Origin of the sequence: Paraburkholderia sp. D15, from assembly GCF_029910215.1 — a bacterium.
Classification (GTDB): domain Bacteria; phylum Pseudomonadota; class Gammaproteobacteria; order Burkholderiales; family Burkholderiaceae; genus Paraburkholderia.
Map to the genome: position 1 here is coordinate 802,349 of NZ_CP110395.1, position 57,671 is coordinate 860,019.

The 57,671-nt window shown below is 63.9% G+C and carries 50 protein-coding genes (2 of these 50 running past the window's edge); 39 read left to right on the forward strand and 11 right to left on the reverse strand.

Features of this window, described 5'->3' with window-relative positions; all coding sequences use genetic code 11:
• Positions 1–609 carry the beginning of a hypothetical protein gene (locus LFL96_RS03455; RefSeq protein ID WP_280998035.1) on the reverse strand. It extends 873 nt beyond the left edge of the window, so 609 of the gene's 1,482 nt are visible here — the first part of the coding sequence; the start codon lies at positions 607–609; its stop codon lies off the left edge, out of view.
• A 300-nt stretch (positions 610–909) separates the two neighbouring features.
• Between LFL96_RS03455 and LFL96_RS03460 the strand changes: the two genes are divergently transcribed.
• Positions 910–2,055 carry an acyltransferase gene (locus tag LFL96_RS03460; protein ID WP_280998037.1) on the forward strand — a complete coding sequence of 382 codons (1,146 nt, stop codon included), beginning with the start codon at positions 910–912 and terminating at the stop codon, positions 2,053–2,055.
• 130 nt (positions 2,056–2,185) lie between these two features.
• Here LFL96_RS03460 and LFL96_RS03465 read toward each other — a convergent pair whose 3' ends face one another.
• Positions 2,186–3,373 carry a glycosyltransferase gene (locus LFL96_RS03465; RefSeq protein WP_280998039.1) on the reverse strand — a complete coding sequence of 396 codons (1,188 nt, stop codon included), beginning with the start codon at positions 3,371–3,373 and terminating at the stop codon, positions 2,186–2,188.
• A gap of 337 nt (positions 3,374–3,710) precedes the next feature.
• On the opposite strand from LFL96_RS03465, the gene LFL96_RS03470 reads away from it, so the two are divergent.
• Positions 3,711–4,964 (forward strand): oligosaccharide flippase family protein, encoded by a 1,254-nt coding sequence (locus tag LFL96_RS03470; RefSeq protein WP_280998041.1) that lies wholly within the window; start codon positions 3,711–3,713, stop codon positions 4,962–4,964.
• Entirely contained in the window at positions 4,964–6,031 is a 1,068-nt protein-coding gene (locus LFL96_RS03475; RefSeq protein WP_280998043.1) for a glycosyltransferase family 4 protein, read from the forward strand. The genes LFL96_RS03470 and LFL96_RS03475 overlap by 1 nt, the downstream gene beginning before the upstream one ends.
• A gap of 56 nt (positions 6,032–6,087) precedes the next feature.
• On the opposite strand, the gene LFL96_RS03480 is transcribed toward LFL96_RS03475, so the two are convergent.
• The 3 genes from LFL96_RS03480 to LFL96_RS03490 all read right to left on the reverse strand — a co-directional run bounded on the left by LFL96_RS03480 (position 6,088) and on the right by LFL96_RS03490 (position 9,665).
• The gene (locus LFL96_RS03480; RefSeq protein WP_280998045.1) at positions 6,088–7,707 is read right to left on the reverse strand and encodes a hypothetical protein; all 1,620 of its coding nucleotides are present in this window, start codon (positions 7,705–7,707) and stop codon (positions 6,088–6,090) included.
• 79 nt (positions 7,708–7,786) lie between these two features.
• Positions 7,787–8,437 carry a hypothetical protein gene (locus tag LFL96_RS03485; protein ID WP_280998047.1) on the reverse strand — a complete coding sequence of 217 codons (651 nt, stop codon included), beginning with the start codon at positions 8,435–8,437 and terminating at the stop codon, positions 7,787–7,789.
• Between the two features lie 259 nt (positions 8,438–8,696).
• Positions 8,697–9,665: a transporter gene (locus LFL96_RS03490; RefSeq protein ID WP_280998049.1), complete on the reverse strand. Its 969-nt coding sequence runs from the start codon at positions 9,663–9,665 to the stop codon at positions 8,697–8,699.
• 830 nt (positions 9,666–10,495) lie between these two features.
• On the opposite strand from LFL96_RS03490, the gene LFL96_RS03495 reads away from it, so the two are divergent.
• The 3 genes from LFL96_RS03495 to LFL96_RS03505 all read left to right on the forward strand — a co-directional run bounded on the left by LFL96_RS03495 (position 10,496) and on the right by LFL96_RS03505 (position 15,137).
• Positions 10,496–11,647 carry a polyamine ABC transporter substrate-binding protein gene (locus LFL96_RS03495; RefSeq protein ID WP_280998051.1) on the forward strand — a complete coding sequence of 384 codons (1,152 nt, stop codon included), beginning with the start codon at positions 10,496–10,498 and terminating at the stop codon, positions 11,645–11,647.
• 253 nt (positions 11,648–11,900) lie between these two features.
• A complete protein-coding gene (locus tag LFL96_RS03500) occupies positions 11,901–13,478 on the forward strand; it encodes a DUF3138 family protein (protein WP_280998053.1) in 1,578 nt (525 codons plus the stop codon).
• 141 nt (positions 13,479–13,619) lie between these two features.
• The gene (locus LFL96_RS03505) at positions 13,620–15,137 is read left to right on the forward strand and encodes an agmatine deiminase family protein (RefSeq protein WP_280998055.1); all 1,518 of its coding nucleotides are present in this window, start codon (positions 13,620–13,622) and stop codon (positions 15,135–15,137) included.
• A 62-nt stretch (positions 15,138–15,199) separates the two neighbouring features.
• On the opposite strand, the gene LFL96_RS03510 is transcribed toward LFL96_RS03505, so the two are convergent.
• The gene (locus tag LFL96_RS03510) at positions 15,200–16,108 is read right to left on the reverse strand and encodes a LysR family transcriptional regulator (RefSeq protein WP_280998057.1); all 909 of its coding nucleotides are present in this window, start codon (positions 16,106–16,108) and stop codon (positions 15,200–15,202) included.
• A 102-nt stretch (positions 16,109–16,210) separates the two neighbouring features.
• Between LFL96_RS03510 and LFL96_RS03515 the strand changes: the two genes are divergently transcribed.
• The 5 genes from LFL96_RS03515 to LFL96_RS03535 all read left to right on the forward strand — a co-directional run bounded on the left by LFL96_RS03515 (position 16,211) and on the right by LFL96_RS03535 (position 22,206).
• The gene (locus LFL96_RS03515) at positions 16,211–17,257 is read left to right on the forward strand and encodes an agmatine deiminase family protein (protein WP_280998059.1); all 1,047 of its coding nucleotides are present in this window, start codon (positions 16,211–16,213) and stop codon (positions 17,255–17,257) included.
• 30 nt (positions 17,258–17,287) lie between these two features.
• Positions 17,288–18,202 (forward strand): N-carbamoylputrescine amidase, encoded by a 915-nt coding sequence (gene aguB, locus LFL96_RS03520; RefSeq protein ID WP_280998061.1) that lies wholly within the window; start codon positions 17,288–17,290, stop codon positions 18,200–18,202.
• 10 nt (positions 18,203–18,212) lie between these two features.
• Positions 18,213–19,331 (forward strand): polyamine ABC transporter substrate-binding protein, encoded by a 1,119-nt coding sequence (locus tag LFL96_RS03525; RefSeq protein ID WP_280998063.1) that lies wholly within the window; start codon positions 18,213–18,215, stop codon positions 19,329–19,331.
• A 48-nt stretch (positions 19,332–19,379) separates the two neighbouring features.
• Complete coding sequence (locus LFL96_RS03530) at positions 19,380–20,489, forward strand: agmatine deiminase family protein (protein WP_280998065.1); 1,110 nt, start codon at positions 19,380–19,382, stop codon at positions 20,487–20,489.
• A gap of 199 nt (positions 20,490–20,688) precedes the next feature.
• The gene (locus LFL96_RS03535) at positions 20,689–22,206 is read left to right on the forward strand and encodes an agmatine deiminase family protein (RefSeq protein ID WP_280998067.1); all 1,518 of its coding nucleotides are present in this window, start codon (positions 20,689–20,691) and stop codon (positions 22,204–22,206) included.
• Between the two features lie 110 nt (positions 22,207–22,316).
• Here LFL96_RS03535 and LFL96_RS03540 read toward each other — a convergent pair whose 3' ends face one another.
• Together LFL96_RS03540 and LFL96_RS03545 are read right to left on the reverse strand one after the other, a co-directional pair.
• Positions 22,317–23,810 carry a HAMP domain-containing sensor histidine kinase gene (locus LFL96_RS03540; protein WP_280998069.1) on the reverse strand — a complete coding sequence of 498 codons (1,494 nt, stop codon included), beginning with the start codon at positions 23,808–23,810 and terminating at the stop codon, positions 22,317–22,319.
• Entirely contained in the window at positions 23,807–24,571 is a 765-nt protein-coding gene (locus tag LFL96_RS03545) for a response regulator transcription factor (RefSeq protein WP_280998071.1), read from the reverse strand. Before LFL96_RS03545 ends, LFL96_RS03540 begins: the two co-directional genes overlap by 4 nt.
• Before the next feature lie 273 nt (positions 24,572–24,844).
• Here LFL96_RS03545 and LFL96_RS03550 point away from each other — a divergent pair, with 273 nt between their 5' ends.
• Together LFL96_RS03550 and msrA are read left to right on the forward strand one after the other, a co-directional pair.
• Positions 24,845–26,806, forward strand: a complete 1,962-nt coding sequence (locus tag LFL96_RS03550; protein ID WP_280998073.1) for a cytochrome c biogenesis protein DipZ — start codon at positions 24,845–24,847, stop codon at positions 26,804–26,806.
• Positions 26,807–26,958: 152 nt separating this feature from the next.
• On the forward strand, positions 26,959–27,720 hold the full coding sequence (gene msrA, locus LFL96_RS03555; protein WP_280998075.1) for a peptide-methionine (S)-S-oxide reductase MsrA: 762 nt from the start codon (positions 26,959–26,961) through the stop codon (positions 27,718–27,720).
• A gap of 236 nt (positions 27,721–27,956) precedes the next feature.
• On the opposite strand, the gene LFL96_RS03560 is transcribed toward msrA, so the two are convergent.
• Positions 27,957–28,835, reverse strand: coding sequence for a hypothetical protein (locus LFL96_RS03560; protein ID WP_280998077.1), 879 nt, complete (start codon positions 28,833–28,835; stop codon positions 27,957–27,959).
• Between the two features lie 535 nt (positions 28,836–29,370).
• Here LFL96_RS03560 and groES point away from each other — a divergent pair.
• Together groES and groL are read left to right on the forward strand one after the other, a co-directional pair.
• Positions 29,371–29,661 (forward strand): co-chaperone GroES, encoded by a 291-nt coding sequence (gene groES, locus LFL96_RS03565; RefSeq protein ID WP_007178996.1) that lies wholly within the window; start codon positions 29,371–29,373, stop codon positions 29,659–29,661.
• A gap of 53 nt (positions 29,662–29,714) precedes the next feature.
• Positions 29,715–31,355, forward strand: coding sequence for a chaperonin GroEL (groL, locus tag LFL96_RS03570; protein ID WP_280998109.1), 1,641 nt, complete (start codon positions 29,715–29,717; stop codon positions 31,353–31,355).
• A gap of 224 nt (positions 31,356–31,579) precedes the next feature.
• On the opposite strand, the gene LFL96_RS03575 is transcribed toward groL, so the two are convergent.
• Positions 31,580–32,440: a hydroxymethylpyrimidine/phosphomethylpyrimidine kinase gene (locus LFL96_RS03575; RefSeq protein ID WP_280998111.1), complete on the reverse strand. Its 861-nt coding sequence runs from the start codon at positions 32,438–32,440 to the stop codon at positions 31,580–31,582.
• Positions 32,441–32,731: 291 nt separating this feature from the next.
• On the opposite strand from LFL96_RS03575, the gene LFL96_RS03580 reads away from it, so the two are divergent.
• The 8 genes from LFL96_RS03580 (at position 32,732) to LFL96_RS03615 (ending at position 39,914) form a co-directional block, all read left to right on the forward strand.
• Entirely contained in the window at positions 32,732–32,902 is a 171-nt protein-coding gene (locus LFL96_RS03580) for a rubredoxin (protein WP_013338354.1), read from the forward strand.
• 323 nt (positions 32,903–33,225) lie between these two features.
• Positions 33,226–34,647, forward strand: coding sequence for a hypothetical protein (locus LFL96_RS03585; protein WP_280998118.1), 1,422 nt, complete (start codon positions 33,226–33,228; stop codon positions 34,645–34,647).
• 173 nt (positions 34,648–34,820) lie between these two features.
• Positions 34,821–35,399, forward strand: coding sequence for a YqgE/AlgH family protein (locus LFL96_RS03590; protein WP_280998120.1), 579 nt, complete (start codon positions 34,821–34,823; stop codon positions 35,397–35,399).
• On the forward strand, positions 35,396–35,836 hold the full coding sequence (gene ruvX / locus LFL96_RS03595) for a Holliday junction resolvase RuvX (RefSeq protein WP_280998122.1): 441 nt from the start codon (positions 35,396–35,398) through the stop codon (positions 35,834–35,836). The genes LFL96_RS03590 and ruvX overlap by 4 nt, the downstream gene beginning before the upstream one ends.
• Complete coding sequence (pyrR, locus tag LFL96_RS03600; RefSeq protein WP_280998124.1) at positions 35,823–36,389, forward strand: bifunctional pyr operon transcriptional regulator/uracil phosphoribosyltransferase PyrR; 567 nt, start codon at positions 35,823–35,825, stop codon at positions 36,387–36,389. The genes ruvX and pyrR overlap by 14 nt, the downstream gene beginning before the upstream one ends.
• Before the next feature lie 185 nt (positions 36,390–36,574).
• Positions 36,575–37,600, forward strand: a complete 1,026-nt coding sequence (locus tag LFL96_RS03605) for an aspartate carbamoyltransferase catalytic subunit (RefSeq protein ID WP_280998126.1) — start codon at positions 36,575–36,577, stop codon at positions 37,598–37,600.
• Between the two features lie 120 nt (positions 37,601–37,720).
• Positions 37,721–39,001: a dihydroorotase gene (locus tag LFL96_RS03610; RefSeq protein ID WP_280998128.1), complete on the forward strand. Its 1,281-nt coding sequence runs from the start codon at positions 37,721–37,723 to the stop codon at positions 38,999–39,001.
• A gap of 37 nt (positions 39,002–39,038) precedes the next feature.
• Positions 39,039–39,914 (forward strand): lysophospholipid acyltransferase family protein, encoded by an 876-nt coding sequence (locus LFL96_RS03615; RefSeq protein WP_280998130.1) that lies wholly within the window; start codon positions 39,039–39,041, stop codon positions 39,912–39,914.
• 126 nt (positions 39,915–40,040) lie between these two features.
• Here LFL96_RS03615 and LFL96_RS03620 read toward each other — a convergent pair whose 3' ends face one another.
• On the reverse strand, positions 40,041–40,928 hold the full coding sequence (locus tag LFL96_RS03620) for a symmetrical bis(5'-nucleosyl)-tetraphosphatase (RefSeq protein ID WP_280998132.1): 888 nt from the start codon (positions 40,926–40,928) through the stop codon (positions 40,041–40,043).
• Between the two features lie 209 nt (positions 40,929–41,137).
• Here LFL96_RS03620 and LFL96_RS03625 point away from each other — a divergent pair, with 209 nt between their 5' ends.
• The 16 genes from LFL96_RS03625 to LFL96_RS03700 form a co-directional block, all read left to right on the forward strand.
• Complete coding sequence (locus tag LFL96_RS03625; protein ID WP_280998134.1) at positions 41,138–42,064, forward strand: GDP-mannose 4,6-dehydratase; 927 nt, start codon at positions 41,138–41,140, stop codon at positions 42,062–42,064.
• 331 nt (positions 42,065–42,395) lie between these two features.
• Complete coding sequence (rfbB, locus tag LFL96_RS03630) at positions 42,396–43,451, forward strand: dTDP-glucose 4,6-dehydratase (protein WP_280998137.1); 1,056 nt, start codon at positions 42,396–42,398, stop codon at positions 43,449–43,451.
• Positions 43,441–44,358, forward strand: coding sequence for a dTDP-4-dehydrorhamnose reductase (rfbD, locus tag LFL96_RS03635; protein ID WP_280998139.1), 918 nt, complete (start codon positions 43,441–43,443; stop codon positions 44,356–44,358). The genes rfbB and rfbD overlap by 11 nt, the downstream gene beginning before the upstream one ends.
• 11 nt (positions 44,359–44,369) lie before the next feature.
• A complete protein-coding gene (gene rfbA / locus LFL96_RS03640) occupies positions 44,370–45,251 on the forward strand; it encodes a glucose-1-phosphate thymidylyltransferase RfbA (RefSeq protein ID WP_280998141.1) in 882 nt (293 codons plus the stop codon).
• Positions 45,248–45,790, forward strand: a complete 543-nt coding sequence (rfbC, locus tag LFL96_RS03645; protein WP_280998143.1) for a dTDP-4-dehydrorhamnose 3,5-epimerase — start codon at positions 45,248–45,250, stop codon at positions 45,788–45,790. The genes rfbA and rfbC overlap by 4 nt, the downstream gene beginning before the upstream one ends.
• A 182-nt stretch (positions 45,791–45,972) precedes the next feature.
• Positions 45,973–47,076, forward strand: coding sequence for a hypothetical protein (locus LFL96_RS03650; protein ID WP_280998145.1), 1,104 nt, complete (start codon positions 45,973–45,975; stop codon positions 47,074–47,076).
• Complete coding sequence (locus LFL96_RS03655; RefSeq protein WP_280998147.1) at positions 47,073–48,206, forward strand: EpsG family protein; 1,134 nt, start codon at positions 47,073–47,075, stop codon at positions 48,204–48,206. Before LFL96_RS03650 ends, LFL96_RS03655 begins: the two co-directional genes overlap by 4 nt.
• A 68-nt stretch (positions 48,207–48,274) precedes the next feature.
• A complete protein-coding gene (locus LFL96_RS03660; protein ID WP_280998149.1) occupies positions 48,275–49,006 on the forward strand; it encodes a glycosyltransferase family 2 protein in 732 nt (243 codons plus the stop codon).
• 12 nt (positions 49,007–49,018) lie between these two features.
• A complete protein-coding gene (locus LFL96_RS03665; protein ID WP_280998151.1) occupies positions 49,019–50,077 on the forward strand; it encodes a polysaccharide biosynthesis protein in 1,059 nt (352 codons plus the stop codon).
• A gap of 3 nt (positions 50,078–50,080) precedes the next feature.
• Positions 50,081–51,208, forward strand: coding sequence for a capsular polysaccharide biosynthesis protein CapF (locus LFL96_RS03670; protein ID WP_280998153.1), 1,128 nt, complete (start codon positions 50,081–50,083; stop codon positions 51,206–51,208).
• A 34-nt stretch (positions 51,209–51,242) separates the two neighbouring features.
• Positions 51,243–52,373, forward strand: a complete 1,131-nt coding sequence (wecB, locus tag LFL96_RS03675) for a UDP-N-acetylglucosamine 2-epimerase (non-hydrolyzing) (protein WP_280998155.1) — start codon at positions 51,243–51,245, stop codon at positions 52,371–52,373.
• A 16-nt stretch (positions 52,374–52,389) separates the two neighbouring features.
• Entirely contained in the window at positions 52,390–53,610 is a 1,221-nt protein-coding gene (locus tag LFL96_RS03680; RefSeq protein WP_280998157.1) for a glycosyltransferase family 4 protein, read from the forward strand.
• Positions 53,611–53,660: 50 nt separating this feature from the next.
• A complete protein-coding gene (locus LFL96_RS03685; RefSeq protein WP_280998159.1) occupies positions 53,661–54,239 on the forward strand; it encodes a GNAT family N-acetyltransferase in 579 nt (192 codons plus the stop codon).
• A gap of 18 nt (positions 54,240–54,257) precedes the next feature.
• The gene (locus tag LFL96_RS03690) at positions 54,258–55,421 is read left to right on the forward strand and encodes a DegT/DnrJ/EryC1/StrS family aminotransferase (RefSeq protein ID WP_280998161.1); all 1,164 of its coding nucleotides are present in this window, start codon (positions 54,258–54,260) and stop codon (positions 55,419–55,421) included.
• Positions 55,421–56,014 (forward strand): sugar transferase, encoded by a 594-nt coding sequence (locus LFL96_RS03695; RefSeq protein WP_280998163.1) that lies wholly within the window; start codon positions 55,421–55,423, stop codon positions 56,012–56,014. Before LFL96_RS03690 ends, LFL96_RS03695 begins: the two co-directional genes overlap by 1 nt.
• Before the next feature lie 220 nt (positions 56,015–56,234).
• A protein-coding gene (locus LFL96_RS03700) for a nucleoside-diphosphate sugar epimerase/dehydratase (RefSeq protein WP_280998165.1) crosses the window boundary here: on the forward strand, positions 56,235–57,671 show its 5' portion. It continues 492 nt past the right edge of the window; 1,437 of the gene's 1,929 nt are visible here — the first part of the coding sequence; the start codon lies at positions 56,235–56,237; its stop codon lies off the right edge, out of view.

Sequence of the window (57,671 nt, forward strand, 5' to 3'; positions counted from 1 at the left end):
CAGCAGCACGGTGCCGAGCAGCAGACTGCGGGTCACGCTCAGCAGTTCGATCACGATGGTGATGCCGAACACGCCCAGGTTGAACATCGTGAAGCGCCGCGCCACGACGAATTCGTGCAGCAGCACCGCTTGCAGACCGAGCAGGGTGACGGAGACGATCCGGTAGCGGACTTCTTCCAGACTGCCGCTGGTCGCGATACCGTAGACGAGGGTGAACAGCGCGCTGATCAGGTTGCCGACATACAGCGAGCGTTCGAATTGCGTGAGACGGAATTCGCTCCACGGCCGGCACGCGACGAGGTAGCCGAGCAGAAACAGCACGAACGGCAGCAGCGTGCGCAGATAGTTACCGACGTCGTTGTCCTGCACGAATTGCGCGACTACGCTGCCGAATACGCACAGCATCATGCTGGCGGTGACGATGGTGCGTAACCGGGAACGCTCGCGAAAACGCGGCGCGATCAGCAGCAGCGCGAGACCTGCCGCGAACGACGGCACCACGAAGACGAATTGCGCCCAATGGCCGGTGTTCGCATCGGTCGCCTTGTAGTCGAACGCGAGCGGCAGCAGAAAAATCCAGATCCAGGGCGTTGCATACTGGTGGCGCATTGCTGAGTTCCCTCCCCCGTTGCGGTCGATTCGCCGTCCGTCTGCAGCGGACGGTCTCGCATCAGGCCATTCTCCGGGAATCTCCCAATCCGTTAGTTGGCTGGACCGCATTCGTCGCCGATTGCCTGGGTTCTGGCGACAGCGGCAAGTGCACTTCCTGCAAGACGCGAGCACACTGGCTCAGGTTGTCGTCGAACGCATTGAAGTTGGCGCGCATGCACGCACGCCGCCACCCAAGATGCCGGAAGGGAGGGCATGCGATCGACAGGGATCGCCTGCACAAGGTAACAGGGGAACAACATGAAATTATTCGGCGGGGCGAAGCCAACGGTGCGGGGACGGTCGATCGAACTCGATTTCGTACGCGGCATCGCAATCATCATGGTGATGGGATTTCACTTCCATGCCGTGCACACCGGCAATTATCTGATCCAGGTTATTGAGTATCCACTGAAGAGTTTCGGCCGCGAAGGTGTGAATCTGTTCTTCACGTTGAGCGGGTTTCTGGTCGGCGGCTTGTTGCTGCGGCAGTACGCGGAAACCGGACATGTCGACGCGCGACGTTTCATCATCCGGCGGATTTTCCGTATCTGGCCCGCGTACTACGTGTTGATCGCCTTCCACGTGCTGGCGGGGCGGCATCCGTGGAATACCTTCCTCGTGCAGAACCTCACCCATCTGCAAAATTATCTCGGCACGTCGATTACCCAGACCTGGAGTCTCGCGGTCGAGGAGCACTTCTATCTCGTGCTGCCCGCGTTGCTGCTGCTGTTCGCGCGCTGGCGTCTGAGCGCATGGACCATCGTCGGCGTGTTGAGCGGCATCTGCGCGGTGGTGCTGACCGCGCGCTGCTTCGCGGTCGCGGGCGGCGATCTCGACGGCGCGTTCGCGTACACGCAATACCGGATCGACAGTTTGCTGGTCGGCGTGATTCTCTCGGCGATCTACTGGATGAAGCCCGGCGTCTATCACCAGCTCGCCAGGCGCAAGGCGTTCCTGATCGTGTGCGTCGCGATTCTGTGCGCGTGGCTCGTGCTCGCGACCAGGAATTTCGCGCTCGACGAAAGCATCGGCTACACGATCCAGGCACTCGGTTTCGCCGCGTTGATCGTGCTGGTGCTCGAATACTCCGGATCGATGCGCGAATCGTGGATCTATCGCGGCGTGGCCTGGGTCGGTCTGTATTCGTACGGGATCTACCTGTGGCATTCGCTGGCGCTCGCACCGGGCGACATGCTGATCCGCAAGACCACCGCGATGGGTTTCCCGCCGAGTCTGATCTGGGTGATCGCGCTGAGCGCGCAGTTCGCGCTCGCGATCTTCATCGGCTACGTGACCACGCGCGCGATCGAGTACCCGTTCCTGCTGATGCGCAATGCGCTGTTCCCGGAAAAGCGCAGCAGCTCGGTGCGCGAACAGGTGCCGGCTGGGAGCCAGGTGTCGTGAGGGTGTAGTCGTGAGGGTGTAGAAACGAAAAGGCCTCCATCGAATCGATGGAGGCCTTTTCGTTTTACGGCGCGGCTACGTTATTTTTCGAGCCAACCGGTTTTTTCCATCGGCAAGCATGCCCGCACGCTCAGGCCATCTGCTGCAGCAAGGTCTGCTTGAATTCCCCCAGCGTATGCCGCGACAGCAATTCCTCGCGAGCCGGCGGCACCGCGTCGTCCGGATGCGGCCACGAGGTCATCGTCTCCGTGATCGCGCGGCCGATCGACGCCGAACTCAGATCGCTCAGGATCGGCCCCAGTTCGCAGCGCCGGCTGAACCAGCCGATCAGTCCATCCTCGGTCGCGATCACCGGCTTGCCGAAGCGGTACGCCTGCACCAGCACGCCGCTCATCCCGTAGTGGCCTTTGTAGCCGAGCCACACCGCGTCGCAGGCGGAGAACAGATCGCGTTCGACGTCGGTGGAAATGAACTCGTCGAGCACCAGCGGCGCGGGCGTCAAACTGCGGATGTGGTTGCGCATGAAGTGGCGCGTCACGTCGTCCTGTTCGCCGGCGACGATCAGCGCCGGCGCATGCTCCAGCCGCGTCAGCGCGTGCACTAGTTCGTAGATGCCCTTGCGCTCGGTGATCGCACCGTAGACGAGCAGGTAGCGCTGCGCCGGATCGAGACCGAGGCGCTCGCGCGCGAGCAGCGGATTTTCCGCGCGCTCGTCGGGGAACGGATCGGCCACGTAGGCGACTTTCGCGGTGTTTTTCGACGTATGGCGTGCCGCCCATTCGGGCAAGGTCGGGTCGATGGTCAGCAGCGTGCGCAGACCGGTCGCCCGAATCGAGCGCTTGAAGAGCTGCGCCTTGATCGCGTTGACGAGCGGCCGGTCCGGCGCCTTGATGCCGACCTGATGATGATGAAAGGTCGCGCGCATCGTGATGCCGATCCACGGTGTCTTGCCGAACGGCGAGCCGAGAAACGGCAGCGCGTGAAAAAAGTAATCGACGTAAGGCACGACCACGAGACGAATGCTCTGCGTGCGGCCGAGGATCGTATGGACCCGCTTGAAATAGCGGTGAAAGCGCCAGTACTCGTTCGGATCGCGCAGCCCGCGCGGCCGTTCCTCGGGATCGACGAAGGCGATCTGCTGATCCGGGCGATTGGCCGCGGTGATCTGGCGCGCGAGCCGGTGATCTTCGTTCGCGCATTCGGTCACGAGCATGCACGGATAGCCGGCTTCCGCGCAGGCCTGCATGGTCCACTCGACATAGCGCCAGCGGTGACCGGTCAGATTCGGTTCCACAATCAGGACGTAGGCTTGTTCCATCGGATCGGTAGCCCCATGCGGGAGTGAGGGAAAAATGGCCGACGCCGCACACCCGCGTGGCGTCGGCGGAACAACGTTAGCATCGCCCGCGCGGCGGGCAGCGGCGAATTTGCCCCGCTCTGTGGTTCAACGTACCAGCGGCCGCCGGCTTCGGCCGAACTGGCCTAGCTGATGGCGGTTGTCGCCGATTCTCTCGCGGTAAGGTCGTGACTGGAGTTCGATGAAACCCCGCCAGCTTGCTGGTGCAACCAACAATTCTGCGCCGGCGCCGTTCGCAGCGATTCCCTCGCTTGCGTGACGTCGATCATGCCGGCGCTGCGTTTGAACGGAGAGCAGCTTGCGGGCGATCAGGCTTCCGGCAGTTTCGATAGCGGGCAGTTTCGGCGCGAGTGCGGCGACCTGGGTGTTGCTGCAACAGTTCGCGGTGCGTGGGCTCGTGGCGCTCAAGTTTCTGGCGATCGGCCGGATGCTCGGGCCCGCCGCGATCGGTAGCGTGAGCGTGGCGTTGCTCGCGGTGGCGATTGCCGAGGCGCTGTCCGATACCGGCCTCGCGCAGGCCGTGATTCAAGGCGAACATGCGCCGACGCGGCCGCAGCTCGGTGCGGTCTGGACCACGCTCACCGCGCGCGGCCTGCTTATTTCACTGTTGCTGGTCGCGTTGGCGCCGCTGCTCAGCAGTCAGTTCCATCTGAACGGCTCGCTCGTGCTGATCCAGTTGGCCGCGTTGCTGCCGCTGCTGCGCGGGCTGGCGTCGCCGACCTATTACGTGGTGCAACGCGAGCGGCGCTTCCAGCACATTGCCGGAGTCGAGGTGGCGGCGTCGTTCGTCGATTGCTCGGTCGGGCTTGCGCTGGCTTACTTCGGCGCGGGCGCGGCCTCGGTGCTGATCGGCCTCGTGGCCGGCGAAAGTTTGAAGAGCACGCTGACGTGGGCGACCATGACGCCGCGTCCGCCGGTGCGCGCGGTGTGGTCCGGCATCGGCCACTATGTCGGGTTCAGCCGCTGGATCTGGGCCAGCAGCGTGATCAACCTGTTGCTCAACCAGTTCGACAAGGTGGTGGTCGGCAAGCTGCTGGGGCCCGCGCAACTGGGCGGCTACCAGATGTCGTCGCGGCTCGCGCAGATGCTGCTCGCCGATGCGGCGATCGCGATGTCGCAGTACCTGTTTCCGACCTTCGCGGCGCAGTACCGGCGTAATCCGCAGGCGGCGTCGCGCGTGATCAAGCTGTACCTGCTGGTGATCGCGGTGGGGCTGACGGCCTTCGTGATGGTGCTGAGAATGATCGCCGAGCCGCTGTTCTCGCTGATTCTCGGCGCGGCCTGGCTGCCCGCGGTGCCGCTGTTCCGGATTCTCGTCATCAACATGGCGATCGGGGCGTTGATTGCCGTGCTGGTTGCGTATCTGCGCGCGGTCGGCGACGCGAAAGCGACCGTGCATGCATCGGCGATCCAGGTCGTCGTGCTGCTGGTGAGCGCACCGCCTGCCGTGCACTGGTGGGGTGTGACCGGCATTGCCTGGTCGATGACCCTCGGCCTCGGCTGTGCCGCCGCGTGGATGTTGTTCAGGACGTTGACTGCAAGGACACCGTGATGCGCGTTCTACATCTGGTGCTGGCGCCCCGCCTGTCGGGCGCCGAAGTGCTGGCGAAGGATCTCGCGCTCGACCAGGCTGCCGAAGGCATGGCCGTGTGCGTCGCATCGCTGTTGCCCGCGCATGCGGACTTCGGCTCGTTGCGCGACGAGTTGCGCGAACATGCGGTGCACTGCTGGTTTCCGCGTCATCGCCACAATCTGTTCGTCAAGCTGTGGCGGCTGTTCGTCGCCGTGCGGCGCTTCCGGCCCGACGTGATCTTCGCGCACGCCACCATTCCGTCGTTCTACGCGCGGGCCTTGCCGTTGAACGTGCCGGTCGTGTACGTGATGCACTCGGCGGCCAACGACTTCGAGCGGCCGCTGTTCCGGCGCGTCGAGCATCTGCTCAAGGGCCGCGCGCGGGTGGTGATCGGCGTGTCGCAGCAAGGCGTGACCGATTACGTGCAGGCGATCGGTCCGCATCCTTCGATGACGGTCGTGCCGAACGGCGTGGACCTCGCACGTTTTTCGTTTACCGACGGCGCATCGCCGCAGGGTCGCGCGCCGCAGGTCGTGCAGATCGGCCGCTATACGGCGGTGAAAAATCAATTGATGACGGTGCGCGCTTTCAGCCAGGTGCTCAAGCAGGTGGACGATGCGCGCCTGGTGTTTTACGGCGTGGTCGAAGACCCCGAGTATCAGGCGGCGGTGATTGCGCTGGCCGATCAGCTCGGCATCGGCGATCGCGTCGTGGTGGCGGGGCCGCGTACGGACGTGGCCCGTGTGCTGTCGGAATCGAACGTGTTCGTGATGCCGTCGCAGGCTGAGGCGCATAGCGTGGCGTTTCTCGAAGCGTTGGCGACCGGCGTGCCGATCGTCGCCAACCGCATTCCGGCCTTCGCGTTCGCGAACGGCTTTCCCAACGTGCAACTGGTCGATACCGGCGATCTGCGGTGCTATGTCGAAGCGGTCGTCGCCGCGATCGGGCAGGCGCGGGCGCAACGCTCGCTCGCCGGGTTGACGCTCAGGGATACCGCCGCGCGGTATCGGGCGATTGCGCTGAAGCTCGCGGTGTCGTCGCGATAGGCGCGGTTGTCGTCCTTCTTTTTTCCTGCTGGCGGCGCGGTCTCGCCGTCGTTCATTCAGTGATGGTTGTCTATGTCGTGCGTGTCGGGCACGGGATCGACGGCGGGCGGAGGCGGCAGCGTGAACGGCGGGTCGGCCTCGCGCATGGCCAGCGTGACGAGACGTTGCGCTTCCTTGCTGCTGGCGTCGATCCGCAACGCCGTGTTCGCGTTGTGACGCATGCAGGTCCAGTGCTCGACGTTGCCGCAGCCTCGCGCCAGACTCAGCAGCGCGTCGCGTTGCTGTTCGCGGGCGGTGAGCGCGGCGCGCAGGCTGACCGCATCGCGATTGCGCGGCTGCGCGGCGAGAGCGGCCGCGAGACGGGTTCTCGTCGCCGACAGATTGTTCTGCTGGAGATCGGTGCGCGCGGCTTTCACGTGCCGGGCGGCGTCCGCGCGCGCTTTGTCTTCGGGGCTGTCGGCGTTGCGCGGCGCGTCGCTGGCGAGCAGCGCTACGCGGCGCGGCGCTGGTGAAGGTGCGGGCACGGGCGCCGCGGCGTTTTGCTGCGATGCGAGCGGCGGCAGGCGCACGGGGGCGGAGCGCTGCGAGGCGATCGTGATGGGGCGCTGCGCGGAGAGGCTGGGAGTGGTGTGCTGGCTGGCGGTTTGCGTTGGGTGTGGTTGGGGTGGGGCAATCGCTGATGTCGTGGTCGCGGCTACGGCTGCGGCTGCGGCTACGGCTGCGGTGCGTGTGGCGGGTTCTGTCGCGATGGGGGCGTGCTGGGCAGCTGCGATCGTTGCATGTCGCGACGGCGCGGCCGGCGCGGGAGCTTGTTGTGCAACGACGACAGGCGCATGCGGTTGCGACGCCGTCGATGCGGGACGTTGAGTTGTGTTTACGGCTGCCGGCTGCTGGGCAACGATAGCTGGCGGCTGTTGTTGTGCAACAGGCGCGACGTGTTGAGTCGCCACGATCGCCGGCTGTTGGGCGACGACAAGCGGTACATGTTGTTGCATGACAGGCGCGGCATGCTGAGTGGTCACTATTGCAGGCTGCTGAGCAACGACAACCGGCGCATGTTGCGAAACGACAGGCGCGGCGTGTTGAGTCGTCACGATTGCAGGCTGCTGTGCAACCACAACCGGCGCGCGTAATGCCGCCCTGGCCGCCGGCCGCTGCGCCGCCACCTCCGACGCCTGCTGCGCCGCCAGCGCCGTCACATGACTCGTCTGCGGCACGACGCGCTGCCGCTGACCCGCGGCGATCGGCGGCACCGCGTTCTGGGTTTTCACCGCGCCCGAGACGGCGATCGGCGGCCGCTCACCGCTGTCGTTGCTATGGATGAAGCCGAGATACACGGCGGAGGCCACCACCAGCATCGAACCGCTGATCGCCAGCGAGTGCCGCAGGCGCTGATACGGCGGCGCCACGACCGCCTGTTCGTCGACGACCTCGTATGAATTCATCAGGTCGCGCGACAACGGACGCCAGATCGTGCGCACCGGCAAGCGCGCATCGAGCGTCGACGGCGGCGGTTCCAGCGGAATGTGCAAGGGCGGCGGCGCGGGACGCGCATCGAACGTGTCGGCCGCCAGCGCATGGCACGAAGGACAGCGCGCGAAACGGCCGTTGAGCGGCTCACCGCAGTGGCCGCATCGGGAGAAATCCTGCTGATCGGAAGTGATGTCGCTAAGCATTGCCGTTTCGCTAACGGGCGCCGTAGGCCGGCGCCACCATCAAGGAAAACAACACACCGCGGCCAGCCGGCGGGCAGCGTTACTGAACGACGTAACCCCGCGCCTGCATGCACGCGCCATAGGCGGCCCAATACTGTGTCATCGGCGGTTCGGGCGCCGGCAGCGGCGGCAGCTTCACGCCAGAGGCGCCGGCCATGTCGGTCGCGCCGCCGTCCGCACTCGGTGCCGATGCCGGATTGGCGGCCATCGTCATCGCATCGGATGCGGGGGCGCCGGCCGTCGCGGCCGTGCCGCTGGCCGCGTTGGCGGCCGTGGTTGCGTTGGTTCCGGGCGGATTCGCCGCTTTACCGGTATGGGTTGCCGTGCCGGCTGTGGCCGCCGACGCACCCGCCGCGGCGGTGGCGACAGGCGCGCTTGCACCGGCCGCGCTCGCGCCCGCCGGCATCCCGACGCCGGGTGGTGTGGCGGAAAACGTGCTGGGCGGCAACGGCGGCCTCGATGGCGCGCCGGTCGAGGTGGTCTTGCCGACAGGAGGATGGCGCGGCGGAATCTGCGATTCGTGCGCGATGTTGATCTTGGTCTGCTTGTTGGCCGTGGCGAAGCACGTCGCGTTGTCGATGCTGCGTTGGTACGGGCTCTGACTGCGGATGGGGTAAACGACCGGCTGCCATGCGAAAGCAGCACTGCTAAACACCACAAGCGTCAGTACGGTATAAGTTTTGATTTTCATCGCAGTCGCTCCCGCAGCGATGTTTCGCCCTTCGTAGGCAATCGCGCTTCGCGGTGCGTTCTGATCACTGTCGCTATGCCATTGACTGGCGACGCACTCTGCGAAGGCTCTTTCCTGAGCGTAGCATCCGGCGCGGTCCACGCGCTGCGCTGGATAGCGCGTGAAAACGCCATCCTGCAGTCCAATCAAGCCAGAGCGGCAAGACTATGTGGCGAATCGCACGAAATCCCAGGGACAATCCCTAGGCTGTGCCTGCGCGTTACTGGAAGGTCGCGCTGATCGACAACTCGACCGCGTTGCCCTTTGGACGGTTCTCGACTTCGAACTCGTTGACCCAGCGCAGCGTCGCGGACACCGGCGTTTTACTGATCTTGCCGGACCACGACACCATCGGTCCGATCCCCACCGAATGCCCCCGCGCGCCGCCGATCAGATTCGCGACGCCGCCAGTGTCGTCGCCGAGTTGCTGGATGTAGCCGCCGATCACGCCGACCCCCCAGCCGCCCGCGAAGCGTTTCATCGCCATCAGGTCGAGCACGCTGACCGGCGCGTTGTGATAGTGCGTGTCGTTATTGGCGGTGTAGAACTCGATGCCGTAGTTCGCCGACAGCTCGATGTTCTGCGACGGAATGATCTTCGTGTACGCGAGGGTCGGAATGAAGGTCCACGTGTTCTGCCCGGCATTCGCGAGCCGGTTCGGGTTGTAGGCGCCGGTCGGCGCGTACATCTGCACGCTGAGCGCGATGTGATCGGTCTTGCTCAGGTGGTAGCCGGCGACGACCGGCGTGAAGAAGACATCGGCGAACTGCGTGGCCGTGTCGTTCGGCAGACGGCCATGAAATGACGACACGTTGGTGTACTGCACCGGCACGCCGAACGACGACGCGAAATTCCAGCCGCCCGCCGTGATCCCCCAGGTCTTGATCGCGTTGAGCAACGTGTACGACACGTCGTAGTCGATGCCCGCGCTCACGGTGCCGGCAATCGGAATGCTCTTGCTCGCGCCGAGCGAGCCCTCGTAATAGATCGAGGTGACCGACACGATCCAGTCGGAGGTGGGCGGCACGATGCCCGCATACGGCGCGATCTGCATGCCGGTGATCGGCCGGCCGATGCCGCCCTCGGTCGCGAATGCGGTTTGCGCCGCCGTCAGCACGCCAAGCGCGCCGAGCGTACCGAAGGTGCCGAGTACGGCGGCGCGGCGAGCGGCATGAGCGGCAGGCGTCAAACATGCGGCCTGATGTCGCCGATCCCGCCGATCCCCGAAGAACACCACGCGCTTGTCCATTCGATCACCTCGCTGGCTGAGCTGCCGCTACGCATTGTTTTAAGGCACAGGAAAATTCAGCCCAGTCGCAAGCTTCCGGTTAATGCCGCAAAGCGTTGATTGATTCGAATGGGCCGGCATGCGTTGGGCTCACGCGAATAAGGGCAGTGCGTTACTGCGCGCTTTTGACACGTGAAACACGAAGAGAGGAAATGCGGAGTATTTCGCGAAACGGCCACGAAACATCGTCGTGGCCGGCGCTGCGCCGCACGCGCGAAGACCTGAATGGATAAGCGATAACCGCGTTACTAATTGTTTAAAAAAGACTAGCAAACCTATGACGTTTGACAAGGCGGATTTTGTAACAGCAGTTCGAACGAATTAAGAGCCGTGTAGAGCCGTTTTCTGAAATGCGGAATGACTGGGCGAGCGATTCAATTGCGCGCCGGTTACGCCCGGTTGAATCGATCCGCTGCGAGGCATGAGGGAAATTGATCGAATCAAACAAAAAACATCAATTCTCATCAGGATTTCTTCGACCCACAATGACTCACCGATTGGCTAGGCGGCAAGCGAGCTGGGTGTCGGCGGCGGTGAATCGCCGTGCGCGAGTCTCGCTATCCGGGCAAGCCGATTAGTTAGTAATAGAAAGGGAATCGTCAGAACCGGGTGTCGGCCCGACGCATTGGAGACAGCGCGATAGCAGGCTGGCGATACGCAGCCGCCGTCGTGCCGCGCAAGCCGTGTTTCACCCGTCGACGATCTTCACGCCCACTACAAGGAAAACTACGATGCGCGCCTGTGTTTTTCGTCATCACCGTCACCGGACCCTAAGCGTCGCGCTTGCCGCGCTCGCCGCGGCCGCGGGCTGGTTGCTGTTGTCGTGTCCCGGCACCGGCATGGCGGCCGAAACGGCACCGAAGGAACTGAACGTCTACAACTGGTCGGACTACATCGCGAAGGACACGATTCCAGACTTCGAAAAACAGTCCGGCATTCACGTGAAATACGACAACTACGACAGCGACGACACGCTGCAGGCCAAGCTGCTCGCAGGCAGTTCGGGTTTCGACATCGTCGTGCCTTCGTCGATGTACATGGCGCGGCAGATTCAGGCCGGCATGCTGCTGAAGCTCGACAAATCGCAGCTGCCGAACCTGAAGAATCTCGATCCGACATTGATGAAGATGATCGCGGATGCCGATCCGGGCGCGCAGTACGGCGTGCCTTGGGCGTACGGCACCGACGGCATCGGCTACAACGTGCAGGAAGTGAAGAAGGCGCTCGGCGATAACGCGCCGGTGGATAGCTGGGCGCTGGTGTTCGATCCGGCCAACGTGTCGAAGCTCAAAAGCTGCGGCGTGTCGTTCCTCGACCAGGCCACCGATGCATTCGCGAGCGCCTTGCAGTATCTGCACAAGGACCCGAACAGCTCGAACCCCGCCGACTACCAGGCCGCGTTCGAACTCTTGAAGAAGGTACGGCCGTACATCACCCAGTTCAACTCGTCGGGCTATATCAACGACCTCGCCAATAACGACGTCTGCGTGGCGATCGGCTGGTCGGGCGATGTGGGCATTGCGCGGCGCCGCGCGGCCGACGCGAAACGCAAGTACGAGATCCGCTTCTCGAACGTGAAGGAAGGCGGCCTGTTGTGGTTCGACGTGATGGTGATTCCGAAGGACGCGCCGCATCCCGAGGCGGCGCTCAAGTGGATCAACTACATCGAGGACCCGAAGGTCAACGCGGCGATCACCAACGAGGTGTTCTATCCGACCGCGAACCGCGCCGCGCGTCCGTTCGTCGCGCCGGTCGTGGCCCAGGACCCGAGCGTCTATCCGGGCGACGAGGTACTGAGCAGGATGACGCTGATCAAGCCGGTGCCGATCGAAATCGTGCGGCTGGAGAACCGGCTCTGGGCGCAGTTGAAGGCGGGGCGCTGAGCGTCGCTGAGTTATGCCGCTGAGTTAAGTCGCTGAGCTACGCCACTGGGTCACGCCACTGGGTCACGCCACTGGGTCACGCCACTGAGCTACGCCACCGAGTCACGCGCAAGCGGCGAATTATTTCCCTGATCGCAGCACCTTTCCTGAATCGAGTCGCGTTCGCGCGCATCTCGCGGGGCACGCTCGCGCCTGCGAGGCGCGCATCGATCGCGCGGCATCGATCGCACCACAACAAACGAGGAGATTTTGCGTGAGAAAGAAACTGATGGGTCTGCTGGTGGCGGGCTGTCTGCCTGGCATCGCGATGGCGGACACCACGGCCGACCAGATCAAGGCATTGCAGGCGCAACTCGACGCGCTGCAAAAAGCCGTGCGGCGCTTGCAGACTCAATCGCCCGCTCAACCACAAACGCAGCCGCAGTCGAAGTCCGGACCGGCGATGGCGGCTCCCGCTACAGCCGTCACCGTCGATCCATCGTCGCCGGATTACGGCAGCGCGCGAGCCGCGCTGACCAACGACGACGTCACGTCGCTAAAGCAGCAACTCGCCGCGCAGCAGCTCAAAGTGAATTCGCTCGAAGATGCCGCGACCACCGGGCCGATCGCCGGCCTCTCGGTCACCGGCTACATCGATCCGACCTACCTGTTCAACCGTGCGCAGGGCAGTTCGTCGTTCCTGTTCGCGAATCACGAAAGCACCGGCGGCTACTTCAACAGCACGTTCGGCGACGTGTATCTCGACATCAAGAAGACCTTCGGTGTCGGGCCGATGGCGCCATCCGCAGAAATCACGCTGATGCCCAATCGCGGCAACGGCATCACGCTGTTGCAGAACGAGCACGGACAGATTGGCAACAACATCCTGAACACGGCGGTGGTGACGGTGCCGCTGTCGGGCACGACGACGTTCGTGGCGGGGTTGATGTCGAGCTTCGGCGGCTATGAAGTGCAGCAGTCGAACCAGATGCTCACGCTGACCCATAACCTGCTGTACGACTTCTCCGATCCCGGCAGCTACATCGGCCTCGGCGCGAACTACTCGAAGGGCAATTGGGCGTGGAAGTTCCTGCTCGGCAACGAACAGTACCGCACCAACGGCGCCATCACGCAGACCGGCACGAACGCGCTGGGCGATCCGCTCACCACCAGCAACAAGGTGCCGACCTTCACGGCGCGCGCGGACTACACGTGGTCGAGCGCGCTGGATATCGGCGCGTCGTTCAACATCGGCCGGCAGACCTTGCCGAGCGCGATCAATCCGACCACCGGCGCGGTCAGCTACGGCGTGAGCGGACAGGCCCCCGGCGGCTACGGCACGTTCTTCTTCTCCGAAGCCGACCTGACCTATCTGCTCGCCGACGTCCAGTACAACGTCGAACTCGATTACGGCCAGCAGCAGAACGCCGCGTTCAACGGCGGCCAGGCGCAATGGTATGGCGTGTCGCTGCTCGCGCATCGCAAGTTCAGCCTGCCCGGCCTCGGACGGATGGGCGCGACGCTGCGCTACGACTTCCTCGCCGACAGCAAGAACGGCGGTGGCGGCGGCGGGGTCGCGCTGAATGCGCAAGGGCGCGATCCGTACAACGGCTTCGGCATCGGCGCGGACTGTGCGGCGAACGCCCAGGCGAGCGGCGGTTTGGGACTGCAATGCAAGGGCTCGAATCGTCAGGACGTCGCGCTCGATCTGCTTTTCTTCCCGACCGCGGCGATCACGGTGAAGGTCGAGTACCGGCACGACTGGGCCAACAACCCGGTGTTTTTGCGTAACGACGGCTCGTACAGCCGCTCGAACGATCTGCTGGCCACCCAGTTCATCTACTCGTTTTAACGACGCACGCGGTCCCGGGTTCGGGACCGCGGCTGGATCTGCATTTGGATCTGCATTTGGATCTGCATTTGGATCTGCATTTGGATCTGCATTTGAGTCTGCATTTGAGTCTGCATTTAAGTCACCACTCACGGAGATGCGATGAAAGACAAAACCACCCCACCGTTGCCCCTGAAACCGCTGACGTCCGCCGACTCGCCGCTAAGCCGCCGCGGCTTCATCAAGGGATCGGCCACGCTGTTCGGCGCGTCCTTGATGGGCGCGCTGGCCGGCTGCGGCGGCGCGGATTCGCCGGCGAGTTCGGCGGCGGAGCGCTCGTTCGCCGCGCGTCCTCTGCCGAACCCGCCGGCGTATCTGATGCCGGCCGAAAACGCGACGCACAAGGCCACCTATATGGCCTTCGCGTCCGGATCGGAAGGCATCTGGACGCCGGTCACGCCGCAGAGCACGGACGCCGGCATCGACCGGGTCCGCTCCGATCTGATGGATGTGGCCAAGGCGATCGGCACCTATGAGCCGGTCAACATGCTGGTGCTGCCGGTCGATCTGAGCGCCGCGCAGAATCTGCTGGCCGTGCCGAGCGGCGCGAATCCCGACATCCACGCGAACTACGTGGCGCGTGGCGCGGGCGTCGGCGGCGTGAATCTGATTCCGCTCGCCAACGGCTTCGACGATCTGTGGACGCGCGACACCGGCGCGATCTTCGTCAAGGACACCGCCAACGGCAACGCGCTCGGCGCAGTGAGCTTCAACTTCAGCGGCTGGGGCAATGCGAACACCGACGGTCAGCACCTCAATCCGGGGATGACCGTGCCGCCGTCGGTGACGGCGAGCAGCAACAAGTCGAAGGCGGGTAAATACTTCCAGCCGTTCGCGAAGGACCACACGCTGGCTTCGTGGATGGCGCAAGCCAACAACGCGACGCTGATTCAAAGCACGTTGACGCTGGAAGGCGGCGCGATCGAATTCGACGGCGAGGCGACCGCGATCCTGACGGAATCGGCGGTGCTGCACGTGAACCGCAATCCGCAGCTTTTCAACATTCCGAACGGCGTGGTCGCGAACGCGACGCTGTTGCCGGGCGCGAAAGCCACGGTGCTGGCCGAACTGCAACGCACGCTCGGCGTGCGCAAGATCATCTGGATTCCGGGCACCGCGATCTACCCGCGCGGTTGCGGCGCGGGCGGCAAGGGCGGCGCGGCGACGCCCGCGAAGGAGACCGACATCACCAACGGACACGTCGACTTCTACGCGAAGTTTCTCGCGCCCGGCGTGGTGGTCTATTGCTACGACGCGCCGAACTCGATGGGCGAACGCGCGCTGACCGAGGCGAACTGGGAACACCTCAACAACCAGACCGACGCGAGCGGCCGCACGCTGCAACTGATCGAACTGGATACGCCGGCGAACTACGGCACCTCGAACGGCGTGACGCTGAACAACAGCCAGTTGACCAACTTCGCGGTCGGCTACGTGAACTTCTACACCTGCAACGGCGCGATCATCATGCCGAAGTTCAACGACGCCGATGCCGATTACGCCGCGTGGTCCGCGATTCAACCGTATGCGGGCGGCCGCGATATCGTGCAGGTGGACATTCTGGGCATTGCGTCGGGCGGCGGCGGGATTCACTGCGCGACGCGGGAACTGCCCGCGTGAACGCGTGAAAATCAACCGGCCCATCAACCAGGTCAGCCAGGCGGCCGCGCCATCGAGGCGTTTTACCTCTCGATAGCGCGGCCGCTACCGGCTTCCTTACCCTGTTCGAGCAGCCACTCCACCATCTGCTCGACGATCGGTGAACGCAACGGCCCCGCCACGCGCGACAGCCACCACGTGATGCCCGGCAGACGCGGGTAGCCGGCCAGCACCGTGACCGTGCCGTCGTCGATACTGCCTTGCGCGGCGAGCCGCGACAGGCACGCAATGCCGCGTCCGCGCAGCACCGCATCCAGCACCAGGCGCTGATCGTCGTAGATCGCGTTCATCCGGTAGGCCGACAACTGATCGCGGAAAATCGGCGCGATGCTCTCGCTGGTCAGGTTCTCTTCGAGACAAATTAATCCGGCGTGCAGATGATGTTTGGCACGCGGCACGCGGGCCAGTTTCGCCGCCAGCTCCGCGCCGCACACGGTCACCCATTCGTCCTGCAGAAACGGCACTTCGAGCAAACCCGCCTGCTGCATCGGCCGTGCGCCGATCGTCATGTCGACGTCGATCTCGTCGACGTAGCGGGCGCTTTCGTCGGTGGACAGCAGCGGGCACAGATCGGGCAGCGTGGCCTGCAAGCGGTCGAGGCGCGGTTGCAACCAGCCGTGCAGCAATGGCGCGGGACACACCAGCACGACGAGACCGGGGTCCAGATACGTGGCGATCCGGCCGAGGCCGCTGCGCAGCGTTTCCATCGAACGCTGCACGCTTCGCTGCAGCACTTCGCCCGCCACCGTCAACTCCACGCCGCGGCCGATGCGGCGAAACAGCGGCTGCCCCAGTTGCTCTTCCAGTTGCTGGATCTGGTGACTGACGGCCGATTGCGACAGATGCAGTTCGTCGGCGGCGCGCGAGAAGTTACCCAGCCGCGCGGCCGCTTCGAAACCCATCAATAGCTTCAGGGAAGGAACGCGTTGCATCGAGCTATGAGAAAAGTTGATTGATCAGGCCAAAAAACATCATTTTTCATCAAGTGTAACCCGTATCAAAATGCATCACCACCTAACGATGGAGACAGCAGGATGAGTCGCTTCGATGCTCGGCAATTCGGCTACAGAATGCCCGCCGAATGGGAAAGGATGGACACCACGTGGTTGGGCTGGCCGATTTTCGACGGCCGCGAAGACGTGTGGGGCAGCCACTACCGGCGCGTGTGCCGGGAGTTCGCGCTGGTCGCGCAGACCATCGCCCGCTATCAGCGTTGCGTGGTGACCGCGCATCACGCCGAGGCGGACGCCGCGCGCGAACTGCTCGGCAGCACGGTGGACGTGCTCGCCGTCGCCGCGGAAGACAACTGGCTGCGCGACTGCGGCCCGATCTTCCTGCTGGGCGAGGACGGTCAGCTTGGCGCGGCCGCGTTCCGCTTCAACTGCTGGGGCGAGAAGTACCAGCCGTACGACGGTTGCCAGCAGGTCACGCAGGACATCGCCCGCGCGGCCGGCGCACGGATCTTCAACTCGCACATGGTGCTGGAAGGCGGCTCGTTCTATGTCGACGGACAGGGCACGCTGCTCACCACGGAAAGCTGTCTGCTGCATCCGAACCGTAATCCGCACATGAATCGCGCGGAGATCGAAGCCGAGTTGCGCCGCATGCTCGGCGTCGAGAAGATCATCTGGTTGCCGGGCAATCCCGACGAAGTGGAAACGAATGGGCACGTGGACGGCATCGCGTCGTTCATCGCGCCCGGCAGGCTGCTATGTCAGTCGGCGAGCCCGGTGCAGGGCGATTACTTCCACGTGATGCGCGAGAACCGCCGCGCGCTGGAACTCGCCACCGACGCCGCCGGGCGCAGCTTCGAACTGCTCGATCTGCCGTCGCCGATCGTCAGCGAACGCTTCGGCTCCGAGCGCTATTGCGATTGCTACGCGAACTATATTCTGGTGAACGGCGCGGTGATCTCGACCGCGTTCGGCGTCGAACAGGACCAGGCCGCGCGCGACGTGTTCGCCCAGGCTTTCCCCGACCGGCGCGTGGAGTTGCTGCCGATCGCCACCTTGTCGATCGGCGGCGGCAGCATTCATTGCTCGACGCAACAGCAGCCCGCCGTTGCCGTCCCCGTTGTTTGATCCAGACCGACACTGCTTGAAGGAACCGATATGGCGTCACGAAACATCACCGTAGCGTCGGTGCAAATGGCATCCGGCAGCTGGACCTTCGAAGACAACATGGCCACCGCGGAGCGTTTGATCCGCGCGGCCGCCGCGCAGGGCGCGAATCTCGTGCTGTGTCCGGAGCTTTTCATGATGCCGTACTTCTGCCTCGATCAGAACGTCCGGCATCTGGAGCTGGCCGAGCCGTTCGCGGGCAATCCGCGCATCGCGCGCTTCGCGCGGCTCGCGGGCGAACTCGGCATCGTGCTACCGATCGGCTTCTTCGAGCGCGCCGGCAACGCCGCGTATAACTCGATCGCAGTGGCCGACGCCGATGGTCAGGTGCTGGGCGTGTATCGCAAGACGCACATTCCGGACGGCCCCGGCTACACGGAGAAGTTCTATTTCACGCCGGGCGACACCGGCTTCAAGGTGTGGGACACGCGCTTCGGCAGGATCGGCATCGGCATCTGCTGGGACCAGTGGTATCCGGAGACCGCGCGCAGTCTCGCGCTGATGGGCGCGGAGGTGCTGTGCTTTCCGACCATCATCGGGTCCGAGCCGTTCAGCAGCGAGTTCGATTCGGCAGGGCACTGGCAGCGCACGATGCAAGGCCACGCGGCGGCGAACATGGTGCCGGTGGTGGCGGCCAACCGGATCGGCCGCGAGGTCGGTTTCGGCAACGGCAATCCGCAGCAGCAGGGACTGGCCGGCGTGTTCTACGGGTCGAGCTTCATCGCCGATCACACGGGCGAGAAAGTGGCCGAGGCGAATCGCACGGACGAAACCGTTCTGCTGCACACGTTCGATCTCGACGCGATCCGCGCGGACCGGCAATCGTGGGGTTTCTTCCGCGACCGCCGTCCGGAGATGTACCGCACGCTGCTGACGAGCGACGGCGCCTCGTCCTGCTATCGCTAAGGAATTCACGATGAAAAACCACTGGCTCCCGGCGCTCCGCGCACTCGGCCTCGGCCTCGGTCTGTGCCTGCTGGCCGCACCGTCTCACGCCGAGGAAGAGAAGGTTCTGAATCTGTACAACTGGAGCGAGTATTTCGCGCCCGACACGCTATCTGAATTCCAGAAGGAAACCGGCATCAAGGTCCGTTACGACTCGTACGACAGCGACGAGACCTTGCAGTCCAAACTGCTGACCGGCGACAGCGGCTACGACCTCGTGTGGCCGACCAACGACTTCATGGCCAAACAGATTCAGGCCGGCGCGTTCCGCAAGCTCGACAAGAGCAAGCTGCCGAACCTGAAGTACCTGGACCCCGCGCTGCTGAAGCTGATGGCGCAGTCCGATCCGGGTAATCAGTACGGCGTGCCGTACATGTGGGGCACGGTGGGCGTCGGCTACGATCGCGCGAAAGTGGCGTCGATTCTCGGCAAGGACATGCCGGCCGATAGCCTCGATCTGCTGTTCAATCCGGCGATCGCGTCGCGGATCGCCGCGCATTGCGGCATCGGCGTGCAGGATTCGGCGAGCACCGTGCTGCCGCTCGCGCTGCGTTACGTCGGTCGCGATCCGGTGAATCCGACCGCGCAGGACTATGCGGTCGCGCAGACCATGCTGAAGAAGGTGCGGCCGTCCATCCGCCTGTTCGTCAACTCGGCGAATGCCAACGAGTTGATCGACGGCGAGCTGTGCGTGATGATCGGCTATTCCGGCGCGATCAATCTGGCCGCGCAGAAGGCGCGGCAACTGGACGGCAAACGCGACGTGGTCTACGACATCCCGAGCGTGGGCACCTTGATGTGGTTCGACGGCATGGTGATTCCGAAGACGGCGAAGCATCCGGACAACGCGCATGCGTTCATCAACTACATTCTGCGGCCCGACGTGGTGGCGAAGATCTCGAACGCGACGCGCTATGCGAATGCCAATCAAGGCGCACTGAAGCTGATGGACCCGACGCTGGTCAATAACCCCAGCGTCTATCCGGATGAGCAGAAGAAACGGACGTTGTTCACGCCGGTGGCCGAATCGCCTGCCACCGCGCGTCTGGAGGGCAGGATCTGGCTCGGCCTGAAGGCGAGCACGCCCTGATTGACCGGCGGTGCAGTGAGTTTGACGAAAGGGTATGAGGTGGTGGATATGACGACACGACGTCGTTTTCTGAAACGGGGGCTGGTGGCCTCGAGCGGCGCGCTGCTGGCGAACGCGCTGGGTGGCGGCTTCGGCGCCCTCGCGTTCGCGCAGGGCGGCAACTGGCGCATGCCGGACGAGGGCGCTCAGCACGCCGCGACATGGATGGCCTTTGGCGCCAGCGAGGACATCTGGGGCGGCAAGCTGTTGCCGGTGGTGCGCGAGAATCTCGCGGGCATCGCCAAGGCGATCGCCGCGCACGAGCCGGTGAAGATGCTGGTGCGCGAAGAGGATCACGATATCGCCGCGCGTCTGTGCGGCGCGTCGGTCGAACTCGTGCCGCAGGCCATCGACGATTTGTGGATGCGCGATACGGGCCCCGTGTTCGTGAAGAACGCGAGCGGTCAGCCTGGCGCGGTGGGCTTCAATTTCAACGGCTGGGGCAACAAGCAGGAACACGAACAGGACGCGGAGATCGCCGCGTTCGTCGCGCAGCGGGCCAGTGCGCAGTTCGTCGGCACGCGGCTGGTGCTGGAGGGCGGCGGTATCGAAGTGGACGGCGAGGGCACGGCGATCATTACCGAGAGCTGCGTGTTGAACGCCAATCGCAATCCGGGTGTGAGCCGCGCGCAGTGCGAGGCGGAGCTGGCGCGTTTGCTCGGCGTGACGAAAATCGTCTGGCTGCCGGGCATCAAGGGCAAGGATATTACCGACGGCCATACCGACTTCTACGCGCGCTTCGTGTCTCCGGGCGTGGTGGTGGCCGGGCTCGATCCCGATCCGGCTTCCTACGATCACGCGGTGACGAAGCGTCATCTGGAGATTCTGCGCAAATCGACCGATGCGAAAGGCCGCGCGTTGAAAGTAGTGGTGCTGCCGGGGCCGACGAGCGTGCGTCATCGGTACGAGAACGATCAGTTCGCGGCGGGCTACATCAATTTCTACGTGTGCAATCGCGCGGTGATCGCACCGCAATTCGGCGACGGCAAGGCCGATCGCAATACGCGCGACGTGCTGGTGGATCTGTTCCCCGGCCGCGAGGTGATCCAGTTGAATATCGACGGCGTCGCGGCGGGCGGCGGCGGGATTCACTGCACGACGCAGCAGCAGCCCGCCTGAGTGATGGCGTGAAGCGCACTTAGCGTTGCTGGTGCGCGGCGCTGTCGCGACGATCTCCGCGGCCGGTCGCCGGCCGCGTGTCGAAGCGGTTTCCCTTTGATCTTGATGAGTAGGTGCCTGCCGGAGATGGAAACGTCTGCGGCAGGGCGAAGTGCTGGCCGGTGTTTTGCATCGGACGGGCAGTAACAGGTAAGGAAAAATGGCAAAGAGCAGAAGCAGTCAAGCGTTGAACAGGCCGGTCGACGATGCGTCGATGGCGCGTCGCGGATTCATCATAAAGTCGGCGTCATTGCTGGGCTTTTCTCTGGTGGGCGCACTGGCGGCTTGCGGTGGCGGCGGTGGTGCAGCGACGCCGGCTTCGTCGACATCCTCGTCGACGTCCTCCCGCAACCCAGCGGCCAGACTGTCGTATCTGATGCCGGGCGAGGACGCGCGTCACACGGCGACCTACATGGCCTTCGCATCGGGAGCGGACGGCATCTGGACGCCCTTCACCGCGCAAAGCACGGACGCCGGGATCGACCGGGTTCGCGCGGACCTGATGGATGTGGCGAAAGCGATCGGCACATACGAGCCGGTCAACCTGCTCGTGCTGCCGGTCGACCTGGGTGCCGCGCAAAACCTGCTGGCGTCGCCGAGCGGCGCGAATCCCGGTATCCACGCGAGCTACGCGGCGCGAGCCGCCGGCGTCGGTGGCGTCAACCTGATTGCGCTCGACAATGGCTTCAACGATCTCTGGACGCGCGACACGGGTTGCGTGTTCGTGAAGGACAAGTCGAATGCCGACGCCTTGCGCGCGGTGAGCTTCAACTTCAACGGCTGGGGCAACGCGAACACGGACGGCGTGAACCTCAACGCGGGCATGACCGTGCCGGCCGCAATCGCGGCAGGCAGCAACCGGTCGAAGGCGGGACGCTTCTTCCAGCCGTTCGCGAACGATCGCGCGCTGGCCACGTGGATGGCGCAGACCCAAAACGCGTCGCTGATTCAAAGCACGTTGACGCTGGAAGGCGGCGCGATCGAATTCGACGGCGAGGCGACCGCGATCCTGACGGAATCGGCGGTGCTGCACGTCAATCGCAATCCGCAACTCTTCAACATACCGGACGGCGTGGTCGCCAACGCGACGCTGCTGCCGACCGCGCGTGACACCGTGCTGGCCGAACTGCAACGCACGCTGGGCGTGCAGAAGATCATCTGGATTCCGGGCACGGCGACCTATCCGCGCGGCGCGGGCGTGGGCGCGCAGGGCGGCGCGGCGACGCCCGCCAACGAGAGCGACATCACCAACGGGCACGTCGATTTCTACGCGAAGTTTCTCGCGCCGGGCGTGGTCGCGTACGCGGCCGATCCCGCCAACTCGACCGCCGAACTGGCGATGATGGCCGCCAACTACCGCAATCTCGCGGGTCAGACGGACGCGCAGGGCCGGCCGCTCGTGCTGATTCCGCTGAACGTGCCGGCCCGCTACGGCACGTCGAACGGCGTGACGCTGAGCGACCGGCAGATGACGAATTTCGCCGCGGGCTACATCAACTTCTACAAGTGCAACGGCGCGCTGATCGTGCCGAAGTTCAACGACGTCGCCGCCGACGCCGCAGCGGTCGCGGCGCTGCGACCGTACGCCGGATCGCGCGCGATCGTGCAGGTCGATATTCTCGGCATCGCGTCGGGAGGCGGCGGTATCCATTGCGCGACGCGGGAAGTGCCGGCCTGAGGCCCGCGCTACGCCTTTGTCATGTTCGCGTCGTCGCCGGGACACAAAGGCGACGCGGCCGTTCGTCGCGTTCTACGAGGATCTGCTGGTTTAGGCTAGCCGGCCGTGGGTCAAGCGGCGAGCGTCGTCTGGCTCGCCACCGTCGGCAACTCGAAGTAAAACGTGCTGCCCGCCGCCGGCTGATCGAGCAAACGGATGCGGCTGTGATGCAGTTCCAGCATGCGCCGCACGATCAGCAGCCCCAGACCGCCGCCTTGATGCGCACCGCCCGGACTGAAGGTGAATGGCCGCTCGAACAGCGCATCGCGTTGCTCGGCTGGAATGCCGGGGCCGGTGTCGCTGACCGTCACGGCCACCTTGCCGTCCTTGTGCGCGAGCACCACGTCGATGCTGCCGCGCTCCGGCGTGTGACGGATCGCGTTGTCGAGCAGATTCGTCAGCACGCGTTCGATCATTCCCAGGTCCGCATTGACCACCGGCAGGCGCGCCGGGATATCCGCGCGCAACTGGATATGCCGGGCCTCCGCCGACAGCTCGAATTTCTGGAACACGTCCTGCACCAGATCGACCAGCGAGAACTGTTCGAGCGTGAGTTGCACGTTGCCATGTTCGAGCCGCGCGAGTTCGAACAGCGACTGCGCGAGCCGCCCGACCTTCACGCTTTGCGCGAGCGCGATCGCCAGATAGCGTTTGCGTTCCGTGTCGCCGAGCGTGTCGGCCTTCAGCGACAGCGTTTCCAGATAGCCATGCAGCGAGGTGAGCGGCGTGCGCAGGTCGTGCGAGATATTGGCGATCAGTTCGCGACGCTGCTGGTCCTGCCGCGACAGCGCGCGCCATTGTTCGCCGATGCGGTCCGCCATCTGCGCGAAAGTCGCTTCGAGCACGGTGATTTCGTCGCGCCGTCCGGGGCGTGACGAACGCGGCACGCTCGGTTGCGTGTCGGGTTCGCCGTCCGCGTCGAAGCGGCGCATTGCCTCGGTGAGCCGGCGCAGCGGCCGCGTGATCAGGCCGAACGCGGTCAGACCCGCGAGCAGCACCAGCAGCGCGACCAGCGCCATCGACCACAAGGTGTTGCGCAGTACCGAACTGGCCGCCACGCGCGCGGCCAGGGCGTCGTGTTCCTCGCCCAGCAGCACCACATAGATATGGCCCGACGGCTGCTGGCCGCTCAATTGCAGCGGCGCGGCGCTGAACACCTTTCTGCCGTCGACGCTGCGTGGATCGTCGCCGAGAATCGGCAGCGCATCGCCGGCGATGAACTGGCGGATCGGCGTGACGTCCACGCGTTCGCGCTTCACGTGACCGGCGGGCGCATCGTCGCCCTTGATGTTGCCCGCGTTGTCGAGCAGATACACCTCCACGCTCGGGTTCACCGCCATCAACTGGCCGAATAGCTGGCGCACGGCGTCGGGCCGCAAGCCGTTCGCGTCCATCAGCGGCGCGCGGTGCGCGATATGGTCGGCGAGATTTCTCGACAGGCTTTGCACGACTTCCTTCTCGTGCAGATCGCTGGAGCGGATCTGCAACCAGGCCGACGCGCCGCAGCACGCGAGCAGCAACGCGGTGAAGACGATCGCGAGCCGTTGGGTGAGCGTGAGGTTCACGGTGTGTCCTTTGGCGGCGTAACGGACGCCGGCGTGGAGGCGGACGCGGGCGCATCGCCCGGCGCCGCGAGCTTGTAGCCGCGCCCCCACACCGTCACGATGCGTTCGGGCTGGGCCGGATCGGCCTCGATCTTCGCGCGCAGCCGGTTGATGTGGGTGTTCACCGTGTGTTCGTAGCCTTCGTGCTGATAGCCCCACACGGCGTTGAGCAGGTCCATCCGCGAGAACACCTTGCCCGGATGCTGGGCGAAGAAATACAGCAGGTCGAACTCGCGCGGCGTCAGCTCGATCGGTTTGCCGTCGGCGCGGGCCTCGCGCGTGAGCGGATCGATCGTGAGACCGGCGATCCGCAGGTTGCCGGCGTCGATGCGCGAGTCCTGCGCCATCGCCTGCACGCGCCGGAACAACGCCTTCACGCGGGCCACCAGTTCGAGCATCGAGAAGGGCTTGGCGAGATAGTCGTCGGCGCCGAGTTCGAGGCCGAGAATCCGGTGCACTTCGCTCGAACGGGCGCTGGTGATGATGATCGGCGTGTAGCGCGCCATCGCCCGGGCGCGCCGGCAAATCTCCAGACCGTCGACGCCCGGCAGCATCAGGTCGAGGATCAGCGCGTCCCAGTTGCCTTGCTCCAGCAACCGCAGGCCTTCGTTGCCGTCCGCGCTGTGCACGACCTCGTAACGCTCGTCCCGCAGATGCAGGCTCAGCACGTTGGCGATGTCGACGTCGTCCTCGACGATCAGGATGCGTTTCGGTTGGTCCATGCGAGGGTCCGTGGCGGGGGCGGTGGGTGGTCAGACGGATGCGGATGGAGCCGCGGCCGTGGCGTCATTGTGCGCAATTTCGGGGCAGCGAGTTATCACATTTAATTTAACTTTTCGTGAGGACTTCGACACCGTGCGCGCACTACGATGCGTCCATCTCCTCGAATCCGGCGCGCCCGGTCCAGCTTTCCCGACCCGGACGCGCCGCTGCCGAGCTCCGCTCGCTGACATTCACGACACTTACGACACTCATCACTCACGCCCGGAACCGACATGTTACTCATCGTTCTTGCTTATCTCGGCGGCGCCCTGACGATCCTCAGCCCGTGCATCCTGCCGGTGCTGCCGTTCGTGTTCGCCCGCGCCGACCAACCGTTCGTGCGCAGCGGCCTGCCGTTGCTCGCGGGCATGGGGCTGACCTTCGCGCTCGTCGCGACGCTCGCCGCGGTGGGCGGCGGCTGGGTCACGCAGGCCAATCAATACGGACGCTGGATCGCCATCGTGCTGCTCGGCGTGTTCGGCCTGACGCTGCTGCTGCCGCGCTTCGCCGATCATCTGATGCGGCCGCTCGTCAGCGCGGGCAACCGTCTGTCGAATTTCGCGCAAGGCGATGGCCAGCAGGTGCGGGCCGGTTCGTCGTTCCTGCTGGGGATCGCCACCGGCCTGCTGTGGGCGCCCTGCGCCGGTCCGATTCTCGGCCTGGTGCTGACCGGTGCCGCGCTGCGCGGCGCGAGCGTCGGCACGACCTTGCTGCTGATCGCGTATGCGGCCGGCGCGGCGACTTCGCTGGCGGTGGCGTTGCTGATCGGCGGCAAGGTGTTTACCGCGATGAAGCGCTCGCTGGGCGCCGGTGAATGGATTCGTCGCGGGATCGGCGCGGCGATGCTGGCCGGCGTCGTGGCGATCGCGTTCGGCGTCGATACCGGCGTGCTGGCGAAGGTGTCGACGGTGGCGACCGGCGGGCTCGAACAGAAGCTGGTGGACAAGCTGTCGCCGGGTACGAATGCGGGCGGCCCGGCTAGCGCTACCAACGTCGCGGGGGTGTCCGGCGCCGGCGGCGATATCAATCTCAGCGCTAACGGCAACGGCAACGGCAACGGCAACGGCAACGGCAACGGCAACGGCAACGGCAACGGCAACGGCAACGGCAACGGCAACGCCAACGGCAACGCCAACGCCAACGCCAATGGCAGCGCCGACACCGACGCCCATGGCGGCATGATGCGTGCCGTCGTCGCGCCGTCGGTCGCCTCCGCGCTGCCGGTGGAAGGCGTGTTGCCGCCGCTGAACGGCGCGGTGCAATGGCTGAATTCGCCGCCGCTGACGCAGCAGGATCTGCGCGGCAAGGTCGTGCTGGTCGATTTCTGGACGTACTCGTGCATCAACTGCCTGCGTTCGCTGCCGTACGTCAAGGCGTGGGCGCAAAAGTACAAGGATCAGGGGCTTGTCGTGATCGGCGTGCATGCGCCGGAGTTCGCGTTCGAACGCAATGTCGATAACGTGAAGAAGGCGGTGCACGACCTCGGCGTCGACTATCCGGTCGCGATCGACAACAACTACGCCATCTGGCGCTCGCTGAACAACCAGTACTGGCCGGCGCATTATTTCGTCGACGGCAAAGGGCAGATCCGCTATCACCATTTCGGCGAAGGCGACTATGCTGAATCGGAGAAGGTGATCCAGCAACTGCTGACCGAAGCGGGCCACGCGAGCGCATCGAAGGTCGCGCTCGGCATTGCGAAGGGTAGCGCGCAGGGCGTGCAGGCCGCCGCGGACGGCAACGACATGCAGTCGCCGGAGACCTACATCGGCTATGAGCGCGCGGAGAATTTCGTGTCGCCGGGCGGCGAGGCGCAGGACAAGGTGCACACGTATGCCGCACCGTCGTCGCCCGACGTCAACGAATGGGGGCTGGCCGGCGCATGGAAGGTCGGCGCGGAACACGCGACGCTCGCCGCTGCATCGGGACGGATCGTCTACCGCTTCCATGCGCGCGATCTGCACCTCGTGCTCGGCCCGGGCGCGGACGGCAAGCCGGTGCGCTTTCGCGTGAGCGTCGACGGCGCGGCGCCGGGCGCGGCGCACGGCACCGACGTCGCCGCCGACGGCAGCGGCACGGTGACCGAACAGCGTCTCTATCAGCTGGTGCGGCAAAGCGGCGACGTCGCGGATCACACATTCGCGATCGAATTTCTCGACCCGGGCGTGCAGGCGTTTGCCTTCACGTTCGGTTGACGGGGCCGGCGCGCGGAGCAGGCGGCGCTGGCTGGTGGATGCCGTGTGCTCCCGGATGCGCTGTCTGCGGGTGCGCGTAGTTGCGCTTAGTTGCGCGTAGTTGTGTCTGATTGCGTGTGACCCGATCACTTCTTGTTTGAAGGCTAGACATCATGGATACGAAAAGCGTTGAACGGTCGTTGTCGAAGTCGTCGTTGCGGTCGACGTCGCCCAGGCGTTCGCCGTTGACTGGACTGGCAGTCTGCGCCGCATTGCTTGCCGGCGTGTTCGCCGTGCAGCACGTCGCGCACTCCGCCGAGGCGGTCACCAAAATTCCACCGCCCGCGCAGGATGAAAAAGCCGGCGCCGCGCACAGCGAAACCGCGGTCTTCGCGGGCGGCTGCTTCTGGGGCGTGCAGGGCGTGTTCGAACACGTGCGCGGCGTGAAGCAGGTGGCGTCGGGTTACAGCGGCGGCGCGGCGGGCACCGCGCAATACGAAACCGTCAGCGAAGGCGATACCGGCCACGCCGAGTCCGTACAGATTACGTACGACCCGACGCAGATCAGCTACGGCCGCTTGCTGCAGATTTTCTTTTCGGTCGCGCATGATCCGACCGAGCTGAACTACCAGGGCCCCGATCACGGCACGCAGTACCGGTCAGCGATTTTCCCCGCGGATGCGCAGCAGCGCAGCGTCGCGCAGGCCTACATCGCGCAGCTGGACAAGGCACACGTGTATTCGGCGCCGGTCGTCACGCGTGTGGAGGATTTCAAGGGCTTCTATCCGGCGGAAAACTATCACCAGAATTTCCTCGCGCTGCATCCGGATTACCCGTACATCGCGATCAACGATATGCCGAAGGTGAGCGCGTTGAAGAAGATGTTCCCGGATCTGTATCGCAACGATCCGGTGTTGTTGAAGGTGGGTGGTTAGTAGAAACGGCAGCCACTGCGCACCGGCCAGGCCGGTGCGCAACTTCATGAAGCGGTGGAGCATCCGGCGCGGGGTTTCTCGGACCGAAGCGGGCGGTGTTCTCGCGGCCGCCACCGTGTTGGTTAGCGCGGGAATCACTTCTTCCCATTGACGCTTGATTGAAGGGGTTTATCGAACTGGCGCGGAGGCCTGGAATGGCTTCGGCCGTGTCGAGGACTTCACTCTGACCGGCGCGCTTAAAGCAGGCTCTGCTGCAAGGGTTGCCGATGTTCCCAAACCTTGACGATGGTCGATTCGATGACGAGTTTCGCGCCCGCGATGCTCTGCACCTGGCGTAAATCGACGACGAGCACGTCGCCTTTACCGAAGCGCTCGCCCGCATCGATCTTCGCAAGAAACGCCTTGTCTTCGATCGGTGCATGAAAGCTGGCGATGCCGTCATGCACGCGCCATTTGTTGCCGTCCTTGAAGGTCAGCGATTCGATGGTCAGCAGTCTTTTCGATGTCGTGTCGGAGACGACTTCGGCTCCCGCATCGGAGGTCGACGCACTAAACGAGGCGATCTCGTCGTCGCGAACGTCGAGTACCACGGTATCACTGACCACCACGCCGAATTCAGTGATGCCGTCGCGTTCCAGCGGAGAGACCACCTTTTCGAGACTGGATCGAACGACGACGTTCCGATACAGGCGGATCACGTCGCGCTCGACCTCGATCGCTTCGGTTTGAGACATCCAGACCTTTGCCACATCGCCTTTCTGTTCGATCTTGATGGGCGGCCGTCCTTTGAGCATGCGCAACAGGCCGATCAACCCGCCGGCCAATCCGCCACCGGTAATGCCGACGATCTGCATGATGGTCCAGCCGTTCGCGATCGCCGTTGCTCCGTTTCCGGAAAAGATATCCTTGATCTGCGAAAGCAGGTGCTGCGAAGCGATCAGGTCGATCCCGAATGAGCCGGCCTTGAAGCTGGCATTCACCTGCACCCGAACTTCCGCCGCCTCGCCGTTTATCTCCTTGTTCGCGGCCGTGAACAGGTCGGCGAACGCGACAAGCGCCGGGGCGAGGTCGCGCACATCCATCCGATGCTCTTTAAGAGCCGGGCCGTCGTACACGACGTGAAAACGCTCATGGTTGCTCATGTCCATAGTTTAAGGGCAGCGCAATATGGTATCCAGGGCCGCAACAGTGAAGAGCGGGGCACGGCATCTTGCCCTGAATGCAATGGACAGACAATTTTCGAGAAAGCTGACCGGGAGTGGCGCGTGGTCGATTGCTAAGCGGATAGGGATTTTTCCCTATCGGACGAATCGTCGCGCATCAAACCGGCTCTCCTGATCCTCTGACGCGATCTTCCGGAGCGCCCGGCATTCCATTGCATGAAAACGTGGGACGACAGCGTAGCTGTATGTTTTACAAAGAGAATTGCGCAATGGAACCGGACGGCTCACGCGTCGCGAGCGGCCGATTTGAGGGCCAAGGCGTCGAGAATGAGCGCCGCTAGCCCTGTCCGCCATCCCCTTCTTGAATTTGTCACCACCCGTCCATATAATTAGCACTCGCTGCACGAGAGTGCTAACAACATCGCCGGTTGGCTCTGCCAGCCGGGTTTTCTCAGCGTTCTTCAGTCTCAATCAGAGAGGAGTATGTATGAACCTTCGTCCTTTGCATGATCGCGTGATCGTCAAACGTCTGGATCAAGAAACCAAGACCGCGTCGGGCATCGTGATCCCCGAAGCCGCAGCGGAAAAGCCGGATCAAGGCGAAATCCTCGCAGTCGGCCCGGGCAAGCGTGACGACAAGGGCGCTCAAATCGCGCTCGACGTGAAGGTCGGTGACCGCGTCCTGTTCGGCAAGTACGCAGGCCAGACCGTCAAGGTCGACGGCAACGAACTGCTCGTGATGCGCGAAGAAGACATCATGGCCGTGGTGCAGAAGTAAGCGCATAGACGCTACTTCCCGGTCATATCCCAAAGAATTCAAGGAGTTAGAAGATGGCAGCTAAAGACGTCGTATTCGGTGATTCCGCCCGTGCCAAGATGGTCGAAGGCGTGAACATTCTCGCGAACGCTGTGAAGGTCACGCTGGGTCCGAAGGGCCGCAACGTTGTCCTGGAACGCAGCTTCGGCGGCCCGACGGTCACCAAGGATGGTGTCTCGGTCGCGAAAGAGATCGAACTGAAGGACAAGCTCCAGAACATGGGCGCGCAAATGGTCAAGGAAGTTGCTTCCAAGACCAGCGACAACGCAGGTGACGGCACCACGACCGCAACGGTTCTGGCTCAGTCGATCGTCCGCGAAGGCATGAAGTACGTCGCATCGGGCATGAACCCGATGGACCTGAAGCGCGGTATCGACAAGGCTGTCGCCGCTGCAATCGACGAACTGCGCAAGATCAGCAAGCCGTGCACGACCAACAAGGAAATCGCGCAGGTCGGCTCGATCTCGGCAAACAGCGACTCGTCGATCGGCGATCGTATCGCTGAAGCGATGGACAAGGTCGGCAAGGAAGGCGTCATCACCGTCGAAGACGGCAAGTCGCTGCAAGACGAGCTGGACGTTGTCGAAGGTATGCAATTCGACCGCGGCTACCTGTCGCCGTACTTCATCAACAACCCGGACAAGCAAGTCGCCGTTCTGGACAACCCGTTCGTGCTGCTGCACGACAAGAAGGTCTCGAACATCCGTGACCTGCTGCCGGTCCTGGAACAGGTCGCTAAGGCTGGCCGTCCGCTGCTGATCATCGCGGAAGACGTCGAAGGCGAAGCACTGGCAACGCTGGTGGTGAACAACATCCGCGGCATTCTGAAGACCGTTGCCGTCAAGGCGCCGGGCTTCGGCGATCGCCGTAAGGCCATGCTGGAAGACATCGCGATCCTGACCGGCGGTCAAGTCATCGCTGAAGAAACCGGCCTGACGCTCGAAAAGGCAACGCTGGCTGAACTGGGCCAGGCGAAGCGCATCGAAGTGGGCAAGGAAAACACCACGATCATCGACGGCGCAGGCGAAGCTGCGAACATCGAAGCGCGCGTGAAGCAGGTTCGCAAGCAAATCGAAGAAGCAACGTCGGACTACGACCGTGAAAAGCTGCAAGAGCGCGTTGCCAAGCTGGCAGGCGGTGTTGCGGTGATCAAGGTCGGCGCTGCGACCGAAGTCGAAATGAAGGAAAAGAAGGCACGTGTCGAAGACGCACTGCACGCAACGCGCGCAGCGGTGGAAGAAGGCATCGTGGCTGGCGGCGGCGTCGCGCTGATCCGTGCACGTACGGCGATCGCCGGCCTGAAGGGCGCTAACGCCGATCAGGACGCAGGTATCAAGATCGTTCTGCGCGCGATGGAAGAGCCGCTGCGTCAGATCGTCACGAACGGCGGCGAAGAAGCCAGCGTCGTGGTCGCGGCAGTTGCTGCCGGCCAGGGCAACTACGGCTACAACGCAGCGACCGGCGAGTACGTCGACCTGGTCGACGCAGGTGTCGTGGACCCGACGAAGGTCACGCGTACGGCACTGCAAAACGCAGCATCGGTGGCAGGTCTCCTGCTGACGACCGACGCAGCTGTTTGCGAACTGCCGAAGGAAGATGCACCGATGCCTGGCGGCATGCCCGGCGGCATGGGCGGCATGGGCATGGACATGTAATTTCGCTCGGGCCTCGCCAGAGGCTCGACTGGAAACACATGGGAAAGTGCGTCGCGAGACGTGCTTTCCAAAAGCAAAAAACCCGCAGCGATGCGGGTTTTTTGCTTTTGGAGCGGGCGGAATGGATGCGGGAAAGACTCGGGCGGAAGCAAGCCTTGGTCAAGACACAACGAAGTGCCGCCCGCGCGGGCGGCATGTGATCTAGCCGCCCTGACAACCCGGCATCAGTGTCGTGCTTCGCCCGGCGTCGCGCCTTTGCCGCTAGTCGGCGGCGTGTCCTCTTCGTTGCTGCGCGCCCAGAAAAAGCGATCCGGCATATAAGCGCCCATGCCTGGGCGGAACGCATTGCGCATCGCCTGATACAGATATTCCTGCGCTTCACGTACCGCCTCGGCCGGGTCCTGGCCATTGGCCAGCAGCGCGGCAATCGCGGAGCCCAGCGTGTCCGTCAACCCCGTGATCCGATGGCTGCCGCGGTCCCACATGTCCTGACGCAACTGGCCGTCTTCACTGAACAGCGTGTTCACCAGCCGATGCGTCCCGGTTTCCGTCGACAGAATGTATTCGCAGCCTTGCGACAGCAAATGCGAGATCGCGGCGTCGAGTGTCGGGGCTTCCGCGTCGCCGTCGGGCTGGGCGAGTGCGAGCAGGGTGGTGGCGTCCGCAACCAGCAGCGTGGTCTGCGGTGCGAGCAGGTCGGCGATCGCTTCGCGCAGTTCGTCGGCGGCGAGCACGTGTTCGTCGTCGAGCGTGAAATCAGGCGCGAGGATCAGCGGCACGTCGTCGTAATCGGCGACGACTTCGGCGATGGCGCTCACCACTTCCGCACGCGTGCAGGCGCCGACCTTGAAGGCGGCGATCGGCATGTCTTCGAGCAGCATCCGCGCTTGTGTCGCGACCACTTCGGGGTCGAGTCCGGTGACTTCGTCGCAGCTCGCCGAGTCGCGCACCGTGTAGCCGGTGAGCACGGACACGCCATGGCAGCCCATGCTGGCAAGGGTCATCAGGTCAGCTTGCAGGCCGGAGCCGCCGGTGGGATCGGAGAGGCCGAAGGTGAGGACGATCGGAGGCGTATCGCTGGGCATGAAAATTGGCAAAAAGGAGCTAAATTTGGGCGCGGTAGGCGCGCGATCGGCTCAATTATGCGGCCTAAACCGTCACGAGGGCGTTTTTTCGCATCCGTGAATCCACGGGCGGCGGCGAGTGCCCGCGCGTTGCGCCGCGAGCTTGCATGAACGTTGTTTGAGCCGACGCAAAGCGCATAAGCAAAGGCCGCCGCGCGCTACGCCGACGCGTTTCTGATTGCTAGGCATTGGGGCGGCAACACGGTACCATCATGGCTCCCGTTTCCACGGACTCTACGACGCGACACAAGAATGGAATATCAAAGCTGGATGTGCCTGATTTGCGGCTGGATTTACGACGAAGAAGCCGGTTTGCCGGACGAAGGCATCGCGCCGGGCACCCGCTGGGCGGACGTTCCCATTAACTGGACTTGCCCGGAATGCGGCGCGCGCAAGGAAGACTTCGAGATGGTCCAGATCTGAAGCCGGCGCTGTCGTCACCGGCGCTCGGGCGCATTGGCGGTTAAGACCTGACTTGACGCGCCGGCTCGGGCTCAAGCCCGAGCCGCGCACTGGCACGCTACGGCGGCGACAGGTTTCGGTCGAGCATCGCGCCCGTTGCGTTCGTCGGATCGAATGCATGTCATGCGATCGTTCAGCGCTTTACTCCAGCCTGTCGGCGCGGAACGCCGATTGCGTGGTGTCGCGGCGGTAGTCCGTCATTGTCCTGCCACCGGTTCGCGCATTAGCCGAGCAGTTAGCGTGCAACGCGTAACGGCGGCCCGTCAGCATTCTGTCGCCCGCTCATGACTTCTCGATCCGCTGCACCCGTTTCCTTCGACGCCTTGCCGAACCCACGCGGCGGCGCGGTCCGCCCCGCCGAACTCGCGCTGGCCGAAGCGCTGCTGGCCTTCGAACAACACACCGAGAGCGCGTCGGCGCTGCTGCGCGCGTCGCACGCGTTGCGCACGGCCGGCTGGCTCAGCGCGCAGCGCTTCGCGGATGCGCTGGTGCGGCTCTCGCCGCTGGCCGAAGGCGATCCGGCCGTCCCCGACAATGCGCGCCCGGTTTTCGGCGCGGCGCTCCGCGATTTCCGCGCGGCGCTCGAACGACACAATCTGCGCGAGCTGTCCTGCTCGCCGACCTTGTTCCATCACTATCGCGCGGTCTGCGGGCACCTGTCCGAGCACGCGCCGGGGACGGGCGTCGCGTTCGAGGATCTCGCGTTGACGGGGCGTCCGGTGCCGCCGGTGTCGATGCATGCGCAATCGGGCGACCGTCTCGCGCATCTGCGGGCGCGCTACGAGCGCGCGTTGCTGCCGGTGTTGCGCGCGCAGCCCGACAGCGGCAGCGCGGCCGTGCGTGCGGCGACCAACGCCGCGCTCGATGAACTCGACGCGGTGCTCGCCGAACTCGCCGATCCCGATCCCTACGATTTCTGGCGCCTCGCCAAGGCCTGCGCGAAGGCGTTGCGAGTCAGCGGCCGCGCGACGGGCGAAACCGATGCACGGCGCTTCTACGCCCGTTGCAATCTCGCGCTGGCCGATCATGCGCGCGGCATCCAGCGCGCGCCGCGTTCGCTGGTGCGCGCGACGCTGGCGCTGCTGTGGCGCGACTACGCCTTGTTCGGCGCCGCCGCCGAAGATGCCGACCAGGTCGAAGTGCTGCACGACTACGGCCTGACCGTCGACTGGCACGTAGCCGGCACCCAGGCGTCCGAAATGCTGTGGGAAGCGGGCGCGGTGCAGGCGCAGTCGCTCAGCGCGACGCTCGGCCTGCAGACGCGCGAGCTGGGCGTGCTGGCCGTCAACGCGCACGCGTACGAGGATTTCCTGCAGACCGCGGATGCGTCGATCTCCGCGTTGACCGACCATGCGCGCGCAGCCGATCAGCCTGAGAAGGCCGACCCGAGCGAAGCGCTGCAGGCAGGTGACGCCGCGTACCGGCTTGGCGCCGCCGCATGCGCGCTGGGTCTTGGCCATGTCGCGTTGCTGGCCGATGCGCTGGGTCTCGCGTGGCGGCGTCGTGCGCATGCGGCGGTGGCCACGCCCGCGGTCCGCGCGCATGTGATCGTCGGCGCACCGGCGGCGAGTACGCTCGAACAAAGCGCCGAAGCGTTGCGTGCGACGCTGCACAAGGTGGCCGCGGGCGTCGCGCCGGCCGGCGGCGGCGCCGCGTTGGCGGGGCTTGCCGCGCTGACGCGCGCGATCGAGGAAGGCGGCGCGTGACACACGCCTGAAACGCGGCGGCACCACGCACCGCGCGTCCTAACCAACGCACGCGTGCGTGATAGAGTGCAACCTGATTCGCCGTCGATGGCGCGCGGCACGCTTCACGGCACAGCCTGCGGTTCCACGCTCAAAGCCCGCCATCCCGCATCGTCTTTGCTAAAATCCGAACTATGTCCAAGAGTACCGATCGCATCAATCTGACCAACCAGTTCCTGATCGCCATGCCGAACATGGCCGATCCGACGTTTTCGGGAACGGTGGTCTACCTTTGCGATCACAGTGAGCGCGGCGCGCTCGGCCTCGTGATCAACCGGCCGACCGATATCGACCTGCAAGCGCTCTTCAATCGCATCGACCTCAAGCTCGAGATCGAACCCCTTCTCCATGTGCCCGTGTATTTCGGCGGCCCGGTGCAAACCGAGCGCGGCTTCGTGCTGCACGATCCGAAAGACGGCAATGCGTACACGTCGTCCATGTCCGTGCCGGGCGGCCTTGAAATGACCACGTCGAAAGACGTGCTCGAGGCGGTCGCGGGCGGCACCGGGCCGGAACGCTTCCTGCTCACGCTCGGCCACGCCGGCTGGGCCGCGGGCCAACTCGAGGAAGAGATCTCGAAGAACGGCTGGCTGACGGTCGAGGCCGATCCGAAAATCGTCTTCGACGTACCCGCCGAAGAGCGTCTCGAAGCGGCCCTCGCGCTGCTCGGCATCAACCTGTCGATGCTGTCGGGCGAAGCAGGTCACGCATGAGCGTGGTCGCCGGGCGTGAGGCGACGCTGCTCGCGTTCGACTACGGTGAAAAACGCATCGGCGTGGCGGTCGGCAATTCGCTGACGCGCAGCGCACGTCCGCTCGTGATCGTGCAGAACCGCAGCCGCGAATACCGCTTCGAAGCGATCGGCAAATTGATCGCCGAGTGGACGCCGGCCGCGTTGATCGTCGGCCTGCCGATGCATCCGGACGGCGCGCCGCACGAAATGACCCAACTGGCGAAACGCTTTGGCAATCAGCTCAACGGCCGGTTCAATCTGCCCGTCACGTGGATCGACGAACGCTATTCGTCGGTCGAGGCGAAGGCGGAGATTCGCGCCGGCAATGGCCGCGCCGACATGCTCGACGCGCAAGCCGCCAGCATCATCCTCCAGCAATATCTTGACGGACTGTCCGACGAACATGAGTTCCATTGACGCCGAAGCGCTTTACCGCGCGTTGCTCGACCAGATCCGCGCGGCTTACGGCGACCAGCTCGGCGCGCGCGAGCGCGGCACGGGCGCCGAAGATGCCGAAGGCGCGGTGCTGGCCGGCATTCATAGCGGCGGCGCCTGGCTCGCCGCGCGGCTGGCGCGCGACTTGAACCTGCCGAGCTTCGGCGTGGTGAACGTGGCGCTGCACCGCGACGACTACGCGAAGAAAGGGCTGCACTCGCAGGCAAGCCCGACCTCGCTGCCGTTCGCGGTCGATGGCCGCCGCATCGTGCTGGTCGACGACGTGCTGTACACCGGGCGCACGATCCGCGCGGCGCTCAACGAGCTGTACGACTACGGCCGGCCGGCGTCGGTCGAACTCGCGGTGCTGGCCGATCGCGGCGGGCGCGAACTGCCGGTGGCGGCGCGTTTCGTCGGCGGCGTGGTGGAGGTGCCTGCCGATGCGACGCTCGTGCTGGCCCGCGAGGAAGGCAGTAACGCGGGCGACGCGGGCGACGCGCGTTTCACCTTCCATACCGAAGCACGCGTCGATTGAAGCTGAAGCGCGACGCCAGGCGAAGTCGCCAACGCGCAGCGCAATTCGTTTTTTCCCACGCAAACGCAACACGGATTTTTCGAGCCGGCCGCCCGGCACGGCAGCAAGCACGCGGCACGGCATCGTCACACGCAGTCGGCGTCGATCCCGATCAGGTCGACGCCCGTATTTGAAGCAGGTACACCATGAACACCGCCACCCAGGCTTCGAAGGATTCCGCCGACAGCGCCACCGAGCGCTTCCGCTACGGCTTCCTGAAGGGCAACCCGCAGCTCACGAAAAACGGCGAGCTCAAACATCTGTTGTCGATCGAAGGTTTGCCGAAGGCGATCGTCAATCACATTCTCGATACCGCCGATCAGTTCGTCAGCGTCACCGATCGCGAAGTGAAGAAGGTGCCGTTGCTGCGCGGCAAGTCGGTATTCAACCTGTTCTTCGAGAACTCGACGCGCACCCGCACCACCTTCGAGATCGCCGCCACGCGGCTGTCGGCGGACGTGCTGAATCTGAACATCAACGCGTCCTCCACGAGTAAGGGCGAGTCGCTGCTCGACACGATCAACAACCTGTCGGCGATGCATGCCGACATGTTCGTCGTGCGTCATGCATCGAGCGGCGCGCCGTATCTGATCGCCCAGCACTGTGCGCCGCACGTGCACGTGATCAATGCCGGCGACGGCCGTCACGCACACCCGACTCAGGGTCTGCTCGACATGTACACGATCCGCCACTACAAGAAGGACTTCACGAAGCTGCGCGTGGCGATCGTCGGCGACATCCTGCACTCGCGGGTCGCACGTTCGGACATTCATGCGCTGACCACGCTCGGCGTGCCGGAAGTGCGCGCGATCGGTCCGCGCACGCTGCTGCCGGGTGGTCTCGAACAGATGGGCGTGCGGGTGTTCCACAACCTCGACGAAGGGCTCAAGGACGTCGACGTGATCATCATGCTGCGTCTGCAGAACGAGCGGATGAGCGGCGCGTTGCTGCCGTCGGCGCAGGAGTACTTCAAGAGCTGGGGCCTGACGCCCGAGCGCCTCGCGCTGGCCGCGCCGGACGCGATCGTGATGCATCCGGGACCGATGAACCGCGGCGTCGAAATCGACTCGCAGGTGGCCGACGGTCCGCAGTCGGTGATCCTGAATCAGGTGACCTTCGGGATCGCGGTGCGCATGGCGGTGATGGGCATCGTCGCGGGAAATAACGATTGACGGGTGCGTTTTCCGGCGCGCCGCGGCCATGCGCGAAGGCAGTACCCGAATGAACGGTCGCACCGCAGCGTAAGACCTGACGCCGGAACCCGACCCCAAGCTTAACCATTAAGGCAGCGCATGAAGATTCACATTCAAGGCGGCACGCTGATCGATCCGGCAGCGGGCACCGAACAGCAACAGGACGTTTTTATCGCGGCGGGCGAGATCGTCGCGCTCGGCCAGGCGCCGGCCGGCTTCCAGGCGGACACCACGCTCGACGCGCACGGGCTGCATATCGCGCCGGGTCTGGTCGACCTGTCCGCGCGTCTGCGCGAGCCCGGCTACGAACACAAGGCGACGCTCGAATCCGAAATGGCCGCTGCGCTGGCAGGCGGCGTGACGAGTCTCGTCTGTCCGCCGGACACCGATCCGACGCTCGACGAACCGGGCCTCGTCGAGATGCTCAAGTTCCGCGCGCGCAATCTGAACCGGGCGCACGTTTATCCGCTCGGTGCGTTGACGGTTGGCCTCAAAGGCCAGGTCATCACCGAGATGGTCGAGTTGACGGAGGCGGGCTGCATCGGTTTCTCGCAGGCGGATGTACCGGTGGTCGACACCCAGGTGCTGATGCGCGCGCTGCAATACGCGAAGACCTACGGCTATACCGTGTGGCTGCGTCCGGTGGATGCGTACCTCGGCAAGGGCGGCGTGGCCGCGAGCGGCGCGCTGGCGTCGCGGCTCGGGTTGTCGGGCGTGCCGGTGTCGGCGGAGACCATCGCGCTGCATACGATTTTCGAACTCGTGCGGGTCACCGGCGCGCGGGTGCATCTGTCACATGTGTCGTCGGCGGCGGGCATTGCGCTGATGCGCGCGGCCAAGGCCGAGGGCCTGCCGGTTTCGTGCGACGTCACCGTCAACCACGTGCATCTGATCGATCTCGACATCGGCTATTTCGACGCGCAGTTCCGCCTCGATCCGCCGCTGCGTCAGCAGCGCGACCGCGAAGCGATCCGCGCGGGTCTGCTGGACGGCACCATCGACGCGATCTGCTCCGACCACACGCCCGTCGACGACGACGAAAAGCTCCTGCCGTTCGCCGAGGCCACGCCGGGCGCGACGGGCCTGGAGCTGTTCCTGTCGCTGACGGTGAAATGGGCCGACGAAGCCGGTGTGCCGCTCGCCAAGGCGCTGAACCGCATCACCGCCGCGCCGGCCGACGTGCTGGCGCTGACGGCGGCAGGGCGCGTCAGCGTGGGCAGCGTGGCCGACCTGTGCGTGTTCGACCGTCATGCGCACTGGCGCGTCGAGCCGCGCGCGTTGAAGAGCCAGGGGCACAACACGCCGTTCCTCGGCTATGAACTGCCGGCGCGCGTGCGGGCGACGATCGTCGCCGGTCACGTCGCATTCGAACAGCGCTAATATCCGCGGCATCGTCCCGATACGGAAAGCTCCGACCATGAAGCTAGCGTTACGCAAGGCCCGTCTCGTCGCGCATCTGCTGCGCGGCATGTGGATCGTGGCGACACGGTTTCCCAAGGCCAGCGCGCAGCAGCGCGAGGCACTGAACCGCGAATGGTCGCTGAAGATGCTGCGCCTGTGCGGCATGCGGCTTGTCGTGCATAACGACGCGGCGCGGCTCGATCGTGGCGCGCTGGTGGTGGCCAATCACATTTCCTGGATCGATATCTACGTGATCAATGCGTGGCGGCCGACGCCGTTCGTGTCGAAGGCGGAGATCCGTCAATGGCCGGTGGTCGGCTGGCTCGCGCAGCAGCTCGGCACGGTGTTCATTCAGCGCGAGAAGCGCAGCGACGCGAAACGGATCATGCACGAACTGTCCGACCGTCTGAGTGCGGGCGAACTGATGTGCGTGTTTCCCGAAGGCACGACGTCGAACGGTCTGACGCTGTTGCCGTTTCACGCGAACATGTTTCAGGCGGCCGTGTCGGCGGCGGCGCCGGTGCAGCCGTTGTGCATCGTGTATGAAGACGCGCAGGGCCGGCAATCCACCGCGCCGGCGTATATCGACGATCTGTCGCTCGCCGACTCGCTGAATCTGCTGTTGCGCGGCGGGCCGCTCACTGCGCACGTGTATGTCGGTGCGGCGATTCCGCCGGGCGCGGACCGGCGGACGTTGGCCGCGCAGGCGCAGGAGTCGGTTGCGGCGGCGTTGCGGGCGTTGCAGGGGGGCGCGGCGAGCGCGGGTGCGGTGATCGTCGAGAAAGACGCGACGCAACCGGCTGCTGGAGGATCGATCGATGCGGAGCCGGTTGCGTATTCGCCGGCTGTTGCAGGTCGCGATCCGGTGGATCGTTCGAGCAGCTCGGCCTGACACGGCAGCGCTTTTCGTCTTGCCGATGTGTCCAGCGTCGGGATAGCGGGCCGCCTTGTGCGGCCTTCAATTTTTGCGCGTACGGTTCCGCTTCGAACGAGGCACGCGCCAGCCTTCCGTTCCGCCTCAGTTGCCGCCGTTCGGCACGCGGCAATTCTCGCAATCCACCTGGGTCAGCGTACGCGCCGCCGGATCTTGCGTCAGGCGGATCGCCGACAGCTTCTCGCCCCATACGCAGCCCGAGTCCAGGCCGATCAGGTTTTCGCGCACCGTCAGGCCGAGCGCGGCCCAGTGGCCGAACACCACGGTGACGCCGGCGGTTTTGCGCGACGGCACGTCGAACCACGGCATGCAGCCCGAAGGCGCGGCATTCAAGCCGCCGCTGCTGCTGAAATCCATCACGCCGTCGGCATTGCAGAAACGGATGCGCGTCAACGTGCTGCACGTCAGGCGCAAACGGTCGATACCCTTCAACTCGGGCGACCACCGGTTCGGCTCGTTACCGTACAAGCCGGCGAGCGTTTCCTTCCAGTTCGGCGCGCGCAATGCGCGCTGCAATTCGTCCGCGAGTTCGAGTGTGAGGTTCACGTCCCATTGCGGCAGCACGCCCGCATGCACCATCAGCATGCCTTGGTCGAAGTGCGCGAGCGGGCGGTGGCGAACCCATTCGAGCAGGTCGGCGGCATCCGGCGCGGCGAGGATTTCGCCGATCGTGTCGCCCTTTTTCGCCTTGCGAATACCCGCCGACACCGACAGCAGATGCAGATCGTGATTGCCCAGCACCGGCACCGCCTGATCGCCGAGTGCGATGATGTCGCGCAGCGTGGCGAGCGATTCGGCGCCGCGGTTGATCAGGTCGCCGGCGAACCAGAGCGGCGTGCCGGCCGGCGGCGCGGCCTTGGCCAGCAATTGCTGGAACGGCGTGCGGCAGCCTTGCAGATCGCCGAAGGCAAGCGGTGCAAGCGATGCGTGAGGAGACGGCGAGGAGGGTGAAAGCGTGGTGGCGGGTGTCATCGAGGATTGGGTACGGGTCGATACACGCGGTGACGCAGGAGTCGTGCCGCGTTGAGCAGTGCAACAAGCCAGCGTGACATAATAGCCCGTTTGATGCATGAATATCGCGCCGCATGGGCCCGGAGGCCGGCGGCGCAAGGCACGCTGCCTGCTGGCCACGCTCAAGCGGCATGTTGTCCGCGATATTGCACTACAACAGGACGCCCTACATGAATCACGACAGCCTTTCCTCGTCGCATGCGAAGCAACCTGTGCGCACCCTCGTCACCGGCGCGAACGGTTTCACCGGCCGCTATCTGGTGGACAATCTCCGGCGCAGCGGTCATACGGTGATCGAAACGATCGCCGGGCGCGACGAACCCGAAACGCCGACGCGCGTGCGGCTCGACATCACGTCGCCGGATGCGTGCCGCCGCGCGCTCGAACTGACGCGGCCCGATTACATCGTGCATCTGGCGGCCATCAGTTTTGTCGGGCATGACGATCCGCTGGACTTTTATCGCGTCAACGTGATCGGCACGCTGAATCTGCTGGAAGCCTGCGCGGCCATCGGGCTCGCGCCGCGCAAACTGCTGATCGCGAGCAGCGCGAACGTGTACGGCAACGTGACGAGCGAGGCGATCGACGAAAGCTTTCCGGTCACGCCCGTCAATCATTACGCGGCCAGCAAGGCGGCCATGGAAACGATGGTGCGGACGTGGTTCGACAAGCTGCCGATTCTGATCGTGCGGCCGTTTAACTATACGGGGCGGGGGCAGGCATCGAACTTCCTCGTGCCGAAGATCGTCGAGCACTTCGCGCGGCGCGAATCGCGCATCGAACTGGGCAATATCGATGTCGCGCGGGATTTCTCGGATGTGCGGTATGTGGCGAGCGCTTATGAGGCGCTGCTTGAGTCGGGGGCGGCGGCGGAGACGGTGAATGTGTGTACGGGGACGCCGTATACGCTGCGGGAAATTCTGAGTTCGGCGAGCGAATTGACCGGCCATGAGCTCGAAGTTCGGGTTAATCCCGCCTTCGTGCGACCAACCGACGTCAAAATGCTGGCCGGCTCGCCGACGAGGCTGCGCGCGCTCGTGCCGGCGGTCGAATCGATTCCCTTCGTCGACACGCTGCGCTGGATGCTGGCTGCCTGACGCCGCACCTTTCGGCGGCGTCGATTCCGCTACTCGCGCGGACGACGCGTATAGCGCGCATCACCAAAATAGCCGGCCGATGCGGCCCGCATCGTGCGCATGTTGAAACGGCCTTGCAAGCGATTTGTCAAGCTGTTTCAAGTTGTTAGGGTTCTGGTTTTTACCCCGGACCGCTTTATAATCTTGGGGCATCATCAAAATGGCAAATAAGCGCCCACCCGCTGCTGGGCGCGGCCGCCGCCCAACGTCGGCGAGAACGAATACCACAACGCGGGGTGCGCGGAACCGGTGAGATAAGCCGGTCCGGCATCAACATCTAGAAGGGAAATTCATGATCCTGGTAACGGGCGGCGCCGGTTTTATCGGCGCCAATTTCGTGCTCGACTGGCTCAATGCCTCGGACGAAGCAGTGCTGAACGTCGACAAGCTGACCTACGCCGGCAACCTCAGCACGCTCCAGTCGCTACAGGACAATCCCCTGCATGTCTTCGTGCGTGCCGACATCTGCGACCGTGCCACGCTCGACACGTTGTTCGCCGAGCACAAGCCGCGCGCCGTGCTGCACTTCGCCGCGGAAAGCCATGTCGACCGCTCGATCCACGGTCCGGCCGATTTCGTGCAGACCAACGTCGTCGGCACCTTCACGCTGCTCGAAGCCGCGCGCGCCTATTGGAGCGCGTTGAACGACGCGGACAAGGCGGCCTTCCGCTTCCTGCACGTTTCCACGGACGAAGTCTTCGGCTCGCTGTCGCCCACCGATCCGCAATTTTCCGAGACCACGCCCTACGCGCCGAACAGCCCGTATTCAGCGACCAAGGCCGGCGCCGATCATCTGGTGCGCGCCTACCATCACACGTATGGTCTGCCCACGCTGACCACGAACTGCTCGAACAACTACGGGCCGTACCATTTCCCCGAAAAACTGATCCCGATGGTGATCGCGAGCGCGCTGGCAGGCAAACCTTTGCCTATTTACGGCGACGGCCAGAACGTGCGCGACTGGCTGTATGTCGGCGACCACTGCGCGGCGATCCGCGAAGTGCTCAAGCGCGGCACGCCGGGCGAAACGTACAACGTCGGCGGCTGGAACGAAAAGACCAATCTCGACGTGGTGCACACGCTGTGCGACCTGCTCGATGAACTCAGCCCCAAACAGGCCGGCTCGTATCGTGAGCAGATCACGTTCGTGAAGGACCGCCCGGGTCACGACCGCCGCTATGCGATCGACGCCCGCAAGCTCGAACGCGAACTCGGCTGGAAGCCGGCCGAGACCTTCGAAACCGGTCTTCGCAAGACCGTTCAGTGGTATCTGGACAACCAGCCGTGGGTGCAGAACGTGATGACCGGCGAATACCGGAACTGGCTGGCGAAACACTATGCAGTCTGACGCAACGCGCATCCCCACTCTGCTCGTCACGGGTAGCAACGGCCAGGTCGGCTTCGAACTGCGCCGCAGTCTCGCGCCGCTCGGCCGTGTGATTGCGCTCGACCGCAACGCCTGTGACCTGACGAATCCGGAAGCCGTGCGTGGCGCCGTGGCGCAATGGCGCCCCGACGTGATCGTCAATGCCGCCGCCTACACGGCGGTCGATAAAGCCGAAACCGACGCCGATACCGCCTACGCGATCAACGGCATCGCACCGGGCGTGCTTGCCGAAGAAGCGCGCTTGCTCGGCAGCCTGCTGGTGCATTACTCGACGGACTACGTGTTCGACGGTCGCAAGGACGGCGCTTATACGGAAACGGACGCGGTGAATCCGCAATCCGTCTATGGCAAAAGCAAACTGGCCGGCGAGCAGGCCATCGCCGGATCCGGCGCGACGGCGCTGGTGTTGCGCACCTGCTGGGTAGCTGGCGCGCACGGCGGCAACTTCGCCAAAACCATGCTCAAGCTGGGTCGTGAACGCGACAGCCTGCGTGTGATCGCCGACCAGTTCGGCGCGCCCACCACGGCCGCGCTGATCGCCGATGCGACCGCGCAGATCGTCGCGCGTCACTGGCTGCACGGCCGGCGCGAGACGTTCCCCGCGGGCGTGTATCACCTGGCCGCCGCCGGCGAAACCAGCTGGCACGGCTATGCGACCGAAGTGCTGCGCAGCGCCGCGGCACGCGGCATCGAGTTGAAAGTGGATCCGGCGCGCATCGAGGCGATTCCGTCCACGGCTTATCCGCTGCCCGCGCCGCGTCCGGCTAATTCGCGGCTGGATACGAGCAAGCTGCGGGCGAATTTCGATATCCATCTTCCGGATTGGCGGCAGGGCGTGCAGTTCCTGCTCGACCAGATCCTCTCCTGACGATCCGCACCATGCGCAAAGGCATCATTCTCGCCGGCGGTTCCGGCACGCGGCTTTATCCGATCACCCGTTCGGTGTCGAAGCAGCTGCTGCCCGTGTACGACAAGCCGATGATCTACTACCCGCTGTCCACGTTGATGCTGGCGGGGATTCGCGACATCCTGGTCATCTCCACGCCGCAGGACACGCCGCGTTTCGCGGAGATGCTCGGCGACGGCAGCAACTGGGGTATCAATCTCCAGTACGCGGTGCAGCCGTCTCCGGATGGTCTGGCGCAAGCGTTCATCATCGGCGAGCAGTTCGTGGGTAACTCGCCGAGCGCGCTGGTGCTGGGCGACAACATTTTCTACGGCCACGACCTGCAAGGGCTGTTGGGCGAGGCGGACGCCCAGGCGGACGGCGCGACCGTCTTCGCGTATCACGTGCAGGACCCGGAGCGCTACGGCGTGGTTGCGTTCGACGCGAACGGCAAGGCCGTCAGCATCGAGGAAAAGCCGGCGGTACCGAAGAGCGGCTTCGCGGTGACGGGCCTCTACTTCTACGACAACGATGTCGTCGACATCGCCAAGGCGGTGACGCCGAGCGCGCGTGGCGAACTGGAAATCACGGCCGTCAATCAGGCCTACCTCGAGCGCGGCAAGTTGAGCGTCCAGATCATGGAGCGCGGCTATGCATGGCTCGACACGGGCACGCACGACAGTCTTCTCGAAGCGGGGCAATTCATCGCGACGCTCGAGCACCGGCAAGGGCTCAAGATCGCGTGTCCGGAAGAAATCGCGTGGCGGCAGGGTTTCATCGATAGCGAACAGGTCGACAAACTCGCGCAGCCGCTGGCCAAGAGCGGCTACGGACAGTACCTGCTGCGCCTGTTGAAACACGAGAGAACTGCATGAACATCGTTAATACCGCTATTCCCGACGTGCTGATCATCGAACCGAAGGTGTTCGGCGACGCGCGCGGGTTCTTCTACGAAAGCTTCAATCAGCAGCGTTTCAACGCCGCTGTCGGGCAGAACATCGAGTTTGTTCAGGACAACCATTCGCTAAGCGCGAAGGGTGTGCTGCGCGGGCTGCACTTCCAGATCGATCCGATGCAGCAGGGCAAGCTGGTGCGTGTGGTGCGCGGCGAGGTGTTCGACGTCGCGGTCGACATCCGTCCGGATTCGCCGACCTTCCGTCGCTGGGTCGGCGTGAATCTGTCCGCGGAAAACAACCGGCAGATGTGGATTCCGCGTGGCTTCGCGCATGGTTTCCTGGTGCTCTCCGAACAGGCCGAATTTCTTTACAAGACGGACAACTACTATTCGCCGGAGAACGAGCGCTCGATCCGTTGGGACGACCCGAGTATCGGCATCGAATGGCCGCTTGCCGTGCAGCCGAATCTCTCCCAGAAAGACGCCATTGCTCCGGCCCTGGCGGACGTGCTGGGGTAGGCCGGTTTGAGCGCGCTTGCGGCGCAAACGGCCCTTGTTATCGCGATTCCTTCTACTCCTATTGGATTGAACGCATTGCGTCGATTGATGAGTTGGCAAGACCGGTTGGGAAAATAATGCGATATCTCTCGGTCCTGGCCTCGAACGTCTTTATCAATGTACCGACCGTATTGCTGGTCCTGATGTATTCCCATCTGGGAACGTTTCAGGATTCGGCGAGGTTGGGGACGGCGCTTGCCTACGCGGCACCGCTTTATCTGCTGTTCTCGATGCAGCATGGCGTGGCGATTCTGGCCGGCCGTCGCGCATGGGACGAGGCGACCGCGTTGCGCGCGAAGCTCGCGCCGTTTTACCTGCTGATTGCGGTGGCTGTATCGGTCGTCTATCACGAGTATCTGATTCTCGTGGTCGGTATCTACCGTCTCGGCGACCTGATGTACGAGCCGTATTTCTCCGAGAAAATCAGAACGATGGATTATCGCGGCCTGTTCGCCAGCAGCGGCGGCCGTCTTCTGGTTTTTCTGCTGAGCCTGCTGGCGGTCTTCCTGCTCAAACTGCCGTTGATGCAGGCCGTGATCCTGCTCGCGGCCGCCAACATCGCCATCACGCTCTGGTCGTGCGGCTTTTCCTGGGCGGCGGGCATGCGCACGGCAATCGCCACGCGCTCGGATTTCCTGATGGGCGGCGGCGCGTGCCTGGCCAGCTTGAGCGTCAACGTACCCCGGTATTTTCTCGGTCGCGCGGACGCGGGCGATCTGGCCGCCTATTCGAACATGCTCACCATCGTGATGGCCGCGACGCTGGTGTTCGTCTCGTTCAACAACCTGTATTTCGCGAAATGCGCGCGCGGCGGCGAGGCTGGCGTGTACCGCTTCCTCACGCGCTCGCTCGGTGTCGGCGTGATCGCCGCCGCGTTGCTGTGGATTTTCATCATTCACGACTTCGGTCTCGCGAAGCTGCTGGTGGGGCTCGCGCTCGGTCCACGCTATCTCGCGTATGCCGGACTGGTTTATCTGTTCTGGCTGTTTTACTGGTTGCTGTACGTGCAGAACGTCGCGAATTGCGTGCTGATTTACGCCGGCGCCGGCCGCGTGATCCTGCTGTCGAACATCCTGTTGCTGGCGCTGCTCGCAGGCGGGTTCCTCGCGGTGCTGGGCAATGCCACGGCCTTGTCGGCCGCGGTGGTGGTCAATATCGCCACGGCAATCTTCCTCTTCGTCACGTTGTCGCTGACGTTCGTCCGTTTACGCGGAATGGGTGAGATCCCGAGGGACCGCCTCGCATGACTTTCTATCTGGTGATTTTCTGCGCGCTCTGGGGAATATTCCTCGTTTCCGCGGTTCGCGGGGAGACGATCGCGTCCCTCGAATTCGTGGCGCTTGCGATTTTCGTCGTGGTCGCGGGTCAGCGGTTCGAAACGGGCAACGACTGGCTGATCTATCGCGATCACTATCTCGCGCTACAGCAGTTCGGACTGAGCGGTGGCGACAATCCGCAGTTTCCGGAATTCGAACCCCTGTACGTGCTGAGCGCATGGCTGTCGGGGAAACTGTTCAGCTTCCAGACGTTCCTGTTCATCGTCACGGCGTTCAACGGTCTGGTGTTGTTCCGCTTCGCGCGCTTCTGGGGCGCCAGCTTTGCCGGCGTGGCGGCCGTGTATTACGCGTGGATCTATCTGGCAACCCAGATGGCGACCACGCGTTATTCGCTTGCCATGTCGTTCATCTTCATCGCGCTCATGTGCGTGCTGGAGGGGCGAAAAGTTCTTGCGTACCTGTTGATTCTGCTGGCGACAGGATTTCACTTTTTCTCGCTCGCGTTTCTGCCGATCGTTTTCTTGCTGCATAGAAAGCTCAATCTCCGGCTCGCGATCTTCACGCTGATCGGCGGCTTTCTATGTGTGCATCTCGTCCTGGCGGCGGTCGGTGCCGGCGCACTGGACTGGATGCCGTTTTCCGAGAAGATCGTCTTCTATCTGAGCCAGGCCACGGTGCCGCAGATCAGCATGGGCAGTCTCGGCTATATCGTGCTGAATCTGGCGTTCTTCTTGTGGGTCATGACCTCCGGGGGCGACGGCGATAAGTTGGAACTGGTGCGCTGGAGCGTGTTCTATCTGATCTTCTTTCAGGTGGCCGCCTGGATGCTGCCGGTGTTGTGGAATCGTGTACAGATATTCGTCGTGATCATTCAGGCTTGTGTGCTGTCGAAATATATCGTCGAACGGCAGAACCTCGTGGTTATCTTCGCCGGCGCATTGCTTTCGCTGGCCACCCTGACGAGATCGCTGTCCGACCCGGCGTTTATTTCTTATGTGCCGTACCAGAGTTTCTGGGTCGACAAGGTATTGATGAACGATGCGCGCGCCGACGGCGAGGATCGCTTCTATCAGGCCATCGAGGAGAACCGGGCGAGGTGACGCCAAATCGATTTGCAATGGCGCCGGTTAACCGAGAGATATGAATTTTGATGTAGGCGGATATTAATATGATTAGCGTTTGTATAGCCACATATAATGGCGCCAAATACATTAGGGAACAGCTGGACTCTATTGTGAGTCAGATCGGCGCCGCAGATGAAATCGTGATCTGCGACGATCAGTCCGCCGACGACACGCTGGCCATTGTCGCGGCCTATGACGACCCGCGGATTCGGGCCTATCGCAACGAATCCAATCTGGGGCACGTGCGGAATTTCGAGAAGGCGATGAGTCTTTCCAAAGGGGACTACATTTTCCTGTCCGATCAGGACGATATCTGGATCCCCGGGCGCGTGCAGACCATGATGTCGCGTCTGAATGAAAATCCGTCGATTAATCTGGTGGCCAGCAATTTCGACCTGATCAATGCGCAAGGGCAGGCGATTGGGGAATTCCGGCAACTGGGCGTCGCAAAAACAGCCAGATTGGCGCAAATCGGCTCGATTTTTTTGGGCAAGGCGCCCTATTTCGGCTGTACCTTCCTGATGCGACGTAATCTATTGCGATCGTGCCTGCCCATCCCAAAGGGCATCGAATCGCACGACATCTGGTTTGCGCTGGTGGCGAGTTCGATCGGTACCGTGCTGAATCTGCAAGAACCCACCTTGCTGCATCGCATTCACGGCAGCAATGTCAGCGTGGCAAAGCGGCGTGCATTGCTCGTAGTCCTCCGATCCAGAGCCCGCTTCCTATGGGCGCTCGCGTTGAGGCTAATATCTTTCAAACTTAAATCGGCATAAGGACATCTGGCAATGACTTCGATGAATTTCTTCCGTGGGAAGACCCTGCTCGTCACCGGCGGAACCGGGTCGTTCGGCAATGCCATTCTTCGCCGTTTTCTGGACTCGGACATCGCGGAAATCCGCGTTTTCAGCCGGGACGAGAAAAAGCAGGACGACATGCGTAAGCGCTACGCGAATTCCAAGCTCAAGTTCTACATCGGCGACGTGCGCGACAAGAGCAGCGTGGCGTCGGCCATGCGCGGCGTGGACTACGTGTTCCACGCGGCGGCGCTCAAGCAGGTGCCGTCGTGCGAGTTCTACCCGATGCAGGCGGTGCGGACCAACGTTCTCGGCACGGAAAACGTGCTGGAAGCCGGCATCGAACAGGGCGTCAAACGTATCGTGTGTCTGAGCACCGACAAGGCTGTTTATCCCATCAACGCGATGGGTATCAGCAAGGCCATGATGGAAAAGGTGATGGTCGCCGCGAGCCGTAACCTGGAAGGCACGGACACGGTGATCTGCGGCACGCGCTACGGCAACGTGATGGCCTCGCGCGGCTCGGTGATTCCGCTGTTCGTCGCGCAGGTGCTGGCGGGCAACCCGATCACTGTCACCGATCCGAGCATGACGCGCTTCATGATGACGCTCGCCGATGCGGTCGATCTCGTGCTGTATGGTTTCGAGCACGGCAACAACGGCGACATCTTCGTGCAGAAGGCGCCCGCCGCCACGGTCGAGGTGCTGACACAGGCGATTCTGGAACTGATGGGCAAGCCGGAACACCCGGTGAACGTGATCGGTACGCGTCACGGCGAAAAGCTGTACGAAGCGTTGCTGAGCCGCGAGGAAATGGCGTGTGCCGAAGACATGGGCGACTATTTCCGCGTGCCGCCGGACGGTCGCGATCTGAACTACGCGAAGTTCTTCGAAGAGGGCGAGCAACGCATCACGCAGGGCACGCACGGCGAAGACTACAACTCGCACAACACGAACCGGCTGGACGTCGAGGGCATGAAGAAGCTGTTGCTGAAGCTCGACTTCATGCAGCGTATCGCGCGCGGCGAGCAAGCCGTGGCGGAGGAGTAAGCGATGAAGGTGCTGATTACCGGAGCGAACGGCTTCGTCGGCAAGAATCTGCGTCTGCATCTGGCGGAACGCAAGGATGTCGAACTCACGTGCTTCACGCGCGGCGACGACGTCGCGCGTCTGCCTGAACTGCTGCAGCAGGTGGATTTCGTGTTTCACCTCGCGGGCGTCAATCGCCCGCAGGACCCCCAGGAATTCGTCACGGGTAATCAGGATCTGACCGTGGCGCTGAGCCTTGCGCTGGCCGGCGAGGCTGAGCGCTCGGGGCGTAAGCTGCCGGTGATCTATACCTCGTCCACCCAGGCCGGGCGCGACAATCCGTATGGTCAAAGCAAGCGCGGTGCCGAGTCGGCGCTGCTCGCGCTCGCGCGCAGTCATCAGATTCCCGCGCACGTGTTCCGTTTGCCGAACGTGTTCGGCAAATGGTGCCTGCCGAACTACAACTCGGCCGTGGCGACGTTCTGCCATAACATCGCGCGCGGGCTGCCGATCCAGGTCAACGACCCGAGCGCACAGGTCACGCTGGTGTACGTGGACGACGTCATCGAACGCTTCGTGCAATTGATGGACGGCGCCGATGCAGTCGTCGACGCGGACGGTTTCGCGGTGGTGACGCCGCAGTACACGACCACGGTCGGCGAACTCGCGCGCCAGATCCAGGCGTTCCGCGACAGCCGCGACACGCTGGTCATCGATCGCGTCGGCACCGGCCTCACGCGCGCGCTGTATGCCACCTACGTCAGCTATCTGCCGGTCGAGGCATTCGCCTACACCGTGCCGCAGTACGGCGACCCGCGCGGCGTGTTCGTCGAGATGCTGAAGACTTCGGATTCCGGCCAGTTTTCGTTCTTCACCGCGCACGCGGGCATTACGCGCGGCGGCCATTATCACCACACGAAAACGGAGAAGTTCCTGGTCATCAAAGGCCAGGCGCGTTTCAAGTTCCGCCATATGCAGACCGGCGAAACGCACGAGCTGACGACCTCGGGCGAGAAACCGGAGATCGTGGAGACGGTGCCCGGCTGGACGCACGACATTACCAACATCGGGCAGGACGAAATGATCGTCATGCTGTGGGCGAACGAAATTTTTGACCGGGCGCGACCCGACACTTTCGCCTGCCCGCTCTGAGCCCCTTGCCACCGCAGCCAATTTTTCGACGTCGATGAAAAAACTCAAAGTCATGACCGTGGTCGGTACCCGGCCCGAGATTATTCGTTTGTCGCGGGTGCTGGCGCGCCTGGACGAGCATTGCGATCACGTTCTGGTGCACACCGGCCAGAACTACGACTACGAACTGAACCAGATCTTCTTCGACGACCTGGGCATTCGCAAGCCGGATCACTTCCTCAACGCGGCGGGCGGCGGCGCGGCCGAGACCATCGGCAAGATCATCATCGCGATGGACGACGTGCTGGCCACGGAAAAGCCCGAGGCGCTGCTGGTGCTCGGCGACACGAACAGTTGCCTGTCCGTGATCCCCGCCAAGCGTCGCAAGATTCCGATCTTCCACATGGAAGCCGGCAACCGCTGCTTCGACATGCGCGTGCCCGAGGAAATCAATCGCCGCATCGTCGACCACACGGCGGACATCAACCTGACGTACAGCTCGATCGCGCGCGAATATCTGTTGCGCGAAGGTTTGCCGCCCGACATGGTGATCAAGACCGGCAGCCCGATGGCGGAAGTGCTGGGCCACTACAAGCCGGGTATCGACGCGTCCGGCGTGCTCGATCGCCTCGGTCTCGCGGAAGGGCAATTCTTCGTGGTCAGCGCGCATCGCGAGGAAAACATCGACTCCGACGCCAACTTCGGCAAGCTGGTTCAGGTGCTGAACGCCGTCGCGGAAGGTTATGGTCTGCCGGTTATCGTCTCCACGCATCCGCGCACGCAAAAGCGCGTCGACGCGATGGGCGCGCAGTTCCACGCGAACGTGCGGCTGCTCAAGCCGCTGGGCTTCACCGACTACAACCGGCTCCAGGTGTCCGCGCGCGCGGTGCTGTCCGACAGCGGCACCATCAACGAGGAATCGTCGATCATGAACTTCCCCGCGCTGAATCTGCGCGAGGCGCACGAGCGTCCGGAAGGCATGGAGGAAGCCGCGGTGATGATGGTCGGGCTGGAGGTCGAGCGCGTGCTGCAAGGCCTCGACATTCTCGCCGCGCAACCGCGCGGCAGCGAGCGTCTGTTGCGCCAGGTCGGCGATTACAGCATGCCGAACGTGTCGGACAAAGTGCTGCGCATCATCCACAGCTATACGGATTATGTGAACCGCGTGGTGTGGAAGAAGTACTGAGCGACGGGGGAACGTCTTGCGAATCCTATTTGTGTCGCAGCTTTTCGACCCCGAGAATTCGATCAAGGGGCTGGAGTTCGCGAGGCGGCTGCAAGCCCTGGGTCACGAGGTCGAGGTCGTGACCACGTTCCCGAGCTATCCCGGCGGGAAGGTCTTCGACGGCTACAAGCTGCGCTGGCGGCAGATTGAGAATCTGGACGGCGTGCGCGTCGTGCGCTTGCCCACGTTCATCAGCCATGGCCGTTCGGCGGTCAAGCGCATGCTGAGCTATGCATCGTTCGGCGCGGTGTCGGCCTTTTACGCGCTGTTCGTCGCCAGGAAGCCGGATGTGATCTACGCCTACTACCCGCCGGTGATCGTCGGATTGACGGCCGCACTGGTGCGGACCTTCCGGCGAACGCCGTTCGTCTACGACGTGCAGGATCTGTGGCCCGAAGCGCTGGTCGCGACCGGCATGCTGCGCGAGGGGCGCGTGACTCGCGTGATCGACCGTCTGTGCGGGTTGATCTACCGGAAAGCGTCGCGCACCGTCGTGCTCTCCGATGGCTACCGGCGCGCGCTGGAATCGAAGCGCGTGCCTTCGCAGAAGATCGTGCGGATCTTCAACTGGTGCGACGAAGGCCGCACGAATCCGGAGCGCGGCGCGACCGAGGGAATTTTCGACGCCAGCCGCTTCAACGTGCTCTATGCGGGCAACCTCGGCGCCGCTCAGGCGCTAACGCATGTGATCGATGCGGCGCGTATCGTCCAGGAACACGGCGACACGAAAATCCGCTTCACCTTTCTCGGCGCCGGCGTCGAGGCGGACAAGCTGAAGCGGATGACCGCGGAGTTGGGTCTGAACAACGTCGCGTTCCTGCCGCAGGTGCCGGTGGATCGCGTCAGTGGCATTCTTGCGGCGGCGGACGTGCTGCTGGTGCACCTCGCCGACGCCGAGGTCTTCGAGATCACGATCCCGTCGAAGACCCAGGCGTACATGATGGTGGGCCGTCCGATTCTGATGGCGGTCCGGGGCGAGGCAGCGCGTATCGTGAAGGACGCCGACGCGGGCCTGGTCGTCGAGCCTTGCCAGCCCGAGCAGCTTGCACAGGCCGCGTTGCGGATGTCCGGTCTGCCGCCGGAGCAGTTGGCGGACATGGGGCGGCGGGGGCGCGAGTACTACGTGGCGAAAATGAGTATGGAAAACGGTGTGAAGCAGGTCGATTCCGTGCTCAAGGATATTGTCGAGCGTGTCTAGCTCCATCGAGAGGATAGTTTGAAATGCGTCGTGCGGCAGAAGAGAAGGATTTGCGTCAAGTCGTTGACGTGCATGTGGCGGCATTCCCGGGATTCTTTCTCACTTCGCTCGGTCGTCCGTTTTTGATGGTGATGTATCGGGCCTTTCTGAGCAATCCGGCCAGCGTGTTCGTCGTCGACGAGACGGAAGGAAGCGTGCTGGGGTTCGCGGTGGGCTCGCTGCAAACCGCCGGCGGCGATCGCAGTCTTGCGATCCGGTTTCTGCCGCGCTTCGTGCTGGCGTTGATTCCCGGCGTGCTTCGTCATCCGCTGATCGTGACGAAGAAGATCGTCAGCCAGTTGTTCACGAGCCGCGGACAACCGGACGCGCCGGAGCATTCCGCCGTGCTGCGCAGCATCGGCGTGAGTCCGGACAAGCGCGGCGGCGGACTGGCCAACGAGTTGCTGCGCGAGTTCGAGACGCATGCCCGCGCGAAGGGCGCGCTGTTCGTCGCCCTGACTACCGACAAGGCGGATAACGAACGCGCGATCAGGTTTTATACGAAGAACGGTTACGGTGTCCACGCGGAATTCAGTCAGGACGGCTCGCGCGCGATGCTGCTGATGAAGAAAGACATTCGGGTAGCGTAAAAAATATAGGAGTGTGTGATGGTTGATCCCAAGAAAGACTTTTTGCCGTTTGCTCTTCCCGAAATCGGCGAGGAGGAAATCGCCGAGGTAGTGAACGCGCTGCGTTCCGGCTGGGTGACGACGGGTCCCAAGACGAAGCAGTTCGAAGCCGATTTCGCCGCGTACCTGGGCGGCGGCGTCGAGGCGATCGCGGTCAACTCCGCGACGGCGGGGCTGCATCTGGGGCTGGAGGCGCTGGGCGTGGGGCCTGGCGACGAAGTCATCACGACGACCCATACGTTCACGGCCACCGCCGAGATCATTCGCTATCTCGGCGCCGATCCGGTGTTCGTGGACGTCGATCCGCGCACGCTGTGCATCGACGTGGCGGGTATCGAACGCGCGATCACGCCGCGTACCAAGGCGATCATTCCCGTGCACTTCGCCGGTCGTTCGGCCGACATGCAGGCGCTGCTGGCGCTGGCGAAAAAACACGGCTTGCGGGTGATGGAAGATGCGGCGCACGCGTTGCCGACTACCTGCGGCGGCACGATGATCGGTCAACTCGACAGCGACGTGACCGTGTTCAGCTTCTACGCCAACAAGACGATCACGACCGGCGAAGGCGGCATGCTGGTCACGCGCGATCCCGAACTGGCGAAGCGCGCGAAGGTCATGCGTCTGCACGGTATCAACCGCGACGCGTTCGACCGCTTCACGGCGAAGGCGCCGAGCTGGTACTACGAGATCGTCGCGCCCGGCTTCAAGTACAACATGACGGACATCGCGTCGTCGCTGGGTCTTCACCAGCTGAAGCGCGCGAACGAGTTTCAGGCGAAGCGCGCGCGTATCGCGGCGCTGTACGACGAAGCGCTGGCCGGTCTGCCGATCGTGTTGCCGCCGCATGCGGAAGCGGGCGACATCCATTCGTGGCACCTGTACGTGACGCAACTGGCGGACGGTGCGGGCGTAAGCCGCGATCAGTTCATCGAGCGTCTGTTCGAGCAGGGTATCGGCTGCAGCGTGCACTACATTCCGTTGCATCTGCAACCGTACTGGCGCGACACCTACAAGCTGACGCCGGAGATGTTCCCGAATAGCCAGCGCATCTATGAACGCACGGTCACGCTGCCGCTCTACACGCGCATGACCGACGCGGACGTCGAACGGGTGGTCGCCGCGGTGAAGCAGGCCCTCGGCTGATGACGAAGCGTCTTTTCGATATCGTCGCGAGCGCGGTCGGTCTGCTGCTGCTGTCGCCCGTGCTGCTGGTGCTGGCGCTGCTCATCAAGCTCGAATCGCCGGGGCCCGTGTTCTTTCGTCAGGAGCGGGTGGGGCGATTCGGCAAGCCGTTTCGCATCCACAAGTTCCGTACGATGGTGACGGACGCCGAGCGCAAGGGTCTACAGATCACCGTGGGCTCGGACGCGCGCGTGACGCGCATGGGTGTGCCGCTGCGCAAGTACAAGCTGGACGAACTCGCGCAGCTGATCGACGTGTTCATCGGCAATATGAGCTTCGTGGGGCCGCGGCCGGAAGTGCCGCGCTATGTCGCGTGCTATCCGGCCGATGTGCGCGACATCGTGCTGTCGGTGCGGCCGGGCATTACCGATTGGGCGTCCATCGAGTTCAAGGACGAGAACGAAATTCTCGGCCGGGCCCAGGACCCGCATCAGGCGTACATTGACGAGGTGCTGCCGATCAAACTCGGCTACTACGTCGCGTATGTCAAGGAGCGATCGTTCCTCGGCGACTTGCGCGTCATCTTTGCGACGCTGACGAGTCTGATTCGCTAGGATCGGTGTTGGATGTCAAGCCCGACGCGGGAGGCGATACCCGCGAGAAGGCGGTATCGGGCGCCGGATTGCGTTGCGTCGTTGCAGCGCATCCGGCGTAGCGGTGCGCGGCGAATCCGCGGTGCGCCTTAAACATAATAATTTTCCCCGGCCAGGCCCATCGAGCGATGCCCCGGTCGAAGACATACCCACGCAATGCATCACGGGCATGGAAAGAATCATGAGTATTAAATTCACGCAGCCGCTGTTGAAGATGAAACGGCCTGCGAAGCGCGTGGTTGTGGTGACGCTCGATCTGAGTCTCTCGGTGATCGCCGTGTGGCTGGCTTTTTATCTGCGTCTCGATCAGGCGGGTTGGCCGCAGCAACAGCAGAAGTACGTCTACGTGCTCGCGCCGCTGCTCGCGTTCCCGCTGTTCGTGCGCTTTGGCCTGTATCGGGCGATCTTCCGTTACACGGGCGTTGCGGCCGTGGCCACCATCACCAAGGCCGTTGCCGTCTACTGCGTGTTGCTGTTCGTGGCGCTGCTGCTGTTGAAGTGGGATGGCGTGCCGCGCAGCGTCGGTCTGATCCAGCCGATGCTGTTCCTGCTGCTGGTGGGCGCGAGCCGTGCGCTGGCCAAGTTCACGCTGGCGGGGCGCGCGGCCAGGTCGCGTCCCGAGAAAGGCCGCCTGCTGATCTATGGCGCCGGCGATGCGGGCGTGCAAACCGCGTCGGCGCTGGGGGCGGCGCAGCAGTTCGTGCTGCTGGGCTTCATCGACGAAGACAAGGCGAAGGTCGGGCGTACGGTGAACGGTATCGACATCATGAGCCCGGACGACGTGGCCGATGCCGTCGAACGCATGGACGTGACCGACATCCTGCTGGCGATGCCGTCGCTGGAGCGCGGCCGCCGCAATGCGATCATCGCCCGTCTGCGCGAACTGCCGGTTCACGTGCGAACCTTGCCGAGCATGGCCGATCTCGCGTCGGGCTGGGTGACGGTGCGCGATCTTCAGGAACTCGATGTCGAGGATCTGCTGGGCCGTGCGCCCGTGCAGCCCGACGAGACGCTGGTGGCGCGCAATCTGTCGGGCAAGACCGTGCTCGTGACGGGCGCGGGCGGCAGTATCGGCAGCGAGCTGTGCCGGCAGATCCTGATGGAAAAGCCGCAGCGGCTCGTGCTCGTGGAACACAACGAGTTTGGCCTGTACACGATCCATCGCGAGCTGGAAGCGTTGAATGCCGAGCATCGGCTGAATGTCGGGATCGTGCCGCTGCTCGCGAGCGTGGCCAACCTGGGCCGCTTGCGGGAAATCTGTCAGCTCTACCGGCCGGCGACGATTTATCATGCGGCCGCTTATAAGCATGTGCCGCTGGTCGAGAGCAATCCGTCCGAAGGCATCCTGAATAATGTTTTCGGCACATTCAACATGGCGCGTGCCGCCGTGGAGAGTCAGGTCGAATACTTCGTGCTGGTGTCGACCGACAAGGCCGTGCGCCCCACCAACGTGATGGGCGCCTCGAAGCGCACCGCCGAACTGGTGCTGCAGGCGCTGGCCGCGAGCCAGCAGGTCGATTTCGGCGCGCTCGACGGGCAGCCGGCCGAGCCCGTGCGCAACAACACGGTGTTCGCGATGGTGCGATTCGGCAACGTACTCGGCAGCAGCGGTAGCGTA

Coding starts and splice junctions, on each gene's coding strand:
- LFL96_RS03695 (WP_280998163.1), top strand. CDS start 55,421: ATGACGAAGCGTCTTTTCGATATCGTCGCGAGCGCGGTCGGTCTGCTG.
- LFL96_RS03505 (WP_280998055.1), top strand. CDS start 13,620: ATGAAAGACAAAACCACCCCACCGTTGCCCCTGAAACCGCTGACGTCC.
- LFL96_RS03605 (WP_280998126.1), top strand. CDS start 36,575: ATGAACACCGCCACCCAGGCTTCGAAGGATTCCGCCGACAGCGCCACC.
- LFL96_RS03650 (WP_280998145.1), top strand. CDS start 45,973: ATGTATTCCCATCTGGGAACGTTTCAGGATTCGGCGAGGTTGGGGACG.
- LFL96_RS03590 (WP_280998120.1), top strand. CDS start 34,821: ATGTCCAAGAGTACCGATCGCATCAATCTGACCAACCAGTTCCTGATC.
- groL (WP_280998109.1), top strand. CDS start 29,715: ATGGCAGCTAAAGACGTCGTATTCGGTGATTCCGCCCGTGCCAAGATG.
- LFL96_RS03480 (WP_280998045.1), bottom strand. CDS start 7,707: ATGCTTAGCGACATCACTTCCGATCAGCAGGATTTCTCCCGATGCGGC.
- LFL96_RS03530 (WP_280998065.1), top strand. CDS start 19,380: ATGACGACACGACGTCGTTTTCTGAAACGGGGGCTGGTGGCCTCGAGC.
- LFL96_RS03525 (WP_280998063.1), top strand. CDS start 18,213: ATGAAAAACCACTGGCTCCCGGCGCTCCGCGCACTCGGCCTCGGCCTC.
- wecB (WP_280998155.1), top strand. CDS start 51,243: ATGAAAAAACTCAAAGTCATGACCGTGGTCGGTACCCGGCCCGAGATT.
- LFL96_RS03485 (WP_280998047.1), bottom strand. CDS start 8,437: ATGAAAATCAAAACTTATACCGTACTGACGCTTGTGGTGTTTAGCAGT.
- LFL96_RS03690 (WP_280998161.1), top strand. CDS start 54,258: ATGGTTGATCCCAAGAAAGACTTTTTGCCGTTTGCTCTTCCCGAAATC.
- ruvX (WP_280998122.1), top strand. CDS start 35,396: ATGAGCGTGGTCGCCGGGCGTGAGGCGACGCTGCTCGCGTTCGACTAC.
- LFL96_RS03535 (WP_280998067.1), top strand. CDS start 20,689: ATGGCAAAGAGCAGAAGCAGTCAAGCGTTGAACAGGCCGGTCGACGAT.
- LFL96_RS03580 (WP_013338354.1), top strand. CDS start 32,732: ATGGAATATCAAAGCTGGATGTGCCTGATTTGCGGCTGGATTTACGAC.
- LFL96_RS03585 (WP_280998118.1), top strand. CDS start 33,226: ATGACTTCTCGATCCGCTGCACCCGTTTCCTTCGACGCCTTGCCGAAC.
- LFL96_RS03665 (WP_280998151.1), top strand. CDS start 49,019: ATGACTTCGATGAATTTCTTCCGTGGGAAGACCCTGCTCGTCACCGGC.
- LFL96_RS03545 (WP_280998071.1), bottom strand. CDS start 24,571: ATGGACCAACCGAAACGCATCCTGATCGTCGAGGACGACGTCGACATC.
- LFL96_RS03510 (WP_280998057.1), bottom strand. CDS start 16,108: ATGCAACGCGTTCCTTCCCTGAAGCTATTGATGGGTTTCGAAGCGGCC.
- groES (WP_007178996.1), top strand. CDS start 29,371: ATGAACCTTCGTCCTTTGCATGATCGCGTGATCGTCAAACGTCTGGAT.
- LFL96_RS03515 (WP_280998059.1), top strand. CDS start 16,211: ATGAGTCGCTTCGATGCTCGGCAATTCGGCTACAGAATGCCCGCCGAA.
- rfbC (WP_280998143.1), top strand. CDS start 45,248: ATGAACATCGTTAATACCGCTATTCCCGACGTGCTGATCATCGAACCG.
- LFL96_RS03660 (WP_280998149.1), top strand. CDS start 48,275: ATGATTAGCGTTTGTATAGCCACATATAATGGCGCCAAATACATTAGG.
- LFL96_RS03550 (WP_280998073.1), top strand. CDS start 24,845: ATGTTACTCATCGTTCTTGCTTATCTCGGCGGCGCCCTGACGATCCTC.
- rfbD (WP_280998139.1), top strand. CDS start 43,441: ATGCAGTCTGACGCAACGCGCATCCCCACTCTGCTCGTCACGGGTAGC.
- LFL96_RS03460 (WP_280998037.1), top strand. CDS start 910: ATGAAATTATTCGGCGGGGCGAAGCCAACGGTGCGGGGACGGTCGATC.
- msrA (WP_280998075.1), top strand. CDS start 26,959: ATGGATACGAAAAGCGTTGAACGGTCGTTGTCGAAGTCGTCGTTGCGG.
- aguB (WP_280998061.1), top strand. CDS start 17,288: ATGGCGTCACGAAACATCACCGTAGCGTCGGTGCAAATGGCATCCGGC.
- LFL96_RS03625 (WP_280998134.1), top strand. CDS start 41,138: ATGAATCACGACAGCCTTTCCTCGTCGCATGCGAAGCAACCTGTGCGC.
- LFL96_RS03620 (WP_280998132.1), bottom strand. CDS start 40,928: ATGACACCCGCCACCACGCTTTCACCCTCCTCGCCGTCTCCTCACGCA.
- LFL96_RS03610 (WP_280998128.1), top strand. CDS start 37,721: ATGAAGATTCACATTCAAGGCGGCACGCTGATCGATCCGGCAGCGGGC.
- LFL96_RS03575 (WP_280998111.1), bottom strand. CDS start 32,440: ATGCCCAGCGATACGCCTCCGATCGTCCTCACCTTCGGCCTCTCCGAT.
- LFL96_RS03495 (WP_280998051.1), top strand. CDS start 10,496: ATGCGCGCCTGTGTTTTTCGTCATCACCGTCACCGGACCCTAAGCGTC.
- LFL96_RS03615 (WP_280998130.1), top strand. CDS start 39,039: ATGAAGCTAGCGTTACGCAAGGCCCGTCTCGTCGCGCATCTGCTGCGC.
- LFL96_RS03475 (WP_280998043.1), top strand. CDS start 4,964: ATGCGCGTTCTACATCTGGTGCTGGCGCCCCGCCTGTCGGGCGCCGAA.
- pyrR (WP_280998124.1), top strand. CDS start 35,823: ATGAGTTCCATTGACGCCGAAGCGCTTTACCGCGCGTTGCTCGACCAG.
- LFL96_RS03465 (WP_280998039.1), bottom strand. CDS start 3,373: ATGGAACAAGCCTACGTCCTGATTGTGGAACCGAATCTGACCGGTCAC.
- rfbA (WP_280998141.1), top strand. CDS start 44,370: ATGCGCAAAGGCATCATTCTCGCCGGCGGTTCCGGCACGCGGCTTTAT.
- LFL96_RS03655 (WP_280998147.1), top strand. CDS start 47,073: ATGACTTTCTATCTGGTGATTTTCTGCGCGCTCTGGGGAATATTCCTC.
- rfbB (WP_280998137.1), top strand. CDS start 42,396: ATGATCCTGGTAACGGGCGGCGCCGGTTTTATCGGCGCCAATTTCGTG.
- LFL96_RS03670 (WP_280998153.1), top strand. CDS start 50,081: ATGAAGGTGCTGATTACCGGAGCGAACGGCTTCGTCGGCAAGAATCTG.